This window comes from Nostoc sp. MG11, assembly GCF_014904695.1.
GTDB lineage: Bacteria > Cyanobacteriota > Cyanobacteriia > Cyanobacteriales > Nostocaceae > Komarekiella.
In genome coordinates this window covers 1-57,671 of sequence record NZ_JACXXN010000027.1, presented here as the reverse complement: position 1 = coordinate 57,671, position 57,671 = coordinate 1, and the positions used below count along the sequence as shown (strand labels likewise).

The window sequence follows — 57,671 nt, the reverse complement described above, 5'->3', positions numbered from 1 at the left end:
TTCTCCCATGACTGGGTATTATCGCGATGGGTTTTGTAATACAGGTGGTCAAGATTTTGGGATGCACGTTGTTTGTGCCCAAGTAACAGCAGAATTCCTTGCTTTCACCAAATCACAAGGGAACGACTTGAGCACACCTGTTCCTGATTTTAATTTTCCTGGATTGAAGCCAGGCGATCGCTGGTGTTTGTGTGCTGCTCGTTGGCAAGAAGCTCTCGATGCTGGTGTTGCTCCACACGTTGTGCTATCAGCTACTCATGCTAGAGCTTTGGAAGTCTGTAACCTGGAGGATTTGAAAAAACATACCACTACAACAAATTGAGTATTTGATAACGCCTCCTCAACAACCGCTCGCTTTCATATAGTTAGTCAACTCAAAGCCATTACTAGCCAATACTTGGCGCACTTGCTCGCTTAACAGAGCAGCGAGCTCTGTTTCACCCGCGCCTAGGGAACCGTTCAGTGGTTCCCCGATGTTAACTATTGTCGGATGAGAATAAATTTCTACTAAGTCTGCCCGAATTTGGGGTATCAGACCGAGCAAGTATTCCTCGGTCATATTGCCAGTTTGCAGTAACCCATAGACCCGTTGAGCGAAGCTAATGCCTTGAGATGTCAGCAAACCCTCACCGTAGCGGCGTAGTCCACCAAATACCCCCGACCAGACTAATTTATTTAATAATCCACGACGGTCAAGCTTCAAGGTCATCGCCAGTTCTTCAGATGGCAGACGGATGACGCGAATATCAAACTCTTGCGCCAACTCAACTAGAATATTTAGGATCACTGGATGAGCGTGCAGATGTAAATGTCCGTCAACATGGGACAGAGATAGCCCAGATTCGCAGAATTTTGCCAATTGAGCGCGGATTTCATGACGCAGTTCCTCACGAGTAGCGCTATGGAATTGGTAGCGCAACCCAGCTTGTAAGGGGCTTTCTGAGAAGTTACCTTTTGAGTCAACCAAGTGGGGAATCTGGTCAGGTGGCAGAACCGCCCGACCACACACTAGTACTAGGTGTAGACCGACTCCTAAGTTGGGGTGAGTACGTGCCAAGGCGATCGCTTCTTGGGCTGCTTCACCTGTTACCATCAGGCTGGTACTGGTCAGTACACCTTGTTCATGCGCTTTGATAATCGCTTGATTGACACCGCTAGAAAAACCGAAGTCATCACCATTGATAATGATACGACGATGCGATGGGCTACGCCCCGCCGTAGGCGATCGCAACATTACTTGATTATTGGGCATGAAATATTAGGGATAAGAAAGAAACGAAGATAATTTTTGTCTCTTACCAAAGCTCAGAATCACTATTATATAAGAATTTTCAAGTCAATGTTTTTTAACAACGTTACTAAGCCGTGGCTCTATAGAACTGTAGGTATCGCTTATTTACCCTCACCAATACCGTTGCAGAGGTGGCGATCAAGGTCATTTTTCGATTTGATTTATATTTAAGTCGGGGTGCGAGTAGCACCTCATTGGTGTCAACTTAAGCTCAAACACTCAATTTCCAGTAGTTTCAGATCCCCCAACCCCCTTTTTAAGGGGGCATTCGATTCTAATTCCCCCCTTAAAAAGGGGAGCCAGCGCGGTCTTGGGTCTCCCCAAGTGGAGCGACTGGCGTGGGTTAGGGGGGATCTCAAGTCTCGGTGGTACATCGAAAAACTTTGAAATGCTTATCAGACTAGGCTTTCACGTTAAGTTGACACCAATGGTAGCACCCCAAGCCCTACAGGTTATTAAAAAACTATTGCTTTTTTCAAATTAATAATTACTTAATAGCTTCTAACTCTATATCAAGAAGATAATTTGTTAAGTAATTCCAATTTAAATTGTTGAAAAACTTTTGCCACATGTGTCTTTTTCGTTTTAAACTAATTAATTTGAATTTGGCAATAATGCCATAGTAAATACCATATCTTTCTTTTCTATAATGTTGGTATATGTAATAAGAAAAAGATTCTTCATTCCAAAAACAGGTGTGCGTAGGATCTTGATAAGCAGTTATTCCAGGAGCTTCAGGAACATGTATTCTAAAAACCCCTCCTGGCTTTAAAACTCTATAAACTTCATTCATTAAATTAATTGCTTTTGTCGGCTGTATATGTTCAATGAAATCTACTGCTAGTGCTTCACTAAAAGAATTATCTTCAAAAGGAATTCCCTCGTTTATATCACAAACTAAATCTACACCTGGCACTGGGAAGATATCAATGTTGACATACTCCTCCAAAATTTTTCTACCACAACCTAGATGCAGTTTGTTTTTATTAGCCTTGCTCAAAGTTACTTCAGAATTTGCTTTTTCCTCAAATGTACTCATAAAGACTCCTAAGTTTTACTTGATTTGAAACTAGATATTCTTGATCAATCAATACTTGAGGTATTTTTGTGCTCAGAGTAAAAAGAAAGCCATCCATCCATTAAAATATAGTGAAAATAGATAAGTATAGTGAAAATAGATAAGCTATTTGCATAAAAAATTGTATGTTGACTCATGATGATTGTCATTGATCATTAGTTACTTGTACTGAGCGACTTGTGCCGAGCTTGTCCTGAGCGTAGTCCAAGGGCGTGCTTCGACTGCGCTCAGCAACCGGAGCCGAGGTAAGTCGTTGGCGTAGCCTCTCGTAGAGAAGTATTAGTCATAAATATTTCAAAAGACAGATGACTAATGACAAAAGACAGTCTTAATACAAAAATCTACAATCTAGACGCGCATTAGCTTATTAACACACATTGAGATAGATAGACTAGTAAACATTGTACAGACCGGAGTGAAAAGTGAGAATTATAGGACTTACGCACTGAAGCTTGAAACCTAGATCCCCCCTAGCCCACGCCAGTCGCTCCACTTGGGGAGACCCCAACACCGAGCTGGCTCCCCTTAAAAAGGGGGGAACTTCTAAAGCACCCTTTTTAAGGGGGTTGGGGGATCTGAGTGCGTAAGTCCTGAATTATTATTAATTAGCGTTTCAGAGATTTTACTACGCAAAACTGTGCCTCTCGCTCCAGAGAGACAGACTTGAACTTTTATTCAAGCTAGGAGAGGCTTGTCGAACTCACATTCCTTTAGACAACAGCTGTCTGATTAGATTGTGCATTAACCGCAGATTGAGTGCGACGTTCTTTCAAGTAAGAGAAGAACTCTGCACCTTCACGCAGGCGGCGTACTAGCATTTGTCGGTCGGTGAGCATTTCGCGCACGATTGGCAGAATTGCCTTGGGACGGAAGTAAAATTTCCGGTACATTTGCTCAACTGCATCTTCAATCGCCGCACTAGAAAGATTGGGATATTGCAGCGTCGAGGTTTGAATGCCAGAGTTAGCAACTAAAGCTTGGTTTGTAAACCAGCCGTTGGCTTTGGCTTGTTCATAAAGTTCTGTGCCCGGATAAGGCGCGGCGATGGAGACTTGAATTGTGTGCGGACTGAGTTCGCAGGCAAAGCGGATTGTCTCTTCTACGGTTTCCTGGGTTTCAACAGGTAGACCAATGATAAAAGTACCGTGGACGGTGATGCCGAGTTTATGGCAGTTTTTCATAAATTCCCGCGCCACTTCTAGCTTGATGCCTTTTTTAATCCGGTTGAGAATATCTTGGTTGCCAGATTCAAAACCAACCAGCAGTAATCGCAAACCGTTGTCACGCAGTTGTTTAAGGGTATCATAATCTAAGTTTGCACGGGCGTTGCAACTCCAGGTAAGCTTAAGCCGCTTCATGTGTTCGCTAATGGCGATCGCTCGATGTTTATCAATCGTAAAGGTATCGTCATCAAACATATATTCCCGCACTTTGTCGCCAAAGATGGCTTTGGCTTCTTCCATCTCGCGTCCTACAGCTTCAGGGCTTTTATGGCGGTAAAGATGACCGCCAATTGTCTGTGGCCAAAGGCAAAATGTACATTTTGCCGGACAACCGCGCCCAGTATAAAAGGAAATGTAAGGGTGCAGTAAGTAGCCGATGAAATATTTTCTAATATCTAGATCACGCCCATAAACTGGGAGGACGCTAGGCATAGCGTCCCAATCATGAATTAATGGGCGCTCCTCATTGTGGCGGATGTGAGAGTTTTGATCGCGGTAGCTCAGACCTTTGATTTCCTCCCAAGGTTTGCCTTCAGCTAGTTCCTTGCAGGTATAGTCAAATTCATTGCGACATACGAAGTCAATGACCGGGCGATCGCGTAGTGTCTCCTCTGGTAATACTGCCACATGTGCGCCAACAAAGCCAATCTGCACATCTGGGTTTGTAGCTTTGATTGCCTCAGCACACTTGACATCATTAGCCAACGAGGGTGTACTGGTATGCATGATTACTAGTTCGTAATCTTTGGCGATTTTCAGCACATCTTCCAATGTTTGACCATGTGGAGGAGCATCAACTAGCCTGCTACCTGGCACTAGCGCAGCGGGTTGTGCTAGCCATGTAGGATACCAAAACGAAGTAATTTCGCGCTTAGCTTGGTATCGTGAACCCGCACCACCATCAAATCCATCGAAAGAAGGAGGATTGAGGAATAAAGTTTTCTTCACTGAAATATCTCTCCTTTAGTTGTCGTTAGTCATTAGTCATTTGTTAAGAGTCAACAGTCAGTAATTTATTCTCCTTGTACTCCCCAGTCCCCAGTCCCTAGCTGGCTTTTACGTTCACATCCAGTTGTTCAATGAGTGCAAAAACATCACTCCGGCTGAGTTTTTCTTTACCATTAGCTAGAGCATCAAGAGTGCCATGAGCTAAAGTGAAGGGAATTTGACAAAAGTCTAAGGCTGGGCCAGTAGGAAGAGAGTTTGTGTAAGCTTCTGCTAGTGCTAGATTACGCCGCGCATACTCTTGCATATTTACTGCATTCCAACCTTCTGGGAAGAAGTCTACCCCACGCTTTAAGTCTTCACTATGGTTACGCAAGATGTTAACCGCTTGTAAACCTCGACCAAACCCAATTGCCTGAGTCCGGTTGGTTTGTGTTCCATCGTACCAAGTCCATAAATCAGAGAGTAACAAGCCCACCGCCCCTGCAACCCCAAATGTATAACGATCAAGATCTGACTCTGTTTCAATTTTCCAGTTTCTTTCTGCCCAGTAAGCCATTCGATCTGCCATTGCAGCAGTGGCATCCCAAATCCGAGGTGCAATAGTCTCAGGTGCTAGTAGCGACCATTCTCTAATACCAACTGTAACTTCTGCTAAAGTATTCTCGTGTTCACTAAATCCTGCTGAGAAAGCATCGACTGTGAAGCCATCAACCCCCGCCTGTAATGTCAAGCTAATTGTTCGTAACAGCTTTGCCTTAGTAAGGTTATCCAGTTCTGGATGATCTTCAATTTCATCAATGGCACGCATACACAAATATGCTGACGCAACTGCTTCTTGTAATCCTGTTGGTAAAAGACTAATTGGGATATAAAAAGTTCGACTAGTTTCTCTGAGGATTTGCAATGCATCTCTACGTAAATCCATGTTTTCACTCCCCTCTTGATTTTTGCACCACATTAATGCAGTTTATTGATGATACTGGATATAGTTTTTACTAAACCTTAAAAACTATAGATACACTAGAACATCTTCTAAAAATTAATAGGTTTTGGTATCACAATTAACAAAAGTTTCAGATTTATCAAAGTCAAGTCTAGTATATAGGTTTTTGGTTGCAAAAGAGTGTGGGGTATGCTTTGGCATAGCTATCCTCAAGTTTTAGGGTAAATACAAACAATTATGCTAATATTCCATTGATTAACTCAATTTTTTCTCTTAACAAAGAGCTATTTTAATGAGTAAAACTAATTTAGCTCTGCGTTAAGCTGACTAGGAAGTTAGGATTAGTGTATCTATAAAAACAAGTTAGAAATAGCTAATAATGTACAGCGACAACCATATACACTTGCAAACGCGAATAAGAGTTTACCAAAAGGTTAAGGTAGGTTAGAGCAAGCATATACAACTGCGATCGCTAATGTAGATAGTGACACTTCTGACTATAAACCAGAACTAGTAGTTCCCGTGTATTTACTCAATTGAGAATAAAAAAGTGAGATGTTTGCTCACTCAACAAAATACTTGCGAATACCTCGTTTACGAACTAAGACAATATGTATTTTGTCAATAAGTAAATTTATTTAAATATTCAGTATAAAATTAATTACGTAATAAATAAGAAGGGGTTCTTGTCTGAACCGTATTGATTGATTGGCTGAATAATGAGGCTGGCGTAGCCTGTCGGAGACATAGACCCTATCACACTACAAAATTAAGATTTCTGGTACAAGCAATATTCTTTCTGCTTTGTTGCGCTAGCAATAGCTACTAATTTTCGATTAGAACTGTAACAGCAGCGATCGCGATCAACATTTCGTCATTTTTATCGTTGAGTTCGGGAATTGCTCGCCCTTGAACCACCATTCCCCCAGGTTCTACGGTGAGCGTTTTACGGCCAAAGGGTAGTACAGCTAGTACCTCCGCTTCTCGTACTTGTTCTGGATAGGGTACTGCTACTTGAACTTCTACAATCATTTGATTAGGGTCGCTCAAACCAGCGACTTCCCAAACACCGGGTAAAGCATTGTGAGCGATGGCGTTACGTACCGCCCTAGCCGCTGCTACTGTCGGTTCTTGTCCATGCTGGTCTATCCCCATCCCCATCTCGATAATCAAGCGTTTACGCGCCATTGCTACCTCCGGCAAATCCTGCAACTTCACTTTACCGCTCTATGGCGTAGCAAAAAAAGCAAATGTATTGAAGACTTTGCTGTCCTTGCAGAATCAAAAGATTGAGATTACAAGAATACTTCTAGTGATCAGCCAAAACCGATATTACGTAATTAATAAAATATACATATAATAATGCTCGTCAATTAACAAGATAAATATCTGTTAGACAGCTTGAGGAGCTTTTTGTCGGATAGGCACTTGAATTATGAATTTAGTGCCTTGGCCAAGAGTAGAAAAACATTGCAATTTCCCACTATGCTTCTCCGTAATGATTTGGTAGCTGATTGCCATACCCATACCTGTTCCTTTGCCTACAGGTTTGGTAGTGAAAAATGGATCGAAGATCCGGCTTTGAACCGATTCTGGCATTCCTTGTGCATTATCAGCGATCGCAATTTCCACCCACTGTGAATCAATTACGGACGTACAAATAGTAATCTGACCGGGATTTTCTTGTATTTGTTGATAGGTGTGCTTGATATATACCTCATCAATAGCATCTATTGCATTTACGAGGATGTTCATCAATACTTGATTGAGTTGACCAGGATAGCATTCCACTTCAGGCAAGTTGCCGTAATCTCGAATCACTTCAATTGCTGAACGGTCTGGTTTATCTTTGAGGCGGTGTTGCAGAATCAACAGCGTACTTTCGATACCTTCATGAATATCAACTACCTTAAACTCCGCTTCATCCATGCGCGAAAAGTTTCGCAATGACAGCACAATATTACGAATCCTCTCAGTCCCCATTTTCATTGAAGACAGCATCTTCTGTAAATCTTCGATGAGAAATTCTAGCTCAATTTTCTCTGCTAATGCTTGAATTTCTGGATCATGGCTAGAATGGCGTTTTTGGTAGAGATAAATCATCTCCAACAAATTTTGAGTGTATTCGTCCAGATAAGTAATATTGCCGTGAATGAAGTTGACTGGGTTATTGATTTCATGGGCGATACCTGCTACTAATTGACCCAGGCTAGACATTTTTTCACCTTGAATAACTTGTGCTTGGGTACGCTGCAACTCGCTCAAGGCTGTTTTGAGTTCAACAGTCCGTTCTTCGACTCGTTCTTCTAATTCTGCATTACTGTTTTCTAAAGCGATAAAGGATTCCCGCAATTGTCCTGCCATATGATTAAAAGAGTGGGTAAGGGTGTTGAGTTCATCGATATTGCCTTCTTGGAGTGTCTGTTGTAAATCACCGAATGCTATTGCCTGGGTGGTCTGATTCAAGCGCAAGATAGGATGTACAATCCAGCGCGAGGTAAATATACCAATCGCCGTTGCTACTATCAATGCCCCAAAACAAAGCAGGATGCTAATTTGGGTGCTGGCATGGATTTGTGCCATGTAAGTTTTTTCTGGAATACCGACCACTACTAACCAGTCCAAACCATATTGGTCACGCCAAGGCACAATATGCGTATAGAAATTTTCTCCTTGAACATTAACTTTCAGCTTTTGGGTATTGGCAATGGACTGGAAATCTGGAATGCGCTGCTGAAGCTGCTTAGCAATGCCTTGCACTACCGGATTAAGACTGTCGATTGCTTTGAGGCGCTTAATTTCGTTATTGACTACAGTAAAAGGCTTTTCTTCAGCAGAATTGGCAACTAACATCCCATCGCGCTCAATAATGAATACTTGTCCGAAGCGGCTGACATTTAATTTTTGTAAAAATTCGCTGAGTTTCAACAGGTGGATTTCAGCCCCCACTACACCAATCAGTTTTTTGCTAGCATCATAAACCGGACGACCTGCCGATGCCACAATATAGGGAGGATAGGCTGGGTCATAGTAGGTGTAAATCCTCACCCAAATTGGTTTTCCGGCTTTGACAGGTTCAGTATACGCAGGTTCATTGAGGATATCCCAAGTACTGGTCGTCATCACTTGGGTTGGGTTGCCATCGTTGTCTGTCAAGTAAGTTTTCGTATTTTTTGGCAGGCTTGGCGTTTTGATCACATTATCATCGATTGTCACCGTCTTGCCATCATAACGGGCGGCTCCAGCCCCTTCCCCATTAGCTAAGTTCAAGCTGATATAGGTTAGGTCATAGGCTTGCATGACGTGCCAGAAGTACTTGCCAACTTTGAGGCGATCGCGCACATTTAACAATCCCATACGAATTGCATTAGCATTGATCTGGATGACTTTATGGGGAATCGACAAGTAAGCATCCAAATGTTGATTTACCTCACTGCTAGTTCGCTCCATCAACTGATCCGCTAGATCGTTCACCGCTTTCTCGCCATTTTTAAACGACAGATATCCGACCAGTCCTACGATGCCAAAAACTTGCAGCACGAAGGGAAATATCAGAACCAGCTGTAATGAAAATCCGCGGACTTTTCTAGATGGATATATCTTCATAAGTGGTAAATCTTGGTTTGAGTAGATCTTTGCTTAACCTAGATTACCCATCAGCAACTTCAGACTATCAAAATAAGTTTGTGTTTAATTAAGAAGGTAATAGGGAATAAGTAATATCTCTGTTTGCAAACCATCAACTGATTGCTATAGAATTTGAGCGTGCAAAACGGTATCTGTATCTGTGTTGCGTCATTTTTCATCTAAGTTAATCAACACTTGTAATTAATAAAAAAACAAATCGCTTAAATAGTGCTTATTTTATAACTTTTTATAGTGAAAATACTACTTTTAATCATTTTAATTATTTAGTTATTTTCAGTACCTTTACTCAAGATTTATCAAGTTACGAAAGCTATTCTGGCCATAAAAAATGTCAAGCATATATTAATTGCTGGCAAATTTCAAAGCTAGATTGGCATTCGACATATCTGTATAAAGGACTCAAATTTCGATGGAATTTAATCAATTAACAAAGCAGCTTAATCAACTACTCGTTCAAGATTATGTGGCATTTAGCAGTACAGAAAATCCTGTTATACAAATACTTAATGAGACAAGCTTTACTCAGATTGCTTATGTCATGCAACAATATTCCATTTTTCCAAAGGAGTTGGTGTATTTCACAGAGTTAGCTAGACAGAAAGCGCTGGTAAGAGGATGGAACGGAGTTGCCCAGGAACTCCAAGAAAACATAGCTGAAGAAATGGGTAGCACTACTCAAGGAGTATCTCACTATATGCTTTTAGCCCAAGGGTTGGAAGAGGGGTTGGGTGTTTCTGTGAAGAACACAATGCCGTCAGTTGCTACATCCAAACTGCTGACAACTGTGCAATCGGTATTTGCTCAACAACTACCCTATGTACTTGGAGCAACCTATGCGATCGAAGCAACCTCAATTCCCGAATTAACTCTGATCGTGCAACTTATAGAGTGGTTGCTGGAAGGATCAATGCCTGAAGGTTTGGCATATTTCTTCAGCAAGCATTTAAATGAGTGGGAAATTGAACATGAAGCAGGCTTAAGAACGGCTGTGGCAGCATACATACAACCCGAACAATTTGGAGAGTTTGCAGCAGGGTTTCGGGCAATGCTAGATACGATGGAGGACTGGTGGCAGGAATTAGCCCAAGAGGCCATCTCATCCCTGGTTACTCTTAGCACAGCGATCGCTTAGCATTACTGGTGAAACAGAAGCTAAAACTATGAATATCTTGACCCATCCTTCATTTGTAGATGAAGCTGCTAATAGTAATAAACCGAAATTTGGCCTACCTGGTGATTACTACTTTAATGAGCAAATTTTTGCTGATGAGCAGCAAACTATCTGGCGTAATACCTGGCAGTTTGTAGGACGTGAATCCGATCTACCTGCTCCTGGAAATTATCTAACTTGCCAAGTTGGCGATCAACCCATGTTCGTGATTCGGACTAAAAATGGCGAATTGCGAGCCATGCACAATGTTTGTCCACATCGGGGAGCGCGGATGTTACAAGGGCAGGGTCATTGTCAACGAGTGCGTTGTCCGTATCATGGTTGGAACTTCGATTGGCAAGGCAATCTCAAAGGTTTACCTCGCGCTGAGTGTTTTCCCAATTTAGATAAGTCGGCTGTCCATCTAGCCACGGGACGAGTTCAGACATGGGGCGGCTTTATCTTTGTTCACCCAGAAGCAGAGGGGGAATCGTTAGTTAGTTATTTGGCCGGATTCTCAGCCTACCTAGAGCAATATCAGCACCCTTGGGAGGAACTTCAGGAGGTTGACCACTGGTTTTATGAGGAGCCAGCAAACTGGAAATTCCCAATTGAGAATTATCTAGAGTGCTATCACTTGTCTGTTGTTCATGCTCAAAGTTTAAAGTGTTTTGATCCTAAGAATATTATTTACACTCCAACCGGGCGACACTATCAGATATTTGTTCCCTTCACAGATGATGAATTTGTCAAAGATCACCCCGCTTTTTCAGGAGAACCAAAAGGACAATCGTACCAGGGCTTTATCTTTCCCAATATGATGGTCAATACTGCAAGAGACAAAGTTTCAGTTTTTCGACTGACTCCTTTATCTCCTACAAGAACTAAGTTTGAGGTTTTTATTTATCAAACAAAAGCACAGATGGAAGCATTTTCTTACAAGCCGGATGACTTTCGACCTGAATTTGAGCGGGTGCTAAATGAAGACTTTGGGGTGGTACGCTCACTACAAGCAAGTGTTCATTCCAAAGCTTATGGTGTACTTCAGCTTGCAGACATTGAATATGGAATTTCTCACTTCCATCAAGTTTTGTCAGAGTACTACCAACCTTGATATGAAATTACACCCGCTTTGAAAAAGGTAACTGTTATGGGAAAGGGATAACCCTACTCAGCTAGTAAGTTGTATGTTTGCAAAAGTCTGATCCAGCGATCGTTGCATCCAATCTTAGCTGAGCAAAATATGGCTTATTCCTTCTGCCCTCTGCCTTTGACTTATGCAGTTGCCATTGCCATTTGCCGACAAGAATCGGCGCAGCGGCGGCACATCTGAGCGCAGGCTTTCATTTGAGCATCGTCACGTCACCCATGCGATCGCCTCCGGCGGGGCGTAGCCCATCGCACTCATCTGCACATCGTTGACACAGTTCAGCGCAAACGCCGCAGGTACGAGAATGTAAGTCAGAAGCTCGAAGCATGAAATTAGCACTTGTATTGCAAATATCAGCGCAATCAAGCATTAACCGAATATGAGCAGGTTCGGCGTGATTACCACCCTTTTGTAAGCAGTAAGTCACGGTATTTAAACAAATACTATGGCAGTCTAAGCAGTTTTGAATGCACTGCTGCATCTTTTGGTTTACTTGACTCAAGGTGAGTTCTTGTATAGCCATTTATTCAGCCTCTTGAAATGGGCGCATCTATGAATTGGGTGAATACAAGCGTTTTGATAAACCTCAACAGCATTGCTTAGTGAAACGCTGAACTAAATCGTGTAACGGCTCTTGATTGCGCTAGAAATTGGTGTAGCACGGGTGAGGTGTTTGCACTTCGCCAAACAACTGCCAACTTGACATAGAACGTTTGATCTTCGAGCGGTTTGTAGACGACCCCTGCTCGTTGCAAATTCTGGAGTGAAGCTGGGACAAGCGCAACTCCTAATTCTGCTGCCACTAAGCTGACAATGGTTTGCATCTGAATTGCTTCCTGAGTTACTTGGGGAATAAATCCTGCTTGTTGACACAAACGGATAATTTGGTCGTAAAAGCCGCTTCCTAGATGACGTGGAGATAAAATGAAGGACTCCTCGGCGAGTGATGCTAATGACAGTTGTGTTTGAGTCGCAAGCGGGTGTGCTTCTGGTAATACAGCGACGAACGATTCTTGTAAAACCGTTTCCAGGCTGAGTTCGTCATCGCTGATGGGCGGACGAATAAAGCCAATCTGAATGCGATCGTCATGCAGTGCTTCAATTTGCTCGGTCGTGGTCATTTCATGCAGCATCAAACGGACATCAGGAAACTGATGGCGAAATGACCGTACGGCAGTAGGCAGCAGACTATACGTGGCAGATCCAACAAATCCAATCGCTAAACGGCCCACTTCACCTCGACTTGCACGTTGGGCTACCTCAATCGCTTGCTCAGATTGCACTAGAATTTGTCGTGCCTGCTGTAAGAAGGCAAGTCCTGCTTCAGTAAGTCGGACTGTTCGCTTTGTCCGATACAGCAACTCTACACCGAGTTCTTGTTCGAGTTGACGGATTTGTTGACTGAGTGGCGGTTGAGCGATTTGTAGTCGTTGCGCGGCGCGACCAAAATGAAGTTCCTCAGCTACAGTCACGAAGTAACGCAAGTGTCGAAGTTCCATTGCCAATTAATACGTTTTAAGTCTTAGTCTAAGACAAAAATCATATTGGACATATTTATTCAGGCTGCTTAATGTGGAAAGTAAGTTACAGAATTGCAGTTGCGCTTTTGTATTGGAGAAAACAAATGAACTCAGACAAAAATCGTGTCGCTCCTAAAGTTTGGTTGATTACAGGATGTTCAACAGGGTTCGGACGGGCCCTAGCAGAAGGCGTAGATATAGCAAAGACGCTGTTGGCGAAATATATCTTAATACTCAAAAGCCTTATTATTCCGTAGGTTGGATAGAGCGCGGTGAAAGCCAAAGTTTCTAAAACACTGATTTACCGACGTTTAAAATATTAAGTAATGTTTCGCCAACAGTGTCAGCAAAGCTGTCACCAGGGGCAAGATAACCTGAAAGTACTGCGGTGAATGACTTTTAGATATTTCAGTTACTAACCCTGTTGTGTCACTATCGCGGTAGTATAAGGATGTACAAAGCCCAGAACGAAGACACAGAGAATGGTAGAGCCTCGTCCACCCAAAGAAACCGTTAAAATTGTGGATGAATATTGTCTTTGGTATAAAAAGCTGTTTTCAGATGTCAGAAATTTTGAAGCGTTTAAGTATCTGCATATTAGGATGTATTTCTGAATTAAAACGGAAAAGTCTACCTGAAATAGCGAAAATTGTTGGGCTAGATAACTATCAAGGACTGCACCATTTCTTAACTACATCATCTTGGGAAGTAGAACAGTTAAGAGCTTTGCGATTGGAACTAATTTTAGAGGTACTAAAAGGAAGACCAATCATTTTAATTATTGATGAAACAGAGAGAAGTCTGAGCGGAGGCTTCCTCCGATCAGAACTTCGGGGAGATAAAAAGAAAGGTTCTACTACAGATTATGTGAAGCGGCAATATATAGGCAATTTAGGCAAAGTAGAGAATGGTGTAGTGGCAGTCACAGACTATGGTGTATTCTGCGGGATGACATTCCCTCTACTGTTTGAAGTGTACAAACCACGAGAAAAATTAAAGCCGGGAGATAAATATTTTACCAAGCCTCAAATCGGAGCAATACTGATAAGAAAGCTACAGTTGATGGGATTTAAATTCAACTTGGTACTAGCTGATAGTTTATATGGTGAAAGTGGTACGAATTTCATATCTGTATTAGATGAACTAGATTTAAACTATCTAGTAGCAATTCGCTCAAACCATTCTGTAGACTTGCTTAAAGGTCAGTATACTCAATACTTAAAGTGGCAGAAGTTTAAACGAGTATTCTCTGACTTAAGTAGTGAAAATCGATTTATTAGAGAAATAATCCACGGGAAAAGTGGAGAACATAGATATTGGCATTACCACAGACACTGAAACATTACCCGGAAACTCTACCTGGTATGTTATGAGTAAGTATCCAGATATTAACAAGCGCGAGGTTGGGAATTTTTATGGTTTAAGAACATGGGTAGAATATGCCTTAAAACAAAGTAAAAATGAGTTAGGTTGGGCTGATTATCGTTTTACTCGCTATGAAGATATTGAGCGATGGTGAGCCAGCGCGTTGCGGGGGTTCCCCCCGTTGTAGCGACTGGCGAACTCGAAGGGTGGGAGATTGTATGTAGTGCCTACCTCATGGTTAGTCTTCATTCAGAATCTCTGCGTCCTTCTCCCCCAGATCCTCAATCAACATTTGCTTCTCACCCCTGGTGGGATCATGGTAAAGGTTGGAAGAATATTCTCAACAATCTGCGTTTAGTTATTCAACCTTTCATTTTATTTAACCTCATATATCCCTGGTTAACAGTTTTTCCTATTCCGCAACTGTTTTCGGGTTTTTCTAAGCTTCAAGCCATCGTTTATAGGCTCACTTCTCCAATTTTTATCTTCCTAACTCACGCTGAATTCTATTTTTCCTCTGCCTAAAGTGACACAACAGGGCTAACCAGCCAAGGGATTAACAAAGCTGTAACAGCCAGCCTACTCGATCTAGCAGGAGCAAGTCGTGAAATTGTTCAATACATCGCTGGGCCAATTGTCACTCAGCAGAACGGCTGGCAACAGTCAATTCCCACTTGGGTTTGGCGCGCGATCACAGTTGATAGATTAGATGCAGCTTTACAAGAGATAGACAAGGGAGAAGTAGGTAAACTCGCCTCTAGTAGCGAAGTTGTTGCACTGATGATGCCAATTGCTTTTGAAGTGCCACTATCATCCCAATGGACAGATGTTTACCTCTGGGCAAGTTATGATGCCCTCGTCAGGCACAGACCTTTCAAGAATTTCAACTATGAAAACCTTTGGGAGAAGATTGGTACAACTCCGGTTTTGTATGACAAAATCCGCTCTGATTATGAAACCCTGGCGCTGGATAGCCGAGCGCCCTGATCCTCTCAGCAATCAGATCAACAGCTGTAGCTAGCTCTGTGTACTGCGTCTCGAACATCAAATGCAGGGTTTGGAACATCGGCCCTGTGACATTCCAGTGAAAGTTATGAGTTTTAAGATATAGGGAATAGGTGTCGGCAAGTAGACGAGAAAGCCCTTCAGTAATTTGTTTTCTGTCTGACTCGCTAATACCAATATTAACAGGCATAAAATTGTCTTGAATTCGCATAAAATTCTCCTAATAAAGTGATAACTGCAATTGTTCTTGTGATGTTGCTACAGAATCAGTGCTGCGACTAACCCGATCAACCACCTACCATTACATCTATTTGCTTTTTTAGAGCCTTGCTCAGAGATGAGGCGTTTTCTTCGCCCGTTCAGATGCGGTTGCCACGATACACCGGCTTTTTCTGCGGTAGCAAGTATAGCAACGTTAATCCCACACACAACGTCAATCCTGCAATACTGTTCCATAAGGATAGTACAAGCGCTAAGAAGTACAATACGCTAGTGCCTGTGTACTGGCGCGTGAGGTGAGCAATGAATTGATCGTCGAGATTTTTGTTCAGCAATTGATGGTTGTGACTGGCATAGAGCCACATGAACAGCCACATTAATACCGTTACGAACAACGTCAACGCATATAAAATAATTGCAGTTTGTCGTTGTTGTGTATCCGTAATGTATCTCGCTAGAACCGCTGTTGGAAACGGCAGAAACGAAATAAACATCAGAAAAAAGAGATTGATCAGCTTGAATATGCGATTGCTACGTTCGTAGAGGTTGAAGACGTAGTGATGATTTGCCCAGAAAACCCCAATCATGATAAAGCTGAAAATGTAAGCGAAATAAGATGGCCACAGCGCGAACAGCCCTGAAGCAAGACTTGTCGTTCCCTCACTAGGGTTTACTTGTGGCACTTTAATTTCCAGGATCAGCAACGTGATGGCAATTGCAAAGATGCCGTCGCTAAACGCTTCAAGGCGTTGGGTGTCTGTCTCGGCTAACGCTCGTGAGTTTCGCATAATGACGTGGCTTACAGCATGGGAAGCACGCGGGGACGAGTTCCGGTCGGGAAGGTTGCGTCGATTCGATTGATCTCGGTTTGGGTGAGATTGAGTTCCCCAGCTCCCGCGTTTTCGGCGGCGTGTTCGGGGTTGGATGCCTTGGGGATTGTGAAGAGCGAGGGGTGCCGCACCAGAAATCGGAGCGCGACTTGACGAGGGGTGGCATTGTGAGCAGCGGCGATTTCCTGTAGTACGCGACCTGCGGTTGTGCGCGAGCTGGGAAAATCCCCATGACCGAACGGGCTGTATGCGACTACGGCGACCCCATGCTTCTCACACCAGGGGATCACAGCGTGTTCGATCGCTCTCTCTCTCAAATGGTAAAGGACTTGATTGCAGACGAGAGAACCCTCGCCAGCGATCTTCTGGACTGCTTCAAGGTCAGGCACATCGAAGTTGCTCACGCCCCAGCAGAGAATCTTCCCCTCGTGCTGAAGCTGCTCGAAGGCAGCGATCGTCTCCTCCAGTGGGTGTTGACCGCGCCAGTGCAACAGATAAGAGTCCAGCCGATCGGTATGAAGTCGAGCGAGCGATTTCTCGCAGGCTATGATCGTCCCTCTCCGAGAAGCATTTCCAGGAAGAACCTTGGAAACCAGGAAAACCCGATCGCGTCGTCCAGCGATCGCCTCTGCGACCACCTCCTCGGCGCTGCCGTACATCTCCGCCGTGTCGATGTGGGTCATACCGAGATCGAGTCCTTGGCGCAAAGCGGCGATCGCAGAGGCGCGGTCACCGTTGTCGATGTACCAAGTTCCTTGACCGATCACTGCGACCTCGCGCTGGGTGGAACCGAATCGACGCTGTTCCATGCTTGTCCTCCTGGCTAAATTCGTTGCTTTTGCAAGTTGACGATCCTCGTCCATCCTTAGTCCTGCACTTCTGACGTCTTAGGGCAACCTCACGCCACGGGTTGCGCCTGCCCACGCACACGGCTGAACAGCTCGATCATTTCCCGGTTGAACGCTGGGATGTCGTCGGGCTTGCGGCTCGTTACGAGATTGCTGTCGACCACGACCTCCTGATCCATCCACTGGGCACCGGCATTTTGGAGATCGGTTTTGAGCGACGGCCACGAGGCGATCCGCCGCCCGCGCGCCGCGCCGGTCTCGATGATAGTCCAGGGACCGTGGCAGATTGATGCCACCGGTTTGCCGGCGTTGAAGAAGGCTTTTGCGAACTCGATCGCTTTCGCCTGCACTCGTAGCATGTCCGGATTCATGGTGCCGCCTGGCAGCAGCAGCGCGTCAAAGTCCTGCGGCTGGGCTTGGTCAAGGGCTACATCAACCGGGAACTCGTCCCCCCAGTCTGTGAAGTTCCAGGCGCGGACCCGATCACCCTTGGGCGAAACGATGCGGGTTTCAGCACCAGCCTGATCGAGAGCCTTCCGTGGCTCGGTCATTTCGACCTGCTCGAAACCGTCCGTGATCAGGATCGCGACTTTCAGTCCTTTGAGATTCTCATTAGCCATGTTCTTATCTCCTGTCAATACAAATCTGCTTACATCTTTCTCTGCAATATTTATGCGTCCTGTCCCCCAATCGTGTGGAGGCAAATTGAGTGATCTATGCGGCTTGCTTCACGCTGCCGTGGGGGTCGATGACGAACTTCTTGGGTGAGCCATCACTGAATATTCGGTAAGCATCGGGCGCTTGGTCGAGCGAGATAACCTCGGTGTTTATGACCTCGCCCAAGTAAGGCATCCGGTCCCACAGGATCGCCATCATCAGATCCCGGTTGTATTTCATAATCGGGGCCTGACCCCCCGTCAGCTGCGGTGACTTGATCCACGCCTTGCTGAAGGCAAGGGGGAGCTGACCTTTTTTTGCCATATCAGTCTTTGGGGCCCCAGGGTCAGCGTTGGTATAGATACCGGGGATGCCCATCGCGCCGCCCGCACGGACCACTTCAAACAGGGTGTTGAGCACTATTTCCGAATGCTCTTCTCCGTCTTCCTCACCGTGACCATGCGCCTCCAGACCGACGGCATCGACCCCGCAATCGACCTCCCGATCTCCCAGAATCGCCTCGATCTGATCGGCAACTGGGGTCTCTAGCGTCGTGTTCACAACCTCGTAGCCAGCGCTCTTCACTAGATCGAGCCGGGCCTGATTTCTGTCGCCGACGATGATGCAGGAGGCACCCAAAAGACGTGCGGCGGCAGCGGCGCAGCGACCCACCGGTCCCGCGCCAGCGATGTAGATCGTGGACCCCGACTTGCATCCTGCCGACACGCAGCCGTGAAAGCCGGTGGGCAGGATATCCGAGAGCAGCGTGAGATCCCTGATCTTCGCCATCGCCTGATCCTTGTCAGGGAACTTCAAGAGGTTCCAGTCGGCGTAGGGGACCATGAGGTACTCAGTCTGCCCGCCCTGCCAGCCGCCAAGGTTGAAGCCGTATGCCCCGCAATCAACCTCAGGGTTGACGTTCATGCAGACGTCGGTGTGCCGCTCCTTGCAGTTGCGGCAGCGCCCGCAGGAGACGTTGAACGGGACTGAACAGAGATCACCCTGCTTGATGAACTGGACATCCCGGCCTGCCTCGATCACCTCGCCGGTCATCTCGTGACCCAACACCATCCCTTGGGGAGCCGCAAAACGACCATGATAGATGTGCTGGTCGCTGCCACAGATGTTCGTGGTGACGATTTTGAGAATGACACCATGATCGCACTTGTTACCACGAGGGTCAACTAGTTTTGGGAAATCAAGATTTTGAACCTCGAGTTTCCAAGGTCCCATATAGACCACTCCACGATTACTTGCCATGACTTGTCCCTCTCTTAACCTATGGTTTGAGCACGACCTTGATACAGTTGTCTTTCTTGTGCTTGAAAATTTCGTAGCCGTGCGGTGCTTGCTCTAGCGGCATCCGGTGGGTGATCACGAAAGATGGATCGATCTCGCCATTTTGGACGCGCTCAAGTAATGGGCGCAAGTACCGATGAACGTGTGTCTGTCCTGTTTTCAATGTTAAGGCTTTGTTCATGACAGCACCCATCGGGATTTTGTCAACAAAGCCGCCATAAACGCCAGGAATTGATACAGTACCGCCTTTGCGACAGGCAACCATTACTTGCCTTAGGGCAGTGGGTCTATCTGTTTCCATCCGCACTGCTTGCTTGACCTGGTCGTAAAATGAATCGGGACCCGTGCCGTGAGCTTCCATTCCCACAGCATCCATGCAAGCATCGGGACCACGCCCACCCGTCATTTCTTTGAGGGCTTCACCAACATCTACTTCCTCATAGTTGAGGACTTCTGCCTTACCTTCTTGCGCCATTTGTAGACGTTCGGGAACTCGATCAATAGCAATGACGCGCTCGGCACCAAGCATATAGGCGCTTCTAATCGCAAATTGTCCGACTGGTCCACAGCCCCAGATGGCGACAATACTACCAGGCTTAATATCGCAATTTTCCGCTGCCATGTATCCAGTGGGGAAGATATCTGTGAGAAATAGGACTTGTTCGTCTGCTAGTCCATCGGGAATCTTTAACAAACCAACATCAGCGAAGGGAACGCGGGCGTATTCAGCTTGACCTCCAGCATAACCACCCATCATATGGGAGTAGCCGAAAAGACCAGATGGGGAATGACCCATGAGTTTTTCTGGTATCCAAGCGTTCGGGTTGGAGTTGTCGCACAGCGACCACAAATCCTTTTGACAGAAGAAACAGTTACCGCAGGAAATGGTAAAGGGAACGACAACGCGATCGCCTACCTGCACATTCTTCACCGCGCTACCAAGTTCAACAACCTCCCCCATAAACTCATGACCAAGGATGTCGCCTTTTTCCATCGTCGGGATGTAGCCATCATAAAGATGTAAATCAGAACCGCAAATTGCCGTTGACGTAATTTTGACAATAGCATCGCGCGGATTAATAATTTTTGGATCGGGTACTGTTTCGACCCGCACTTCGTTGGCACCGTGCCAGCAAACAGCTTTCATTGAGTTATTCTCCTTTTTCATCTCACGCAAAGACGAAGGCAACGTCGTGGGCGGGTTCGCCAACTTGAGGCGGCTGCGCGTGCAAAGACGCAAAGGGTAAGAGATCACAAGCTTTCTTAGCGCCTTAGAATCTTGACGCGTACCAAAATCCGCTCACGCTGATCAGGGTTTAAGTAAGACCTTGACGCAGTTGTCTTTTTTGTGCTTGAAAAGCTCAAAGCCCTGCGGAGCTTCTGTTAAAGGCAAGCGATGTGTGAACACAGCAGAGGGATCGACTTCGCCCTTTATAACGCTATCCAGCAATATAGGCATGTACTTCTGACCGAACATTTGTCCGGTTTTGAGCGTCAAGCCTTTGTTCATAGCAGCGCCCATTGGTATCTTGTCTACAAAGCCAGCGTAAACGCCCATAATTGACAAGGTGCCGCCTTTGCGACAAGCAAGCATCATTTGCCGCAGCACAATAGGGCGATCAGTTTCTAACTTTAGCTTCTGCTTCGTTTCATCGTAAAATCCTTCCAGACCCATACCATGGGCTTCCATTCCCACTGCATCAATACAAGCATCGGGACCGCGACCACCAGTCATTTCTTTGAGGGCTTCACCCGCATCGACTTCCTCATAGTTGATCGTTTCTGCTTTGGCGAAATCCCTAGCCAGTTGTAGGCGTTCGGGAACTCGGTCGATGCCAATGACGCGCTCTGCACCCAGCATATAAGCACTACGCATGGCGAATTGTCCGACTGGACCACAACCCCAGACAGCGACAATATCTCCGGGCTGAATGTCACATAAATCTGCCCCCATGTAGCCGGTGGGAAAGGCATCAGTGATCGGCAGCAGTTTTTCGTCAGGAATGTCTTGGGGAACTTTGACAGCGCCATGATCAGCGAACGGCACACGCACGTATTCGGCGTCGCCACCAGCATAGCCACCAAACAAGTGTGAGTAGCCGAAGATCCCCGACGTACCAAAGCCAAACAGCTTCTCCTGCATCCAAGCGTTGGGGTTAGAGTTATCGCACAGCGACCACATCTGCTGATTGCAGAAGAAACAATGACCGCAGCCGATCATAGAAGAAACAATCACGCGATCGCCCTTTTTTAGTTTCTTGACTTCACTGCCAATTTCAACAACTTCCCCCATGAACTCGTGACCAAGAATATCACCTGGTTGCATCGTCGGGATATAGCCATCGTAGAGGTGCAAGTCAGAACCGCAGATGGTTGTTGATGTAACTTTAAGGATGGCATCGCGCGGGTTGAGGATTTTTGGATCTGGAACTGTTTCTACCCGCACATCATGAGTGCCGTGCCAGCAAACTGCTTTCATAGTCATTAGTCCTTAGTCATTGGTCATTAATACATCAGTCCTTAGTCATTAGTCATTAGCAATAAACGAAGGACGAGTGACTATTTCCCTCTTGGTTGTCCCTCTGTGGTGGCAATCTCGCCTGCTTCCATCATCATTTTGAAGCGGCGTAAATCATCTCCGATTTGCTGTTCTGGTTCTTCGCCGAAGAGTTTGGCGATCCCAGCGCCAATTGCTCCACCAGGCGGATTATATTCAGTGACAACTTTTACTTCAGTCCCGCGATCGCCAGGCGCTGGCTGGAAGTGGACAGAACCAGAGTTATCCACGTCTGCGCCTGCAACCGAAGTCCATGCAATCAATTCGTTTTCTCGATCTTCGATGATGTCTGCATCCCACTCAACGCTTCCGCCTAACGGCGCACTGGTAATCCAGTGCGATCGCTTATTATTGTGTACTTTTACGTCTTTGAGATGCTTCATGAAGCGCGGCAAGTTCCCAAAGTTATGCCAAAAGCGGTAAAGTTCCTCTGCTGGTTTGTTAATCGTTACCGTCTTTTCAACTTTAATTGGTTGGCTCATGTCTATTGTCTCCCGTGCTTGCTGTATGGTGCTTTGTTTATCGCAGTTTGGACAAATTTGTTTGTCTAAACCCTAATACCAGGAGCGGAGAACAGTGTAGGATAAGAGCTTATTAGCGAGAGGCATGTAGAAGTTTCTTGAAAAAATTTACCCTTCGTATCAGCCTTCTAGACTAGTAAAAAAATTAACTACTACAAATCAACACCTGAACCTTAAAGCTTTCAACTAAACCTAACCTCTAACTAAAGAATGAGATTGGTGTTAAGTTAGTTAGTTCTCGCTTGTATCTTGGCGTAATGCTAGGGAAGCTGTCACCTATTGCAATCTAGACATTCAAACATAACTAGACAAGTGTTTTACTCAAAGATTTTTAGATGCTTAACTTTGCCGAGAATGTCTTCTTTTAGGCAAAGTATACTGGGAGTAGGCTCCCCAGCATGAGGCTTTGACCTATGCTAATTCATCCCGCTTCACTTCCCTTTAAGGCAATGCACATAGTCCATTTCCTGTCAATGCATAAGTCTTATATAAGATTTTCAAACATAAGAACACTAGTATTTTTAGACACATTTACCCCGTTTCAATTGGCAACCTGACATTAAGATCCAAACGAAAAGTACCATAGGGATTAACGTGACCCCAAATTAAAGGCGAAAGCGCCCGCAAATCCTCCAACTTCATCAACTTCATCCATTGTGGTTGAGACAAAACCTCCTGAATCATTAAAGTATTTATATATACCAAAGATATCTGAAGTAAATGCAGAGATAACACAGCTAATTCTTGGTCGGACAAACGATTAGTAGCAATCTCCCCACCCTTGCCATAAAAAATAAAACTGTTAGCACTATTCCAGTTCTCCACCACATTTAGTCCAGCATTTATCTCTTGTCGCAGCTCAACTGAATGCAGGTATTTACATAAAAATATAGTTTTTACAGCCTTGCCTAATTCCGCCAAGGCTTGATAAGTAGGGTGTAATAAATTACCCCTAGTAAAACGCTTTAAGATGGCTTCAGTTTCCGCCATACCCAAACGCAAAGCAGTAGCATACTTCACCATTTGGTCGTATTGTTGGCGAATTAAATCCCAATTAATAGCGCGAGTTAAAATTGGTTGCAAATTTGGATAAGCATCATTATTTCCAGTTGAAGGACGGTACAATTTCTGAACATTGATACGTTTAAGACGCGGCATTAACTGAAAACCCAGTAAATGACAGAAAGCAAAAGCCACTTCATTTTGACCGTGACTATCTACATAATTTGTCTCCACTTTCATCTGGGTACAGTGGCGTAATAATCCTTCAATCATGGCTGCCACCTCAGAAGAAGAACAAGTTTTTAACTGCGAATAAATACAAACAGAATTCTTCTCAACGTGCCAATAAATCATCACACCCCGTCCACCATAGCGGATGTGCCATTGGGTCATTAAATTTTGATCCCAAGCACCAAACTTTTTCGAGTCAGAAGCGCAGGCGGTTGTACCCTCTCCCCAAATAGTAGAAATTCTGGCAGTAAAAATTGCATTTGCAACACAGGCAATAGCATTGCGTAATTGTTCTTTCTGAATAAAATGACGCTTGACATGGAGTAAATCTTGATAATTATCGCCTTTAATCTCATCACTTAAACGCTTTAATCCAGTATTCGTTCCTAAACCATATAAACAAAGTAACAAGCGTTTTTGTAAAGTATAGTCGCCTAAAACCTCTCTGGTTGATACACTCTGAAAGTGTTGGCTAAACTTAACTCGTAAATCAGTTTCTTTTAGAATATCTAAGAGGCTAGTCATGCGCCAACGTCTAGTAATTTCAGTTTTCAACCTTGCCAAATTAGTTGGTTCATTTTGAGGATTCAAAGGAGAAACACAAATTCGACTTTTACCTGTAGTTTTCAGTGTGACTAATTTGTTCTTAGGTATTCCTGTATCTAATAAAGTTAATGATTGTGACAAAGCTTGCTGCAAATTAGCAATAAAGACTTCCACATCTGATGGTTGTTTCAATGCTTGGAAATATTGTAATCTTTGCGCCTCAAAATCAGCAGGTAAATCTTCTTCAGGGTTTCTGTAACGATTAGCTCCTAAAACCCAGATTTCCTTGCATCTGAGCTTTTCTCTCAATGCTTGCAGCACGCTCAACTCATAATTAATGCGATTAACTTTGATTTCGTCGTCTGCTCCCGTCTCTAATATAATTTCTTGCCAATCACTACGTAAGACCCCATCAATGGGGATATCTTCTCCTGCATCATAATAACGTTGTTTACTATCAGCATACTTTTTAAGTATTGATATCGCTTGAATAACTGGACGATGAACTTCATTATTTGAACGGAATTCTAGCTTGTTTAAAATTAACGGTAAAATTCGCCGATAATATCCACCATAAGAAGAGCGCATCATCGTATAAACTTTCTCACGGTAAGCATTCCCTGTAGATTTATACTCTTTCACTAAATTCTTGAGAGTTACCTCACTTACCACAGGAAAAATCACATCTTTGATTGTGCCATCAGGGGTTTTCAAAGAAGCTTCTGCCATTTGGTATAGTAGATTATTCTTCCCATGAACCCGTTTAAAATCCTGAATAAGTTCTTTATCTACACGTTTTTCTGCATTGATACCTATGCGATGCACAATCTGGATGAGTAACTCTACTAAATTATCTATAACTTCTTGACTTCTGAGCCAACAAAAAGCTGTAAATAGTGTGTAACGGATATGTTCTGGGTGACGGCGTAAGTCACGAGGATGTTCAACAATTACCCGACTTTTATAGACTTGGAGAACTTTGGTAGGGATTTTTTTAAATAAGTCTGCTGGTAATTCTAATTGCTCAAAAATCTCTAACTTAGCAACTTCTTTTTGAAAACTTTCTACACCAATTCTCCCTGGGTCTGTTTTTAATTCAGCCCATGTTAATATGGTCACGTCAGTGTTATTTTTTGAGCTATTCGTGTTATCTAACTGTTGAGATAATTGGATATCTCCCGGATTATTCCGTTGTTTATTATGATTTACTTGTGTGGTATCATCTAATTCCTGCTCTGAAGCTTTCTCTTTCAAAAAATCATTTATCCAATTTTTAGATTGATTAGATAACTGGGAAGTTATGTCCCTAAAAAATTTAGATTCAAAATTCCTGATAGCAGAGTGAATGATACGTTCTAATCTGGAATCTGTCGGTGGTTCAAGTTTTAAATTCCGTAGTCTTGCTACGGCTGCAAGTTTTAGCTGTTCAAACTTTAACTCATAAATTAGTGCTTGTTCGGCTAACCAATTAGTTAACTCTTTAGCATCACTAACTTTGGTTTCTTGAAATCCAAAGAATTCCCTGATTTGAGCGCGATGATATTTTATGGAGCGTCCTTGCCAATCGTAGTAAGAGTACTTTTGGGGAGAAATATCTAAAAGTTTGGCAACATAATCAACAACGATGAAGGATATTTCTTGATTATTCTCAGGAAACCTGGCATAAATCTCAAAAAACTTGAGTAATATAGCAAAACCTAACCGATTTTCGTCATTTTTCTGATTCAGTAGGGCTAATTCAAGAGGGAGTAGTGTTCAATACTCTACTAATTCTTCTGTCTGGTTGCCAGATTTTTTTCATTAAGTCTCACTCTTCAAGCAAACAGTATTCTACCTTCTTTGGGGTAGAAACCTTTAACTGAGATAAAATGCTGTTTCTTGGTGAAGAACATAGTGTAACTGATTGATTCTATATAATTGCCCTAAAGGTCAGCATATGGATCGGAATTAATTAGTATATTCAAGGCATGACGTGCGGCTGATTCTGATTTCTGTGTTCGCGGAGCGTCTCGTAGAGAGGTGACTTTAGCGTAACGTAAAGTTGTTTGAATGCTTTCATGTCCCATTAACGAGCATAATTCCTCAATACTGATTAATCCAACTCGTTCTGTAGCAAATGTATGTCGTAAATCGTGAATACGAACTCCTTGAAGTTGCGGATACTTGTTGGTTGTCTCGCACCAATAATCATGCAATGTATGGTAGCTGATTCTACTTACTTTTAGGGTAACTAGATGTTGTGCCGTAAACAAGGCATTCGTGTTTTGATGCCGTGAGTATTTCAAGTATTTAGCCAGCATTGCGGCTGCGTCATCACTATAAAAGCACCAGCGTTGTTTGTTACCTTTACCTAATACTTGAAATTTCTGGTTATTGATATCTACAGAATCTGTATTTAGGGCTAAAAGCTCTCCTATCCTGCATCCTGTGCGATGCAGTAAATGAACTATTGCACTAAGACGTAAGTCATCTTTTACGGCAGAATATAGTATATTTAGTTGTGATTGTGTTAGATATCTTATTGTATTGTCGCTTTTATGTTCGCCTTTCTCTCTTTCAGGTAGACGTTGTTTTAGTCCCCGGATGGGGTTGGATTTTATATACCTTTGTTCTACTGAAAAGTTAAGCAAACTTTGTAGTATTGCTTGATGCTTGTGGTGTGTTGTGTATTTTAAATGACTGAGATTATTTAGATACTCAACTAATGTTTGCTTACTGATAATTTCTATTGACCAACTTCCATACTTTTGCAGTAAAAGTCTGAGGGTCAGTTCATAGGTTTCTCTAGTACTTGGTGCTAGACCAGGACGCTCTAGAAATTCGGTCGTGACAGTGGCTAAAGTTACAGCCGATTTCACGGTTGTTTCTGTATTCTCTCGCTTGGTTTTTTATTGATAAATTATATATCTTTTAAGGAGTTAGCTAACAGCTTTTTATAGATACTTTTAAAACTCCCAATAGCGATGAATCCCTTGCTAGTTACGTGTCACGGGTCAGGAAGAAACTCAATTTAACTCAGTTTGAGTTGGCGGATGCTGCTGGTATACATGGACGCTCTGTCGGGAAAATTGAGCGGGGACTTACGGTTAAAATTAATCGCCGGACGCTTCAAGGAATAGCCGTCGCCCTTGGTGTACCCCAAGAGTATCTTTCTGCTGTGATCAAGGGCGAGGAAGTATCTCAGGTTAGAGGGGTTAAGTTTTGTCCTCAATGTTGGAATCCTGGCACGGCGGTTGACCCTATGTGGGGTCATGTCAAAGCCAAGTTTTGTTATTTCTGCGGTACACCGATTCGAGTTAACTGCGCGAATTGCGGTGAGTTGGTGTTGTCTTTGAGACACCGATTTTGTCCAATTTGTGGCTGTGCTTATAAAACGCCCGTCAAAACCGCTAAAATCCAATGATCAACTCTTTTTTGTCAAACCCAGACTTCACAAGACTTTCAGGCTATCTTGCCCCTGGTGACAGCTTCGCTGACGCTGTTGGCGAAATATATCTTAATACTCAAAAGCCTTATTATTCCGTAGGTTGGATAGAGCGCGGTGAAAGCCAAAGTTTCTAAAACACTGATTTACCGACGTTTAAAATATTAAGTAATGTTTCGCCAACAGTGTCTTCGCTATATTTACCCCCAGAAGCAGTGTTGAAGAAGGGCGACTACCTGCTTGCTACTGCTCGCAAACCAAAGCAACTTCGCGTTTTGATTGAGCACTATCCAGAGACCGCAAAGGCTGTACGTCTGGATGTAACGTTATCTCAAGACATACAAGCAGCGGTTGATACAGTAATCGCCACATTTGGTCGAATTGATGTGCTGGTCAACAATGCTGGCCATGGACTAATTGCCGCACTAGAAGAAGTCAGTGATGTTGATATTCACCAATATTTTGAAACCAACTTCTTTGGGGCACTCCGTCTGATGCGAACTGTTTTGCCTGTGATGCGTCAGCAAGGCAGCGGTCATATTGTGAATATGTCATCCACAGCAGGATTAGTGGGATTTGGTGGAAGCAGCCTCTACTGTGGCGCTAAATTTGCTCTGGAAGGTACGTCTGAAGCCCTGGCTAAGGAGGTTGAATCCTTTGGAGTTAAAGTTACTTTAATTGAACCTGGGGCATTTCGCACAGATTTTAACGGACGCTCTCTGGCAGCAGCCAAACAATCCATTGATGCCTATGCTCCGGTCAGCGGTGCTTCATTGCAGCGGTTCAAACAGATGGATGGTAAGCAACCTGGCAATCCACGATCAGCGGCGCAAGCCATCATTCAAGCTGTGGAAAGTCCTCATCCACCGATGCGACTGGCATTAGGCACCGATGCCATGAGCCTGATTCAGGAAAAACTGTCAGGGGTCAAAACGGATTTGGATGCTTGGCAGCAGGTTACTGTAAGTACGGATTATACAAATAGTAACAACTGAGGTAATCGTTGGGTAGCTAAGCTCGCTCGCTAGTCATGAGACGGTGCATACGCCCACTAAAGTTCAGAATTTAAGTCAGGAGAAAGTTAAGTGATTCGATTTGACGATCAAGTAGCGATTATTACTGGAAGCGGTCGAGGTTTGGGGGCAGCCTATGCCCGCCTGCTTGCGGAAAGAGGAGCACGAGTGGTTATACATGACACAGGCGTTGACAAAGATGGAACCGGATTTGATCCGAACGTGGCGGCTAATGCTGCGAGCAGGATTCGGGAAGCAGGTGGAGGTGCATTCCCAAGTGACATAATCCTTGATAGTAGAGATAGCTGCCGAGGCCTAGTGGAAACTGCGCTCTCGAAGTTTGGTCGCCTCGACATCTTGATCCACAACGCTGGATGGGTCGCCTATCAGTCAGTGCAAGAACTGACACCTGATTTTCTACAGCGCGCTATCAGCATTAATTTAGAGGCACCAACATGGCTGGCTCAAGCCGCCTTTCCAATTATGAAACAGCAAAACTACGGACGGATTGTGCTTACGACTTCGGATAGAGCTATTTATCAGCAATATGCACTCAGTGGTCTCGCCTCTTATGCTATGGGAAAAATGGCACAGATCGGTTTGATGAATGTGCTCGCGGTTGAAGGCAAAGAGCATGGAATTCTCGTTAATGCGATTTCGCCAGTAGCCCAAACGCGGATGTGGAACGTACAAGATGAGCCAGAGGATTTGCGACCTGATCAAGTAGCCCCTGGAGTGTTATATCTCGCTTCTCCAGAATGCCGAGAGTCTGGATTTATATTAAGGGCAAGCAACGGGCAATTCACAGCCCTGCGCTGGGTCGAGCGAAACAACGTAGATTATCCATTAAACCTCGCCGCTGTTGAGATTTCTACTGCGGAGGATTTGGCTACTCGGTGGAAGCAAATTGCTTCGGATATTGCGTTTTAAGGACTGGGCTTGTACTTCGAGATGATCAGTAAGGAAATAATCGAGGTTTTTGGTGGCAGAGCAGTTGAAAGGAGGTGTTGCATAATAGGCATCATCTTAAAATTTTTTGGATTTACTTAAAGGTGTTATTGCCTTTAAACCCACCTTAAAGATTTGTGAGTGCGTTAGCGAAGCTCACCGAAGGTATCGCGTCATACCAATGAAGTAATAAGTATTTCTAACTACTGGGGTATAAGGATTTCATCCAGATTTCATATTTAAATGCATTCTGTATATCTGCACGAATAGCACTAACCCTAATTTCATCCTAATTTCATTTCTGGCTGTCAAACTATGTAATGAGTGCCGCAGTTGCGTTTTGAGCAGCCAGTGATCTGGGTAATTTTATTACCTAAGCAAAAGATAAATGTTTAAAAGGTTGACTCTCTAGCTAACTAGAGACTCCAGAATGGAATCAGGAAATTATCTGAGATCATCCTTATGCAACTCCCTACTCTGAGAAACAGCTTTTTGACATTTGCTTTGGTAGCGGCCTCTTTTTCCAGCAGCTTGCTGACAGCCTGTTCTACAACTGCTTCCCAAAACCAAAGCCAAGCACCATCTACCACCGCTACTGATAGTAGTGACAAGCAACCCATGAATCATGGTAGTGGCATGATGAACCACAGCATGGTAATGGATTTAGGGCCAGCCGATGCTAACTATGATTTGCGCTTTATTGATGCGATGACTCCGCACCATCAGGGAGCAACGGTAATGGCAAAGGAAGCACAGCAAAAATCGAAACGCCCTGAGATCAAAAAGCTAGCAGACGAAATTATCAAAGCCCAAAACCAAGAAATTACGCAAATGAAACAGTGGCGTACAGCTTGGTATCCTCAAGCGGGAGATAAACCAGTGGCTTATGATGCCAAAATGGGTCATACGATGAGGATGTCACCTGAGCAAATGCAAGCCATGATGATGAGCATGGACTTGGGTGCAGCTGATGGAGAATTTGACCTACGCTTTATCGAGGCGATGATTCCTCACCATGAAGCAGCTGTAGTTATGGCAAAAGATGCGTTGCAAAAATCTCAGCGTCCTGAAATTAAAAACTTGGCTCAAGAAATTATCAAAGCGCAAAATGCAGAGATTAACCAAATGAAACAGTGGCGCAAAGCTTGGTATACCAAGTAGCCTCAAGTTTCAATATCTACTTAGGAACGGGTGCAAATACCAACGCAATTGAGAGTTCTTGATGTCAAAGAAAGCTAGTTTCTCAGTTCTCAATTTCATGCCAATTTCATTTTGAGATGAAAAACTGGGAATGAGGTGCAGAAAAATCCCCAAAAAAGCTAGCTTTTTTACTAGATATTGCGATCGCAGTTCCTTTGCCTCCATACTTCAGGATTTTTGATAGCGATGCCCAACTCTGCGCGTTTCCAACCAATTGTAACCATGCGTTGTGTTTCTAGTACACTTGTGAGCTTGTCGTTATTGGCAAGTCCCGTAGTAGTTTTAGCCCACAGCGGACACGGAAATGAATTTCAAGGAGAAAGTGAAGCCACCCCAGCAACTAGCTCTATTCAAGTTGATACTCAAACTGCTCAACGCCTGGGAATTAAAGTTGAGCCAGTTAAAAGCCAGCGTTTAGCTGTGGGTATAAAAACCACAGGACAAATTGAAACTCTACCCAGCAAACAAGTAGAAGTAACCACACCAATTGCAGGCGCAAAAGTGGTTGAGTTATTGGTAGAACCTGGTGCATTAGTTAAACAAGGTCAACCCGTTGCTGTGGTATCTAGTCCTGATTTGGTAGAACTGCGGGTTAACTCCCAAGAAAAACTAGCTCAAGGTCAGGCTGATTTACAACAAGCCTTAGCTGATTTAAAATTAGCGCAACAAAACCGCGATCGCTATCAACAAATAACCGACTCTGAAATTGCCCAAGCTCAAAGTCAAGTGGCTTATGCCCAAGAAAAGTATGACAAAGATCAAGCATTAGCTGCCCAAGATGCATTACCAAAGCGTAATGCCCTGGAATCGCAAACCCAGCTAGCCCAGGCCAAAGCTGAACTTACTAAAGCGAATAGCCGCCGAGAGGTTATTGAGGCTGAAAATCAACTTAAACGCGCTCAGGCATCTATTAACGTAGCAAAATCTCGGATAAATCTCAGTAATAGCACGTATGAGACTAGGCTGCAACAACTAGGAATCCGTGGCAATGCCAAAGGACTGGTGACAGTAACATCTCCGATTTCCGGCAAAGTTGCTGATCGGGAAGTTACCCTTGGTCAAACCTTTGAGGATGCAGGTGGTAAGTTGATGACGATTATCAATGACAATCAGGTATTTGCCACAGCGAATATATATAAAAAAGATTTAGACAAAGTTAGAACAGGTCAACAAGTTAGGGTTAAAGTTGCTTCAGTCCCTAATCGTACTTTTACCGGACGAATTGCGGTAATTAATTCTGTAGTAGCAGGTGAGACGCAGGTTGTACCTGTAAAAGCTGAAATAGATAATCTTGGTGGTGTACTGAAACCAGGAATGTTTGCAGAGTTGGAAGTTTTGACAAACCAAACCTCGTAGGTTATTTCAGCCATTCCCAGCGCGGCTGCAGTAGAAGCTAATAATAAAAAAGTTGTCTATATCCAAAATGGCAATGCTTATCAATCAGTTGAAGTCACATTAGGTCAGACCTCTGGGGACATGGTTGAGGTCAAGAGTGGCTTATTCGAGGGAGATATGATTGTCAGCCAACGCGCACCGCAACTTTACGCCCAATCTCTGCGAGGTGGGGGGAAAGCAGAGGAGCATACTTTGACTGTGCTCAGTAACCTGGGGAGCAGGGGAGCAGGGCGGAAAGAAGCAGTTTCTAACTTCTCACTTCCTTGGTGGGTAGGAGTTGGGGGAGGAACTGCACTAGCTACTGTAGCTTTTATCGCAGGTAGTTTCTGGGTTAGTCGCCGCAGTAAACTGCATCTGCTTTATCTCACGCAGAGACGCAAAGACGCAGAGCAAAATGTTAATTAGTGTGGTTTTAGTAAGTAGAAAACTACTGTAAATTTCAACTGTACAAAATATGCTCAATGCCATTCTTAAGTGGTCAATTATCCAACGTTGGATAGTCGTATTACTCGCAATTATACTTACAATTTGGGGTAAATATAACCTGACTCAAATGCCCCTGGATGTCTTTCCTGACTTCGCTCCGCCCCAAGTTGAGATTCAAACTGAAGCCCCAGGACTAGCACCAGAAGAAGTTGAAACACTAATTACCTTGCCAATAGAAAGCGCGGTTAATGGTACACCAGGGGTAGAAACTGTACGTTCTTCCTCTGCTGTCAGCATTTCCGTTGTCAAGGTGATCTTTAAATAGGGGACTGATGTTTATCAAGCCCGTCAACTAGTAACAGAACGATTGCAACAGGTACAGCAAAAATTACCAGAGGGTGTAGAAAATCCTCAAATTTCTCCCATTTCTTCCCCCATTGGCACAGTTCTACAATACGCCTTCACTGCTGAAACAACCCCACTTATGGAAGTGCGGCGCTTAGTTGACCGAGATGTCACCAATAGATTGCTAGCTGTACCGGGTATTTCCCAAGTAATTGCTTATGGTGGTGATATTCGCCAGTATCAGATATTGGTTAACCCGGCGAAATTAAAAGCTTTCAATGTCACCTTAGATGAAGTCACATCTGCGGCTAGAGGAGCTAACGTCAATGCTGCTGGTGGGTTTTTAGTCAATCCAGACCAAGAGCTAATTATTCGTGGCTTGGGGCGCATCGAGTCAATTGAGCAACTGGGGAAGTCTGCAATAACGGCACGAAACGGAACACCTGTACTACTACAAGATGTGGCAGATGTCAGCATTGGCGCAGCTTTAAAACGTGGTGATGGCAGTTTGGATGGTCAACCAGCAATTGTGGTCATGGTCAACAAGCAGCCACAGAATGATACTCCCACGGTTACTAAAGCTGTGGAAAATGCGATCGCAGAAATTAAGGTTGGCTTACCTAAAGTTCAAGATACAGGCATTGGTATTCAACAACCGGAAATAACTCGGATTTTTGACCGCTTCTATCGAGTCAATAGCGATCGCTCCCGTAGTACTGGCGGTTCTGGATTAGGATTAGCGATCGCTCAAGCAATTATCCAAGCACACCACGGTAGCATTGATATGCAAAGTGAATTCGGTAAAGGTAGCACTTTTACTATTAAGTTGCCTTTTGATGTCCGTCCACTTGATAGCGTTCGCTCTCTTTACCCATTTAAAATACTATATTATCGGTTACATCAATAACATTGAATTCATCAGTTTGGTCGATTTCATCTTTTACCCCTGGTATGCAAAGCACTATCGGGGCTTTGCGCTCTTGGGGACATAGAAGCTATATATAAAATATGCTGCAAATTTCTCACAAAATCATTATCCCCGATAGCGAAATCGAAATTAGCGCGATTCGCTCTCAAGGAGCAGGTGGTCAAAATGTCAACAAGGTTTCTACTGCCATTCACTTACGGTTCAATATTGAGGCTTCATCATTACCCGCTTTTTATAAAGAACAACTTTTAAAGCTAAATGACCGACGCCTTACTCAGGAAGGAGTTGTTGTCATCAAGGCTCAAGAACACCGAAGCCAAGAGAAAAATCGGCAGGAGGCTCTGCAACGGCTCAAAGAACTCATCAAAAGCGCAGTCATACTGCCCCAAAAACGCAAACCCACCAAACCAACTCGCAACTCTCAAAAAAAACGTCTTGACAGTAAAACTAAGCGAGGACAGATTAAGTCTACCAGAGGACAAGTCATTGATTAAAGATTAAAGTGCGATCGCTTTTTCTTCTCAGGCTAAGGCCACGCTTATGAATATAAAACAGCAACCAATAAAATTCAAAACTGGAACTACTGAAGCTAGCTCATTACAAATATCTGTACAACCAAATTACCACTCACAAGCTGCTGATACAAATATAAATGCTGATATTTATTTATTTGCTCGGCTGCGGCAACTCTCACTCGCTCAGCGGATAAAAATGTTTGCGGCCCATGAACGCGGGTTGAAAAAGTTATCCCTAGCAGGAATTAAATCTCGGAATCGAGGTGCTTCCTTGGAGGATATTCGTCGCATATTTTCTCGTGCTGTGCTAGGAGATAAATTTACTCCTAATTTCCAACCACAAGGTTTTGATGAAAGTATGTGGATTCAAGATTCCATTACTCTAGCAGGCGAACTTCATCAACTATTTGAGTCCCTTAATATTCCTTATTACGTTAGTGGTGGTGTTGCTAGTTCCATTCATGGTGAACCTCGCTCAACTCGTGATTTAGATTTGGTAATTGAAGTCCAACTTGCTCAAATTGATTTATTAGTAACAACACTTGAAGCTGCTGGATATTATTGTCCAGCAGGTGCAGTTGAAGATTTAAAACGAGGCAGTGAGCGAATGCTGAACATTACGCATACAGAAACTATCGCTAATGCTGACTTGTATCTTAATGAAGCTTCACCATTTGCAATATCGCAAATGGCACATAGGATATTACCTGATTTAGATGGAATACCTCCATTCTGGATAGCTTCACCAGAGGATATGATTTTACAAAAGTTGCTCTGGGGAAGGGGTAGGCAATCTGAAAAGCAGTGGCGCGATGTATTGGGGATAATCAAGTTGCAGGAACAAAGTTTAGACTATGCTTACCTAACAAATTGGGCAGAACACTTAAATTTAGTTGATGCGTTGAGCCAAGCATTTAATGAAGTTAGTTTATGATTAAAATTTTCATAAATACAGCAGATTTCAGGTAAATGAAATACATAGATAAAACCCGAAACCCTGTAGAGACGTTACATGTAACGTCTCTACATGTAACGTCTCTACATGTAACTATAATAGTGTATCTTCCGTTACCAAACTTGACCTACGGAAATAGGAAGCAGAATTTAGCCCCATTGTCTTACAATATTCGGCACATTTGCGGCAAATAGCGGCACAAAACATCATCTTTGCATCGCTACCCATATTTTCGCAAGCTATTGCAGTGCGATCGCAGATCTCGGCGCACAAACTACAGGTATTTCCCATAAATTCAGAACCGTCATTAATCATGTTGACGCAGATCATGCACATTTCGGCACAGTCGCGCATCATAGACATCATAGTCATATCTGAATATTTCCCCCCCTGACTCTTGCAGTATTTGAGGGTATCAATGCAAGTAGTTTGACATTCGATGCATGTTTGTTTACAAGCTTGCATTTCGGTAAGTATAGATTTAGTCATCATAAGAGTAACTTCCTTATTTTGCAGTTCGGTCAGATGGCGAACTAAATAGTAAGCTAAAACTTTATTTTGGAGAAATCAATAGCTACTATAATTTTGGCGATTTCAAGATCACTAAACCTATCTACTTAATGTGAATTCAGCTACTTTGGGGAATTTCGATCAAGGCCGAATTAGCTAAAAGCCTTGTTAATCAAAGCTTTAAAAGATTTTGTTGATGACGAATGTTTCCTCTTTGGGAGTAAATCATTTATCAGGTTCAGGGATTTAGATGTTAAGTTGGCTTCGTTTTATATCTCTGATAAGAACACTTATGTCCGATTCCAGAATTCAAGAAACTCTTATTTGATAATCTTTTTAGCCATTTTCACTCTTGATTCACAAAATGCTATGAGTATATTTTCTTATTATCAGGGAATATCAAAATCTCATGACTTGATTAAAGTATATTTCATCATGTGGTGGTGACTTTGGGAACCTGAAAAAGATTTCAACAGAAGTAGATTTAGCTAAACCAAGAATGAACATCAACAAAGGCTTTTCTGAAATTCAACGGGATTTTACTTACAATCACTAGGGATAACTGGATATAAGCGTTATTTGGCAAACTGGCTGATGTAGTCGCTAGAGGTTTAGAACGGTAATGATTACAGGATAATTCTAGTTATTTCAAAAGTTAATTGTCAGCACTCACTGCGTTTTGGTCTTGATTGTTGTCTAAATTGACCTCAAAAGTCTGTCCTTCCACTGTCACCTTGATCACCCAGTACTAGTCGTCGCCCTCGTCGAGTTTCCAGCATACCGTTTACTTGGACATCGCCACCTTGAATCATCAGCTTGGCTTGCCCTCCAGTTGGCACTATACCCATCAACTTTAAAAACTGATTTAACTTAATTGTGTTGTCTCTAACTTTCATAGGAAATAAAAACACATCACCTTAATTGTATAGTGGCGTTAAATGCGCCTACATATTGCACTATTTTCTGTGTAGATTGTCATTAGTCATTTGTGTTTACTAAGGACAAATGACAAAGGACAACCCTCACCAGTTGATGTGCAATTTAAATGCGTAACAGCTTAGCGCTTCGACTTTTGATTGACTGCCAATACCAAACCCCTATCCTGATGCACTTTCTAAGGCAGCTGCCACTACCCGAAAATGTTCATCCTGCTGAAGTTGGGCCATTAAATACCTGGCTTGGGGATGTTGACAACCGTGGAGAGCGATCGCTGTTTGCCATCGGTTTCGCCAGTATAAATCTTCTGCAAGCTCTGTTAACAGGGGCAAGGCTTGATTTTGCAAAGATGTCTTTAACACTTGACCAAGGGCAATAATACCTGCTTCTTTAACCGTTTGTGTCTCATCTTTGAGACATTCCACTGCCACGGCGAATAAAACCTCATGATGCTCGGTTTCCATCAGCAGAGAAATCACTGTTTGGCGAACTAACCAGTTGTCAGACCGCTCAAATAGCTGTTGGAGCAAGGGAATCGCCACATCACCAAATTCAAAAAGAGAATTTGCCGCTTCCGCTAGCACGTTACCATCTTGGTTATGCTCTAGAATCTGTAGCAATGCTTGAAATGAAGCTTCAGTTTGATGGTTGCCCAAACCCATTACAGCAAGGCGACAAAGCGCAACATCTTTTTCGTTAGCAAGCTTCTGGAGTATGGGGACAGCCACCTCAGATGGAAACTCTGCCAATTCATCCAAGGCGGCTTTGCGCTGATTAAGTGCTTTTGCGCGTAGGTTCAACTCAATTTGCTCGATCCGATTTTGATTCATTCAGTTAAGTTTGGTATTCAGTCTGATAGCGGCCATACCTTTGAGCGTTGCGATCGCGCGAAACATTCCAGGAGCATAGAGTAAACGCAAAGGTTTAATGCGGGGCAATTTTTTTCGTTACGAACTTATGCAAAGCTGGATAGTGAAAAAGGCTTTGTTAAACATTATCTATGAATATCAGTCAGCAAATCTCTACTACTCCCTTCCTTGATCAGAAGCCCGGTACTTCTGGGCTGCGGAAAGCAGTCACCGTTTTTCAGCAGCCCCATTACCTGGAGAATTTTATTCAATCCATCTTTGATAGTCTAGAAGACTTGCGCTTTCAAACCTTAGTCCTGGGTGGCGATGGTCGTTACTACAATCGCCAGGCCATTCAAATCATCTTAAAAATGGCCGCAGCTAATGGCGTTGGTCGCATTAAAGTTGGTCAGGGCGGGATTTTGTCTACTCCTGCAACATCCTGTATTATTCGTAAGTACCAGGCATTGGGTGGAATTGTTTTGTCTGCAAGCCATAATCCGGGTGGCCCAGATGGTGACTTTGGTGTAAAGTACAACATCAGCAATGGCGGCCCAGCACCGGAGAAGGTGACAGAGGCGATTTATGCTCGCAGTAAAGTTATTGATCGCTACCAAATCCTGGAAGCACCAGATGTAGATTTAGAAACTCTGGGTGAGTCTCGTATGGGAGACATGGTAATTGAGGTGATTGACTCCGTGGAAGATTATGAAAAGTTAATGGAGTCTTTGTTTGATTTTGATCGCATTCGCCAACTGTTGACTTCAGGAAATTTTCGGATGTGCATGGATACATTGCATGCGGTGGCTGGGCCCTATGCCCATGCTATTTTTGAGCAGCGCTTGGGCGCACCAGCGGGAACTGTGCGTAGTGGTATACCCTTAGAAGATTTTGGGGGTGGACATCCTGACCCGAATTTGGTTTATGCTCATGAGTTGGTGGATATCTTGTATGGAGAGAATGCACCAGACTTTGGGGCGGCTTCCGATGGAGATGGCGATCGCAATATGATTTTAGGGCGTAAGTTCTTTGTCACCCCTAGCGATAGCCTAGCCGTGTTGGCTGCAAATGCCAAACTAGTCCCAGGTTATAGTTCTGGGTTGGCAGGGGTAGCGCGATCAATGCCTACCAGTGAAGCAGTAGATCGAGTTGCGGCTCAGATTGGTATTGAATGCTATGAAACACCTACTGGCTGGAAGTTCTTCGGCAATCTCTTAGACGCAGGTAAAGCTACCCTCTGCGGTGAAGAAAGCTTTGGTACTGGCTCTAACCACGTGCGCGAAAAAGATGGGTTATGGGCAGTTCTTTTCTGGTTAAATATCTTAGCAGTGCGACAACAATCTGTTGAGCAGATTGTGCGGGAACACTGGAAGACCTATGGGCGCAACTATTACTCTCGCCATGACTATGAAGGTGTGGATACAGAGCAAGCCAACACCCTAATGGAAAATCTGCGTTCTTTAGTGCCAACCCTGAAAGGAAAGCAGTTCGGTAATTATCAAGTCGAATACAGCGATGACTTTAGTTATACCGACCCGATTGATGGCAGCATTAGCAACAAGCAGGGAATTCGCATCGGCTTTACTGATGGCTCTCGCATTGTGGTGCGACTTTCAGGTACAGGTACTCAAGGCGCAACACTGAGAATTTACCTAGAAAACTACGAGTCAGATCCCGCAAAACATGACCTTGATACGCAACAAGCACTTGCTTCGTTAATTACGCTTGCTGATCAGATAGGTCAGATTCGCAACTCCATAGGACGGGAGCAACCTACGGTAATTACTTAAAAAATTCCCTCAGCAACTTAAAATAAAGCCCTTCCACAATCGCTTGGAAGGGCTTTTTAATACTCTCAGTTTTATAAAATGAAAGTAGGTGATCGCGTTGTCGTTCCCTCTACAATCGCCTGCGGCTACTGTTCTTACTGCCGTACAGGGTATCATGCCCATTTCTTTGGCTCGTTTACAGCAAGATGTGATTTCCCAAGATCCTTGGCTAGTAATTGTTGCTCTTGGTGGTAATGATTTTTTGTAAGAAGTTACTCCTCCAATACAAATAGAACAAAATTTACGAAAGATTATGACTCGCATTCAACAACAAGGAGCGATCGCGGTTGTTCTGGGGATGAATGTTAAATCGTTTAATTATATTACAAAAAATTGTATGAACGAGTGGCGAAGGATACTCAAGCTTATTTAATTCCTGAAGTTTTAGCTAGTTTAAACGACCCACGTTATTTATCCGATAGAATTCATCCGAATCAGGCAGGACATCGTATTATATCTAACCGAATTGCTCAAATGTTAAACCCGCTATTGAAACAAGCAACTTTGCTACCTAATTGATTAAAGTTGCAACAAAATAAATATTGACAATGCCGCATAACACTTGCACAAGTGAATTTAGTTATAATTAATATCACAACATCGGAATATTTATGAGCTACATATTAGTTAAATGTCAAAAAAGCAATTAACCTAATACCACATCATCACTTTTCAGTTACATTTGAGGCGTATAACTAAATTAGTATAGATTCTTATCAAAAAACTATTTCCTTTGATAGATGATAAAAGTTGAGGTTATCAGCGGCAGAATATGTCTTTAGATGTTTAGATGTTGATTTTTGAGATATTCTCAATCTTAAGCATTAAAGCGATCGCTCTAGACATAGTTAGCTGCTTGCCATCAAAAAAAATTAACAGTAAGTAAACTAGATTAGCACAAGTTTCATTTCTTTGTAATGCAAGTACCCGGAGATGCTCCTCTGGCAGCAGTTTTGCGTTATTAACCTGGGTTTCGCTTAAGATATGGCTTTTGGAGTGCTTTGCTTGGCTCACTGGCTTTGGCAATCATTAACTCAATTCTCTTGAGACTCATAGCACCACTTACTTGACAAAAAAGCAAGTATTCCATTTTTAATCACTAATTAAGCCAAGGCATCAGTTTTTGATTTTGAGGCAAAAAAAATATGAGCATCAAATTTCTGCGGCAACAAATTGTCTTGTTGTGGTTAACTAGTCGGAAATCAATAGGCGATTACAAGCGGTATCGCAACAACAAAATAATGATGGTAATGCAATTTGCCTTAACAGCCCGCATCAATCGCAACGTCCATTACTACTCATATATGCAAATAAGACTTGGGAAGACATAACTTATCGTGAGGAAATTGAAGAACTGAAAGACAAATTAGACCTGACAGTTGTCCACGTTCTTAGGGAACCTCCAGAGGATTGGTTAGGAGAAAGTGGATATGTTGATAAGGAACTGCTAAAGAAGTACATTCCTAAGCGTCCTGCAACCCGAAATTACTTTATTTGTGCTGTTCCGAAAATGATGGATCAGGTAGAGAAAGCTCTACACGAATTGGAAGTACCTGTCACCAATGTCCACATGGAACACTACAATCTTGTTTAACTCAATTTATAGATTCAGCTATGCGTTTATGCCACATTACTAAGTTTGCTTCAATAGTAGTTGCTTCTATCTTATTGGTTTGGATATTGTCTCCCGCAACCATCGTACCCCCTGCTGACCCTGTTGAGGCGATCGCTATCTATGTAGTAGACTACGGCTGGCATTCCAGACTAGTTTTACCCAGTGGCAACGGTGAATTAATTCAGTATGCTTACGGTGATTGGAATTATTTTGCCCTCAATCAGCAGGACTTAAAAAATGGGTTAGCGGCACTTTTGCTACCAACTCAAGGCACTCTAGGACGGCGGAAATTTAGTAATCTTGCAGAACTTCAGCAGATAATTCAACAACAAGATTATACCCTATTAAGTTTAGAAGTAGCGCAAACCAAAGTAACACAACTGCTGAAATTATTAGATGAAAGTTTTAACCGCAATATTGCAACAAGCATCAAAAATTCACAAACAGGTTTAACTTTAGTCAAAAATGAGCAAAAATATACATTATTACAGAATAGCAATCACAAAATCGTTGAGTGGCTACAAGATTTAGACTGCCAAGTTTATGGCTTTGTTATGTGGGCGAACTTTCGGGTAAAACATTCATAATATTAATGCTTTATCCCAAAAAGTCTTGATTGTATTAGCACAAAATATACACATTCAAACTTGCTGTTATGCGTTACAGTATCATGGTTAAACTGGTAGCTACGATAACTTTCATTTTTCTTGGTACTGCTGCTTTATTTGCCTGGTTGCAATACCGTCCAGTTTCAGAAGGCACAAATACACAGGCTAGAATTTCAAATATTCCTGTTCATTTTTCGGCATAACGTATCCCGTAGAGACGTAGCATTGCTACGTTTCTACATATTATTTTTTAGGGGGACTATATAAATAATGAGAACAAAAAATGATTTAATTGCAGAAGCTTGGACGCTACTTGATAAGTCAATTATTTATTATCATGGTCGTCCGATTGGAACGGTAGCAGCCTTAGAACCAGGGACAGAAGCAGTAAATTATGACCAATGTTTTGTCCGTGATTTTGTTTTATCGGCGCTGGCTTTTTTGATTAGTGGTAAACCAGAGATTGTCCACAATTTTTTGATAGAAACTCTGAAATTACAGAGTCATGAGCCTCAAATGGACTCTTTTCAGCCTGGGCCAGGATTGATGCCAGCTAGTTTTAAAGTAGTATTAAAAGATGGCGAAGAATATTTGAGCGCTGATTTTGGAGAACATGCGATCGCTAGAGTTCCACCTATTGATTCTTGTTTATGGTGGGTTATTTTACTCCGGGCTTATGTTAAATCTACAGGTGATATTTCACTTGCTCATCAACCCGAATTTCAACAAGGCATTAAGCTAATTTTAGAAATGTGTCTTGTCCATCGTTTTGCTATGTACCCAACGATGTTGGTTCCCGATGGCGCTTTTATGATAGACCGTCGTATGGGTGTCTATGAACATCCTCTAGAAATTCAAGTGCTATTTTATGCTACTTTACGCGCGGCCATAGAACTTCTTTTACCAAACGATGATAATGCTTTCTGCATTAATAAGATAAATCAACGTTTAGCACCTCTGACTTATCATCTTCGAGAATATTATTGGATTGACATAAATCGCTTAAATGAAATTTATCGCTTTAAAGGTGAGGAATTTGGCAAAAAAGTAGCAAATAGATTTAATATTTATGCTAACTCAATACCTGCTTGGGTAACAGAATGGCTGCCAGACAATGGCGGTTATTTAGTAGGTAATCTTGGCTCTGGACGCATGGATTTTCGTTTCTTTACTTTAGGAAACTTAATGGCTATTATCACCTCTTTAGCCAGTGAGCAAGAATCTCAAAGTATTATGAATTTAATTGAGCAACGCTGGAATGATTTAGTTGGATATATGCCGATGAAAATCTGTTTTCCAGCGGTTGAAGGTTTAGAATGGCAAATCGTCACAGGATGCGATCCCAAAAATACGCCTTGGTCATATCATAATGGTGGAAATTGGCCAGTTTTACTCTGGTTACTAATAGCAGCGGCACAAAAAATAAATCGTCCAGAGATTGCCCACAAAGCAATTGATGTTGCACAAAATCGATTATTTGAGGATAAATGGCCGGAATACTATGATGGTAAAAATGGTCGATTAATTGGCAAGGAAGCAAGGAAAGATCAAACCTGGACTTTTGCTGGATTCTTAGTAGCAAAAGAACTAATTTCAAATGCTAATCATTTAGAATTAATTAGTTTTGATATGGAATAAATTTTGAATTACGAATTATGTAAAGCCTGCCGCATAGCTACGCTTAGAGCGCAGCAGTATAGCCCATTACAAATTACGTAGCTTGCTTCTCGCCGGGGGCGAGTATTACGAATTACGAATTATCTTAAGTCATGATAGCAAAAATAGATACCAGAAAATCTCATGTTCATCGCAACCTTTGGTTTGAACGAATAGTTGCCATCCTAGCATTGATGAACTTATGTTTGGTCTTCTTTGACTTAACCTACATACCTTTGCATGATTTTTATCTACAGGTATTGCCAAGCTTAACTCAACTGTATGACCCAGTTAAGGGCATTCAACCCCATCCAGAAACGCAAAACTACCTCAACAAGGTTACAGAGTTAGAAGTACAGGTTTTGCAAACTGGTTTGTCCTCACCTCAAGCAGAAAGTTTGCTTGATGAATTACGTCTTCTTAGTAGCCACATGATTGAGGATAATCCGTTTGATGAGGCTAATAAAAGTAGTACTTTAGCAAAAATTAAATATGAAATACGCTTGCGTACTAATGAATTATCTGCCAGAGAAGCATTTACTAGATTTTGGAGCCAAGCTTATTTATCACAACAAAGTTGGCAATCAGAAATCAACTTTTTTAATTCTCAAATTAGACCCTTAATCAATAGTAACTACTATCGAGATATTAATAAATTTGGTAATTTTGTCAATCATTTCTGGTTGATTGACTTACCTTTTGTAATTATTTTTGCTGTAGAATTTCTAGCACGTACTTTTACTATCAGTCGTCGTGATCGCGATTTAAACTGGTTAGAAGCCATGCTGCGGCGATGGTACGATATATTTTTGTTACTTCCCTTCTGGCGTTGGCTAAGAGTGATTCCCGTCACAATTCGTCTTTACCAAGCTGATTTACTGAATCTTGAGCCTTTGCGATCGCAACTTAATCACGACTTTGCCGTGAGTTTTGCTGAGGAAATAACTGAGATGGTAGGTATTCAAGTGATTGACCAAATGCAAGATACCATTCGCAAAGGTGATTTGGCACGCTGGTTATTTCATCCTGAAAGCCGCAAGCCTTATGTTCAAGTTAATGAAACAAACGAAGTAAAAGCTATAGCCACTCGTTTAGTTAACATTGGTGTTTATGATGTTTTACCTAAAGTTCAGCCTCAGATAGAAGCCTTAATGCATCACAGTATTACTAGCACCTTTAACGAATCTCCAGTTTACCAACAAATACAAAATATACCTGGTCTAAATCACTTACCGAATCAACTCACAGAAAAGCTGGCTCGTGATTTATCTCAATTAGCTTATAACAATCTCATCAAGGCGCTATCAGATCCAGTTGGAGCAAAACTTACCTCTCGTTTAATTACGAACTTTCGTGATGTCTTAGAGGAGGAGTTACAGAAAAAGCATAACATTCAAGAATTTCAATCTTTACTTATCGATATGTTAGAAGAAATCAAAATTAACTATGTCAAAAGTATTGCTGATTCTGGAGTTGAAACAATATTAGAGGAAGCGAACCAGATTCGTAAAATTACCCATCGGTAAATATTTTTTCTGGCATGGATAAACAAAAATAAAAACGTCAATACTGTGAAGACATTGTAAGAATAAGGACATCAAAATATTATGAATCTGACAGTAATTGTTGCAGGAAAATTAGTTGTTGGTATGGTATTTTTGGGAATTTCTTCTTGCACCGTACCAACATCTGAGTCGGCAAATACTAACAATCAAGAAACACCAACAACAGCACAAGTCAGTCAACAAACTTCTACTAAGAATCAAGCGTGTACTTTAGTTAAAGATGGCTTTGGGTCACAAGGACAGGTAAATGTGCGAGTTGAAGAAGTGGTAACAGGTCTTGAAGTTCCTTGGGGAATTGCTTTTCTACCAAATCAAGATATGTTAGTCACTGAACGACCTGGACGGGTTCGATTGGTGCGGGATGGTAAACTTGTCCAAAAACCTGTAGCTACTATTGATGTTACAGATAGCGGTGAAGGTGGTTTACTTGGTATTGCAACTCATCCCAACTTTGCTGAAAACCGACTTTTTTACGTTTACTATACAGCTGATAGAAATGGCTCACAGGTCAATCTTGTTGAACGATGGCGACTATCCCAAAATGGACTTAGTGCCTCAGCAGATAGAATAATTCTTAATGATATTCCCGTGGCAGTGTATCACAACGGTGGTCGCATTCGCTTTGGTGCTGATGGAATGCTCTATATAGGTACTGGCGATGCCAGAGATCCGCAAAGTTCCCAAGATGTGAATAGCCTTGCTGGTAAAATCTTGCGTGTGACACCGGATGGACAAGTACCGCCAGACAATCCGTTTGAGAAAAATCCCGTATATATTACTGGTATTCGCAACACTCAAGGGTTTGATTGGCGTGATGCATCAACACTATGGGTAACAGACCACGGCCCCAGTGGTGAGTTAGGCAGAAGTGGCCACGATAAAGTCAGTGTAGCAAGAGCAGGCGACAACCTCGGCTGGCCTACTATTTACCGTTGTGAATCAGGAAAAGGGCTGGTAACTCCTTCCATTGTCTGGCGTCAAGCTCTACCTCCAGGTGGAGCAGCAATTTATACCGGAAATTCTATTCCTGAGTGGAAGGGTAGCTTGATTATTCCTACCCTCGGCTCAGAACATTTGCAGCGTGTTGCTTTCAACCCACAATCACCCCAACAAGTTCAGCGTCATGAGGTGTATTTGCAGGGTAAGTATGGACGACTTCGAGAGGCAATTATGGGGCCGGATGGCGAGTTGTATGTCACAACTAGTAACTGCGATGGACGAGGAAGTTGCCCCTCACAGCAGGACAAAATTCTCCGCATCACCCAATAAAAAGATAAACTTATGACTCGTCGCAATGCCTGTTTAATTTTTAATCCATCTGCGGGTAAAGGCGATCCTGTAGAAGATTTAGTAGCGATTCGAGAAGTTTTGGAACCTCAAATCAATCTAGATATTCGCCCCACCCATGAAGTTAGTCCTTCTCAATTAGCTTATGAAGCGATTGAACGTGGGACTGAAATGATTATTGTATCTGGGGGTGATGGTACGGTATCAGCTGCGTCGCAAGCAGTAATTAACACAGGAATTCATTTTGGTATAATTCCTAGAGGAACCGTCAACGCCTTTGCTAAAGCTTTAAATATTTCTACGGAAGTTAAGGATGCTTGCAATACAATTTTAACTGGTATACCCCGAAAAGTTGATATTGCTTTGTGCAATGGCAAACCAATGATTGTCTTGACTGCGATCGGTTTTGAAGCTGAAACTATCAAACAAACTGATAAAAAAGCTAAAAAACTTTTTGGAATGTTGGCGTTTATTGGAACAGGAATAAAACTACTTAAAGATTTGGATTCTTTTAGGGTTTACGTAGAAACAGAGGAGCAAACAATCAATTTATCAGCCTCAGCTGTTACTATTGCCAATTCAGCTGCACCGACTTCGATTTTGGCACATGGGCCTGCGGGAGTAATTATAGATGATGGTCTGCTAGATGTGACAATTGTTGCTCCTGTTAACCGCCAAAATGCTCTCTTTGCCGGTTATCATCTGCTGAGAACGGGCTTTACGGGTGCTGCTACCAATCGGGATGATATTCAGCATTTACGTACTAAAAATGTGCGTGTGAGAACTGAACCTCCACAAAAAGTAGCTTTAGATGGTGATATAGATGGAAATACTCCTGTTGAAATTAAATGTATTCCGGCAGGTTTAACGGTATTAGTACCATCATCAGAGTAAAATCTTACTGGTGAAAGACGAAAGCTAGATTTGATTCTTCTAATCTAAACAAGGAGGCTGGCAATTGCAGTAAGCTTGGTTGCCAAAAGTGGCTTTATGCGGATATTGCTGGTAGAAGACGATCGCGAACAAATAGAACCAATACAGGGTGTGTTGTCGGAAGCTGGATACATTGTAGATGGCGTTGAAGATGGAGAAACTGCACAGTGGTTATTGTCCAAAAAAGAGTATGATTTGTTAATTTTGGACTGGATGTTGCCCACAATTAGCGGCTTAAGTCTTTGTCGTCAGTACCGACTTCGTGGTAAAACTACACCTGTGCTGATGCTTACTGCAAAGGATACCACGCCGGATAAAGTTACGGGTTTAGATGCGGGAGCGGATGATTATCTTGTTAAACCTGCTGATTTGGTAGAACTATTAGCGCGGGTACGTGCTTTAGGGAGGCGATCGCCTCAGTGGGTGATAATCTTCGCGTTGCAGATTTACAACTGCACCTATATAACTTAACTGTGGAACGCAATCAGACAAGTGTCGATTTATCACCACGCGAAGCTCAATTGCTAGAGTACTTAATGCGTCACCGCAATCAGATTTTAACTCGTGAGCTGATTGAAGAAGCATTGTGGGAATGGGGTTCGGAACCAGAAAGTAATGCATTAACTGTACTAGTACGCAAGTTACGCCATCGTTTGCAGTTAGTTAGTGCAGCAGATTGGATTAAAACAGTTTATGGTATGGGTTATGGTCTAAAAGCTCCAGATAACCAGATATAACATAGAAGCCCTGCAAAGTTATCAAAAATTGGGCATTGCTGAATTGAAGTATGAAATTTAAAAACTTAACATCTTGAACTCTTACTCTCTGCGCCTGTGTCTTGAAAAGTTTCCTGGGTCGGGCTAACCCTCCTCGTCCTGACGGAGACCGGAGGCGAACAGAACTTTTCGCTGCGTCTCTGCGTGTTAGCATTCGCGGAGCGTATCGTAAAGAAGCGGGGCGTAGCCCGGTAAATTTATACCTGGATTCAGCAACGCCAAAAATTGCTCTATAGGATTCAATTAACCACAAAGACACACTCAAATTCTAACTTTTTAAGTATAGAGTTGGCGGCATTGACCTCTACTTTTGTAAATCCCCGCTTTTTTTCTATTTCAGCTAAGATTCCTAGCACTTGAACCGCAGACTGGATTTGCATTTGTGTATTAGCTTGCAGAGTTTCTGTTTCATCAGATAGTCCCAACTCTTGAGCAATCATAGCTTTTAGTACTGATTCATTAACTTGTAGATTCCGTACTTGCACTAAACGCAAATCAGCTGGTACTTTGTCTCCAGAAGTAAGTAGTACCAAATCTCCCGGTACTAACTCTGTGGAAGATAATTGCACCTTTTTACCGTTGCGAATGATGGTTGCATTGGTTTGCACAGAAGAAGCTGAAAGTGCGATCGCACTTTCAGCTTTAGATTCTTGCACAAAACCAATAATAGCGTTAATCAGAGTTACGCCCCAAATCACCCCAGCATTTACCCATTGCCCAAGTATTGCTTTGATTGCACTGCGATTAATAAGATGTACAGCAACGGTTGATTAAATTGCAAGAGAAATCGTAGCAATGGACTTTTTCCAGGTCTACTCTTGAGTTCGTTTGTACCAAAATGGTCACGTTTTTTTTGCCGCAACAGCAGAGGTTAAACCTGTTTCTAAATTTGTATCTAAATGCCGAGTTATTTCTTGTACAGATAGATAATGCCATTGACTTGACCGAATTATCTCTTGTGGTGTTGCTGTCATCTTATTCGCCCCTATATTTAACACTGACAGGGTAAATTAAGACTATTAGCTGTTGTTCTAGTTCTAGCTAATTACTAAAGTTAACCTGTACATCCAGTATTGGAAACAAATGTAATTCAAAAGTGAGTGCAATGCAGTCAGGCAAATTCAACAAAGTCTCTCAATACAGTTCGGTTAACATGTTTGTCTCTCGAAGATCCCCCCAACCCCCCTTAAAAAGGGGGGCTTTTTCTGATCTTTACCCCCTTAAAAAGGGGGTCGCCGCAGGCGGGGGGATCTTATCCGAACCGTATTGCAAAATCTCTTACTTTTGGTAGATGACGAAATTTTAGGCACTCCGGTCTTCTCTACGAGAGATGGCATGGCTTCTCGTAGAGAAAATGTGGGTAATGACATCGTGAACTAGGAGATAGTTGCAACAGCAGAATCTTCTAGAGTTGCAATTAATTTCACTCCAAATTCTTCCTCAAATACTCCTTTTTTATAATCTAAGCTCCAGAGTTCTAAAGCACAGTCATCAGCAGTTTGAGATGGAAAAATTAACAAGTTGACGTGCCGGAGTTGTGGATAATATTCACATTGCACTTGGGCGATCGCTCCAATTTGTCGCCTATCCAAGGCAACTGCTAATCTTAAAATGGCACTCAATTGGCTGATCATTTGACGATGCTGTTTAGTCAGCAAATTCTGATAATTTTCATGTTTTTTCTTAGGCGGCGATTTGCGATGATAACGCGCTAAATTGGCAATAATTTCAATTTCTGTTTCTGTATAACCGAGTAATTCACCATTGCGAATTAGATAGTAAGAATGCTTGTGGTGAGACGAATGGCTGATATAATGACCGCAATTGTGTAATATTGCAGCCGCCCAAAGCAGTTGGCGTTCGTCTTGCCCCCAGTTGTGTAGTGTACCTTGAGTTTGGTCAAATAAACTGTGGGCAAATGCTGCCACGCGATCGCTGTGTTCTAAGTTGATATGATACTTACTAGCAAGTTTTAGAACATTTCGCTCACGAACCGAACTTTGGTAGCGCAGTCGATCTTCAATTAAACCGTGGGAGAGCATCCAGTCTACAACCACACCTTCCCTGAGAGAACGCTCACATACTGTTACCGACTCAGCACCCAAAAGGGTCATTGCTTCCTGCAATATTACTGCACCAGCAAGTATCACTTCCGACCGCTTGTCTGGCATACCAGGTATTGCACCCCTTTCTGAGTTACTCAGTTTCCGCAAGCGATTTACCAACTCCCGCAAGTCTTTGAGATGGAACTGGTAGCCGTTGAGAGTGGAGGGGACAACACCTAGCTTTTCTCGTGCATGAATCATCGCCAGGGTTTCAATCGTGCCAGCCGTTCCAATCAAACGGGGAGATTCCCCAAATTGTAAGTTTGCTAACACCTCATCTACAGCACGTTCAAACATCCCACGGGCATAGGCTTGTAGATACTGAAACTCAGTGTTGCTGATGGGGTCAGTGGTGATTAGCTCGCCAGTTAGCCTGACCGCACCGACTTTAGTACTGGTGAGAGTACGCGGTTCATGACTATCGCCCAAAATTAATTCTGTGGAACCACCACCAATATCAATAATGGTGTGGGGCTGGTTATTAAATTCCATCCCCGACAGCACCCCTAGGTAGATGCGTCGCGCTTCTTCTTGACCAGAAATCAAGTCAACGCTTAAACCCAACTCCGTTTCTACCTGGTGTAAAAAATCTTTACCGTTGGGAGCTTCTCGCACAGCACTAGTTGCTACTGCAATAATTGTTTCAACGTTTAAAGTTTTGGCAATTTTTTGGAAGCGTCCTAGAGCGGCGATCGCTTTTTTAATGATCTCTGGTTTCAGGTTTCCTGTAGACAGATCGCGATCGCCCAATCTCACAGTATCTTTTTCTCTGGCAATAATGCTAAAAGCTGGTAATGTCGGGTCTATCTTGACAATTACCATGTGCAGTGAATTTGTTCCCAGGTCAATGGCAGCAATAATCCGATGTCGCTCAACTGGTTGAGTTGGAATACTTTCCCAGCTAGCCGAAACTAAATTTAGCATCTAGTTTTCTCTCTTTATCAAAAATAATGGTAAGACGTGGTGTGTCGGGGTAGTTGGCACTGGTATTTGTTGCAACACACTTGCTCTGAAGTTGACCAGAGGTTGAGGCTAACTGAGCTAAGTATATTCACCCTGCTGTTTATAACTTTAGTGACTATTTAAACGAATTTAAAGTTGTCACTTGTAGTTATGCTTTTACAAATAGCAAATAACGATATTCTATAGATGTAAAGATGCATTAATTCATCTAGCTAAAGTGAAGTTCTTAATTTTTTAGTAATTTTTATGTTAAGGACGCCAGAACGCAACCAGGAACCTGTATGGCTCGTGATTATTCGGCTTTTGCGGTGGCATAAACCAGAAGGGCGGTTAATTTTGATGATTCCTGCCCTCTGGGCTGTATTTTTGGCAGCTTCCGGGAAACCGCCTTTACCTCTAGTTGGTGTGATTATTTTGGGTACTCTGGCCACAAGTGCAGCAGGTTGTGTTGTCAATGATTTGTGGGATCGAGATATTGATCCAGAAGTGGAGAGAACACGCGATCGCCCCTTGGCTTCCCGCGCCTTGTCTGTGAAAGTTGGGATTGTCGTCGCTATAGTAGCGATGGCATGTGCAGCAGTTCTGGCATTTTATCTTAACCCCCTGAGTTTCTGGTTATCTGTAGCAGCAGTACCCGTAATTCTGCTTTATCCAGGGGCAAAGCGGGTATTTCCAGTACCGCAATTAGTGCTTTCGATTGCTTGGGGTTTTGGCGTATTGATCAGCTGGAGTGCGGTGACGCAAAACCTATCTTCACCGACTTGGCTACTTTGGGGCGCGACTGTATTGTGGACATTGGGATTTGATACGCTTTATGCGATGAGCGATCGCGAAGATGATCGGCGCATTGGTATTAATTCTAGCGCCCTATTTTTTGGTAATTACGCTCCTGTAGCTATTGGAATTTTCTTTGCAGGCACAATCTTGTTATTAGCTTGGTTGGGTGTAGTAATCAACCTTCACTTGCCTTTTTGGATTAGTCTAGTGCTGGCTACTACTGGCTGGGTTTGGCAGTCTCTACGATTAAGGCAGCAAGACCTACCTAACCCTGTGTACGGTCAAATGTTCCGCCAAAATGTCTGGATTGGTTTTACTTTACTTGCTGGGATGATTGCCGGATCTTTTTAAACAATGGTTGTTGTTTACAGAGTAAATATTCCTATTTTTTGTTTAAGCAAAAAGTCAAGTAATGTGACTTTAAAATTCACATAGGAAGTTGTTTTTCTAGTGGTTCAAGAATCGGCGTTTAATAGCCCGATAACAGAAGCATTAGTCGAGGGCATGATGACGCGATCGCCCACCTTTGATACTTCCTGGTTCATCAAGCACCTGTGTTACAGCCTGACGGTTAGAAATGATAGCGATTTCATTCTGCTAACTCCACGATCCAAGTAGTCATATATAGCTAGATTAGGTTATCATTAAGACAGCTTGAGGACAGTTAACACAGGTTAAAGAGTACCTTGTTTAATTTGTTCAAAAGGGGAATTAGCTCAGTTGGTAGAGCGCTGCGATCGCACCGCAGAGGTCATCGGTTCAAATCCGTTATTCTCCATAATGCTTCACCTTATAGACTCGTACATTAGCTAATTAAATGTCGCAATTCGTAAATTGATGTCTTATTAACTAGATAATATCGTTTGTCTATTTTTATTTCCATTAGCAAATTAATGTCGGTAATTGTTGAACAGCGGAGGCGATGTCTACGACTAACTACGCCTACGCATTCTTTTTTCTTAGAGCGATCGCTTTTTAGAATACGATGTGTTGTGCTATCACAACCGTAAATTGAATTTGCTCTGAAGAAACCTAGCAATTAAAATTTAGTTTTTGGATTTTGGAAAACTACTTGAATGCAAACACCTTGCTTTTACGTAATATCGCTGAGGTAGATTGTCTGAAATTATATTATTAAAGATATGCCTGAACTTTATATATTAATCGTAATTTTACGAGGTAAGTTAGTTACCGATTAAACATTACAAATAATATCTATTGGCACTTTAGAGAGCGCAGGTAGTAAGAAATCAATCCTTACTGCCTATCCTCTGCTGCCTACTCTTAAATACAGAGAAACGATGACGGAAACGTTAAATCCCACACCAGGCTCTATAGTCAGTTGTCGCAATCGGCAGTGGGTTGTATTACCTGCTGAAAATGAAGATGTTATTCGCTTGCGTCCTCTCTCAGGGAACGAAGAGGAAATTGCGGGAATTTATCAGAAGCTTCAAGAGTTAGGGATAGAAACTCTGCAACCAGCAACCTTTCCTTTCCCAAACGCTATCAGTATCAAAGACCATACAGCAGCAGTTTTACTGATGGATGCAGCACGTCACTTGTTGCGAAGTGGAGCAGGGCCATTTCGGTGTTTGGGACGTTTATCTTTGCGTCCTCGTCCTTATCAGTTAGTGCCTTTATTGATGGCGTTACGATTAGAAACGGTGCGTCTACTCATTGCAGACGACGTGGGAATTGGGAAAACCATTGAAGGTGGATTAATTGCTCGTGAACTCTTAGATAGAGGTGAAGTAAAGCGGATAGCTGTCCTTTGCCCTCCTCATTTATGCGACCAGTGGCAGCAGGAATTACGCGAAAAGTTTCATATTGATGCTGTGGTAGTGCGTTCTGGAACAGCTTCTAAATTGGAGAGAGCGATCCCGAATGGTTCTCATATATTTAGTTACTATCGACACCTGATTGTTAGCCTAGACTATGCTAAGGCTGAACGCCGTCGTGCAAGTTTTATTACACATTGTCCTGATTTTGTAATTGTGGATGAGGCGCATACTTGTACCCGTCCCAGCAACAAGAGTACATTTGGGCAGCAACGTCACCAATTAATTCAGCAGATTGCCGAGAAAAATAATCGCCATTTATTATTACTTTCCGCTACTCCTCACAGTGGCATTGAAGAGTCTTTTTTATCACTACTAGGATTGCTCCAGCCGGAGTTTGAGCAATTAACCCTAGACCGCCTAACAGAGAAACAGCGAGACAAACTGGCAAGTCATTTTATTCAGCGTCGGCGGGCAGATGTTAAACAGTGGTTGGGCAATGAAACCCCCTTTCCTGAAAGAGATTCAGAAGAAAAGCCTTATAAGTTATCAAAGGAATATAAGCAATTATTTGATGATATCTACAACTTTGCTCGTGGGCTAGTAAAAACTACAACGCAAGACATGAGCTATGCCCAGCGTCGGGGACGTTATTGGTCAGCATTAGCATTGATTCGTTGTGTGATGTCTTCTCCCGCCGCCGCAGTAGCAACGTTAAACCGTCAGGTGAGTAAATCCGGTGACGATAGTTTACTTACTGATTTAGACGAAGACTTAATGAGTTCTTATGTTTACGACTCCACAGACCAGGAGCAAGCTGTTGATGCAACTCCGACTGTTCGTAGTTGCGCTTTAGCGCCTCTTGATTCGGATGCGCTAAAGCGCAACTACGAACCTAAACTCAAAGGTTTTGTGCAAGCAGCCCAAAAGTTACTCTTTGAGAAAGACCAAAAATTACAATCATGTATCGCTTCTATACAAACCCTACTTTCAGAAGGTTTTAACCCGATTATCTGGTGTCGCTATATTGCCACAGCAAATTATGTTGCTGATACTCTCAAGCAAAAACTAGAAAAAAAGGGGAGTCAAATTCGAGTCATTGCCATTACTGGGGAACTTTCAGAAGACGAACGAGAAATTCGTTTGCAAGAGTTAAAGTCATATCCTCAAAGAGTTTTGGTAGCTACCGACTGCTTGAGTGAAGGGGTAAATCTGCAATCTCACTTCAGTGCGGTGATTCACTACGATTTACCCTGGAATCCCAATCGTTTAGAACAACGGGAAGGACGTATTGACCGCTATGGTCAAACTGCAACTCAAGTTAAAACTTTGTTACTTTACGGTTCAGATAATCCGGTAGATGGTGCAGTTTTGGATGTGCTAATTCGTAAAGCTGTACAGATTCACAAGACATTGGGAATTACTGTTCCCGTACCAATGGACAGCACCACAGTGTCGGAAGCTGTTTTTAAATCTTTATTTGACCGCGCTAATGATGCGGTGCAATTGTCTCTGTTGGACTTGTTAGATGAACAAGAATCTGCTGTTGAGCAAGTTCATAAAAATTGGGACAAAGCTGTAGAGCGAGAAAAAACTAGTCGTACTCGCTTTGCTCAACGGTCAATCAAACCTGTGGAGGTAGAGCAAGAATTGATTGAATCAGACCAAATTCTGGGTAATGAACAGGATGTGGAGCGGTTCGTGTTGTCAGCAGCAAATCGCTTATCTTGTTCGTTAAGTAAGAAAAAACAGGGTTGGCTATTGTCCACAATTCCTAATTTTCTCCAGCCTTCCTTGGGGGATAAGCCGCGCTTGCTCACCTTTACAACCCCTGCACCAGAAGGGGTGGAATATGTAGGACGGAATCATCCATTGGTAGAAGGTTTAGCGCGTCACATTATTGAAGATGCACTCTCAAATAATCAAGACCCCATAGCAGCACGGTGTGGTTTTACTACGACGGATACTGTCACCAAGCGGACGACTTTGCTGTTATTGCGGCTACGGCATTTGTTAAACAGTCCAAAACACCAAAGTTTGCTGGCGGAGGAGTGTGCAGTAGTTGGATTTACTGGTCCTCCATCTAATCCCATCTGGCTAACACCGCAGGATGCAAAATCTTTGCTGGAACAAGCTAACCCTGTGGGCGATGCGCCTCTAGGCATCAAACAGGCGGAAATTGAAGAGTTTATCCGCAAAATTACAGAGGTTGAGTCTGATTTAGAACTATTTGCTAGAGAGCGATCGCATTCTCTTTCCCAATCACATCGGCGAGTCAGAGCCATCACCCAAGAAGGACAGATTCAGGTTAAACCCCAGCTACCGATGGATATTCTAGGCGTTTATATTCTCCAGCCAGGGAAACGAAAGCAGAGTTAGGCTGCTTGATTTTAATTTGTATTTTTTATTTTTAATTGCAAGGGTGTGAGAGATGAGTGTAGCAGGGATTACATTAACAGGCGTTCAGATTGAAGGTAATTTGTTAGCAGCAGATATGACTGCTGAATTGTTGGCGGGTAATCTGAAAGGGCAAGCACCAGAGGATTTTGGTTTTAGTAAAAGCGACAAACTAGCAGATGAAATTGCGATCGCATGGGGTGATGCTAAAGCTTATTGGGCTGCATTTCAACGGCAATTAGACAGGTTAGATGCAGATGATACCGCTACCACCGTCACCCGTGAACTGTGGGTAGTTCCCTTGCTACGCAGTCTCGGATATAACCCTGTTTACACTGCTAAAGCCGAAGTCGTAGAGGGACAAACCTATGCGATTTCTCATCGTGCGGAATTAGGCGAAAACAAGCCACCCATCCACATTATTGGTTGTCGCATCAAGGTAGATCATCGTCCTCCCAGTGGCACACCCAGGTTATCAGCACACGCACTGGTGCAGGAGTATCTTAACAAGACCGAACATTTGTGGGCGATCGCAACTAACGGTTTTCGCTGGCGGTTACTGCGCGACTCTTCCTTGATGACTCGTCTTACCTACGTTGAATTTGACTTAGAACAGATTCTCAACGGTGAGAACTTTGCCGAGTTTGGGCTATTTTATCGGTTGTTTCACCGTTCCCGCTTGCCTGAAGGTATGGACGATGCCGATAAGTGCTTGCTGGAATATTACCACCAAGAAGCACTGCAACAGGGCGGACGGGTACGCGACAGACTCCGAGATGGGGTAGAAAAAGCACTAATACAGCTAGGCACTGGTTTTCTCCAACATCCGCAAAACGAACACCTCCGCCAAAAATTCGGGGTTCGTAGTTGCGCTTCAGCGCCTCTTGATCAGGATGCGCTAAAGCGCAACTACGAACTGGAATTTTATCGCCAACTGTTGCGGCTGATTTACCGTCTGCTGTTTTTGATGGTGGCAGAGTCGCGCAATTTATTAATTGGTGAGGATGTCGAGAAAGCACGAATCTACCGAGAATATTACAGCATTGAGCGAATGCGAGAGTTAGCCGAGCGTCCCCATTGGCGGCGGGAAGGCTTTCAAGATTTATGGCAGGGTTTGCGGGTTACATTCTTGCTGTTTGATGAAAATTGGCGGGGAAAATATTTAGGATTATCACCATTAAATGGCGATTTGTTTGGTTCGTATACTCTACCAGCTTTAGATGATTGTGCTATTGATAATCATGACTTGCTAGTAGCGATTTGGGAGTTATCGTTATATCAAGATAAGGGGCAATTACGACGGGTAAATTATGCTGCCTTAGATGTCGAAGAATTAGGGAGCGTATATGAAAGTCTGCTTGATTTTCACCCAGAAATCTCTCCTAAAAATTATGAATTCAAATTAGTCTTTGGTAGTGAGAGAAAAACTACTGGCTCTTACTATACGCCACCGCAGCTAGTAGGACAACTGATAAAAACAGCTTTAGAACCTGTAATTGAAGAGAAATTGAAGAATTCCCTCACCCCTAGCCCCTCTCCCCGTGGGAGAGGGGAACAAGAACAAGAACTCCCCTTCTCCCCAAGGGAGAAGGGGTTGGGGGATGAGGGTAAAGAGGGTAAACAAGATAAATGGGAAGTTCCTCTTGCTGTTCGCAGTGAATTGAAGAATTCCCTCACCCCTAGCCCCTCTCCCCGTGGGAGAGGGGAACAAGAACAAGAACTCCCCTTCTCCCCAAGGGAGAAGGGGTTGGGGGATGAGGGTAAAGAGGGTAAACAAGATAAATGGGAAGTTCCTCTTGCTGTTCGCAGTGAATTGAAGAATTCCCTCACCCCTAGCCCCTCTCCCCGTGGGAGAGGGGAACAAGAACAAGAACTCCCCTTCTCCCCAAGGGAGAAGGGGTTGGGGGA

General features: G+C 43.0%; 44 protein-coding genes, 1 tRNA gene and 10 pseudogenes (1 of these 55 running past the window's edge). 30 read left to right on the top strand and 25 right to left on the bottom strand.

Going from position 1 to position 57,671, the window contains the following annotated elements:
- Positions 1–322, top strand: the 3' portion of a protein-coding gene (locus HCR01_RS26695) for a DUF2237 family protein (protein ID WP_193199094.1). It extends 50 nt beyond the left edge of the window; the window shows 322 of its 372 coding nt (coding positions 51–372); its start codon lies off the left edge, out of view; it ends in the stop codon at positions 320–322.
- A gap of 18 nt (positions 323–340) precedes the next feature.
- On the opposite strand, the gene hpnK is transcribed toward HCR01_RS26695, so the two are convergent.
- The 6 genes from hpnK to HCR01_RS26665 form a co-directional block, all read right to left on the bottom strand.
- Complete coding sequence (gene hpnK / locus HCR01_RS26690; RefSeq protein WP_413773972.1) at positions 341–1,252, bottom strand: hopanoid biosynthesis-associated protein HpnK; 912 nt, start codon at positions 1,250–1,252, stop codon at positions 341–343.
- Between the two features lie 526 nt (positions 1,253–1,778).
- Entirely contained in the window at positions 1,779–2,330 is a 552-nt protein-coding gene (locus tag HCR01_RS26685) for a class I SAM-dependent methyltransferase (RefSeq protein WP_193199063.1), read from the bottom strand.
- Between the two features lie 749 nt (positions 2,331–3,079).
- Positions 3,080–4,540 (bottom strand): hopanoid biosynthesis associated radical SAM protein HpnJ, encoded by a 1,461-nt coding sequence (gene hpnJ, locus HCR01_RS26680; RefSeq protein ID WP_193199062.1) that lies wholly within the window; start codon positions 4,538–4,540, stop codon positions 3,080–3,082.
- Positions 4,541–4,637: 97 nt separating this feature from the next.
- Positions 4,638–5,465 carry a squalene/phytoene synthase family protein gene (locus HCR01_RS26675; RefSeq protein ID WP_193199060.1) on the bottom strand — a complete coding sequence of 276 codons (828 nt, stop codon included), beginning with the start codon at positions 5,463–5,465 and terminating at the stop codon, positions 4,638–4,640.
- A gap of 843 nt (positions 5,466–6,308) precedes the next feature.
- A complete protein-coding gene (locus HCR01_RS26670) occupies positions 6,309–6,671 on the bottom strand; it encodes a Lin0512 family protein (RefSeq protein WP_193199059.1) in 363 nt (120 codons plus the stop codon).
- A 204-nt stretch (positions 6,672–6,875) separates the two neighbouring features.
- Positions 6,876–9,089, bottom strand: a complete 2,214-nt coding sequence (locus tag HCR01_RS26665; protein ID WP_193199057.1) for a sensor histidine kinase — start codon at positions 9,087–9,089, stop codon at positions 6,876–6,878.
- 451 nt (positions 9,090–9,540) lie between these two features.
- On the opposite strand from HCR01_RS26665, the gene HCR01_RS26660 reads away from it, so the two are divergent.
- Positions 9,541–10,263: a DUF3865 domain-containing protein gene (locus tag HCR01_RS26660; RefSeq protein WP_193199055.1), complete on the top strand. Its 723-nt coding sequence runs from the start codon at positions 9,541–9,543 to the stop codon at positions 10,261–10,263.
- Between the two features lie 28 nt (positions 10,264–10,291).
- Positions 10,292–11,395, top strand: coding sequence for an aromatic ring-hydroxylating oxygenase subunit alpha (locus HCR01_RS26655; protein ID WP_193199054.1), 1,104 nt, complete (start codon positions 10,292–10,294; stop codon positions 11,393–11,395).
- A gap of 161 nt (positions 11,396–11,556) precedes the next feature.
- On the opposite strand, the gene HCR01_RS39075 is transcribed toward HCR01_RS26655, so the two are convergent.
- The 3 genes from HCR01_RS39075 to HCR01_RS26645 all read right to left on the bottom strand — a co-directional run bounded on the left by HCR01_RS39075 (position 11,557) and on the right by HCR01_RS26645 (position 12,930).
- Positions 11,557–11,610, bottom strand: a complete 54-nt coding sequence (locus HCR01_RS39075) for a hypothetical protein (RefSeq protein WP_226889651.1) — start codon at positions 11,608–11,610, stop codon at positions 11,557–11,559.
- A 14-nt stretch (positions 11,611–11,624) separates the two neighbouring features.
- Positions 11,625–11,954 carry a four-helix bundle copper-binding protein gene (locus HCR01_RS26650; protein ID WP_226889644.1) on the bottom strand — a complete coding sequence of 110 codons (330 nt, stop codon included), beginning with the start codon at positions 11,952–11,954 and terminating at the stop codon, positions 11,625–11,627.
- A gap of 76 nt (positions 11,955–12,030) precedes the next feature.
- Positions 12,031–12,930, bottom strand: a complete 900-nt coding sequence (locus HCR01_RS26645) for a LysR family transcriptional regulator (protein ID WP_193199053.1) — start codon at positions 12,928–12,930, stop codon at positions 12,031–12,033.
- 125 nt (positions 12,931–13,055) lie between these two features.
- On the opposite strand from HCR01_RS26645, the gene HCR01_RS39070 reads away from it, so the two are divergent.
- Positions 13,056–13,208 (top strand): hypothetical protein, encoded by a 153-nt coding sequence (locus HCR01_RS39070; RefSeq protein ID WP_226889643.1) that lies wholly within the window; start codon positions 13,056–13,058, stop codon positions 13,206–13,208.
- 225 nt (positions 13,209–13,433) lie between these two features.
- Positions 13,434–14,841: pseudogene (locus HCR01_RS26635) on the top strand (IS701 family transposase).
- A 421-nt stretch (positions 14,842–15,262) separates the two neighbouring features.
- Here HCR01_RS26635 and HCR01_RS26630 read toward each other — a convergent pair.
- The 10 genes and pseudogenes from HCR01_RS26630 to HCR01_RS26585 form a co-directional block, all read right to left on the bottom strand.
- Positions 15,263–15,532: pseudogene (locus tag HCR01_RS26630) on the bottom strand (Dps family protein); the annotation flags it as partial.
- 148 nt (positions 15,533–15,680) lie between these two features.
- The gene (locus HCR01_RS26625) at positions 15,681–16,328 is read right to left on the bottom strand and encodes a TMEM175 family protein (protein ID WP_193199051.1); all 648 of its coding nucleotides are present in this window, start codon (positions 16,326–16,328) and stop codon (positions 15,681–15,683) included.
- Positions 16,329–16,339: 11 nt separating this feature from the next.
- Positions 16,340–17,179 carry an aldo/keto reductase gene (locus tag HCR01_RS26620; protein WP_193199050.1) on the bottom strand — a complete coding sequence of 280 codons (840 nt, stop codon included), beginning with the start codon at positions 17,177–17,179 and terminating at the stop codon, positions 16,340–16,342.
- An 89-nt stretch (positions 17,180–17,268) separates the two neighbouring features.
- Positions 17,269–17,838, bottom strand: coding sequence for a type 1 glutamine amidotransferase domain-containing protein (locus tag HCR01_RS26615; RefSeq protein ID WP_193199049.1), 570 nt, complete (start codon positions 17,836–17,838; stop codon positions 17,269–17,271).
- Between the two features lie 94 nt (positions 17,839–17,932).
- On the bottom strand, positions 17,933–19,135 hold the full coding sequence (locus HCR01_RS26610; RefSeq protein WP_226889642.1) for an alcohol dehydrogenase catalytic domain-containing protein: 1,203 nt from the start codon (positions 19,133–19,135) through the stop codon (positions 17,933–17,935).
- A 19-nt stretch (positions 19,136–19,154) separates the two neighbouring features.
- Entirely contained in the window at positions 19,155–20,321 is a 1,167-nt protein-coding gene (locus HCR01_RS26605) for a zinc-dependent alcohol dehydrogenase (protein ID WP_193199048.1), read from the bottom strand.
- A gap of 162 nt (positions 20,322–20,483) precedes the next feature.
- Positions 20,484–21,653, bottom strand: a complete 1,170-nt coding sequence (locus tag HCR01_RS26600; protein WP_193199091.1) for a zinc-dependent alcohol dehydrogenase — start codon at positions 21,651–21,653, stop codon at positions 20,484–20,486.
- Positions 21,654–21,733: 80 nt separating this feature from the next.
- Positions 21,734–22,252: pseudogene (locus HCR01_RS26595) on the bottom strand (SRPBCC family protein); the annotation flags it as partial.
- A 531-nt stretch (positions 22,253–22,783) separates the two neighbouring features.
- The gene (locus HCR01_RS26590; RefSeq protein WP_413773973.1) at positions 22,784–25,759 is read right to left on the bottom strand and encodes a Tn3 family transposase; all 2,976 of its coding nucleotides are present in this window, start codon (positions 25,757–25,759) and stop codon (positions 22,784–22,786) included.
- Between the two features lie 194 nt (positions 25,760–25,953).
- Positions 25,954–26,889, bottom strand: coding sequence for a tyrosine-type recombinase/integrase (locus HCR01_RS26585; RefSeq protein WP_193199046.1), 936 nt, complete (start codon positions 26,887–26,889; stop codon positions 25,954–25,956).
- A gap of 125 nt (positions 26,890–27,014) precedes the next feature.
- Here HCR01_RS26585 and HCR01_RS26580 point away from each other — a divergent pair, with 125 nt between their 5' ends.
- The 9 genes and pseudogenes from HCR01_RS26580 (at position 27,015) to HCR01_RS26535 (ending at position 35,159) form a co-directional block, all read left to right on the top strand.
- Complete coding sequence (locus HCR01_RS26580) at positions 27,015–27,434, top strand: double zinc ribbon domain-containing protein (protein ID WP_320073178.1); 420 nt, start codon at positions 27,015–27,017, stop codon at positions 27,432–27,434.
- The gene (locus HCR01_RS26575) at positions 27,431–27,592 is read left to right on the top strand and encodes a hypothetical protein (RefSeq protein WP_193199045.1); all 162 of its coding nucleotides are present in this window, start codon (positions 27,431–27,433) and stop codon (positions 27,590–27,592) included. Before HCR01_RS26580 ends, HCR01_RS26575 begins: the two co-directional genes overlap by 4 nt.
- 48 nt (positions 27,593–27,640) lie before the next feature.
- On the top strand, positions 27,641–28,450 hold the full coding sequence (locus HCR01_RS26570; RefSeq protein WP_320073177.1) for an oxidoreductase: 810 nt from the start codon (positions 27,641–27,643) through the stop codon (positions 28,448–28,450).
- A gap of 90 nt (positions 28,451–28,540) precedes the next feature.
- Positions 28,541–29,398 carry an SDR family NAD(P)-dependent oxidoreductase gene (locus tag HCR01_RS26565; protein WP_193199044.1) on the top strand — a complete coding sequence of 286 codons (858 nt, stop codon included), beginning with the start codon at positions 28,541–28,543 and terminating at the stop codon, positions 29,396–29,398.
- 480 nt (positions 29,399–29,878) lie between these two features.
- Positions 29,879–30,577: a DUF305 domain-containing protein gene (locus tag HCR01_RS26560; protein WP_193199043.1), complete on the top strand. Its 699-nt coding sequence runs from the start codon at positions 29,879–29,881 to the stop codon at positions 30,575–30,577.
- Between the two features lie 225 nt (positions 30,578–30,802).
- A pseudogene (locus tag HCR01_RS26555) lies at positions 30,803–32,416 on the top strand (efflux RND transporter periplasmic adaptor subunit).
- A gap of 49 nt (positions 32,417–32,465) precedes the next feature.
- A pseudogene (locus tag HCR01_RS39065) lies at positions 32,466–33,689 on the top strand (efflux RND transporter permease subunit).
- Positions 33,690–33,790: 101 nt separating this feature from the next.
- Complete coding sequence (gene arfB / locus HCR01_RS26540; RefSeq protein ID WP_193199041.1) at positions 33,791–34,204, top strand: alternative ribosome rescue aminoacyl-tRNA hydrolase ArfB; 414 nt, start codon at positions 33,791–33,793, stop codon at positions 34,202–34,204.
- A 46-nt stretch (positions 34,205–34,250) separates the two neighbouring features.
- Positions 34,251–35,159, top strand: coding sequence for a hypothetical protein (locus HCR01_RS26535; RefSeq protein ID WP_226889641.1), 909 nt, complete (start codon positions 34,251–34,253; stop codon positions 35,157–35,159).
- Between the two features lie 114 nt (positions 35,160–35,273).
- Here the strand turns inward: HCR01_RS26535 and HCR01_RS26530 are convergent, their stop codons facing one another.
- The 3 genes and pseudogenes from HCR01_RS26530 to HCR01_RS26520 form a co-directional block, all read right to left on the bottom strand.
- Positions 35,274–35,672, bottom strand: coding sequence for a four-helix bundle copper-binding protein (locus tag HCR01_RS26530; RefSeq protein ID WP_193199040.1), 399 nt, complete (start codon positions 35,670–35,672; stop codon positions 35,274–35,276).
- A gap of 673 nt (positions 35,673–36,345) precedes the next feature.
- Positions 36,346–36,586 (bottom strand): annotated as a pseudogene (locus HCR01_RS26525) (RNA-binding S4 domain-containing protein).
- Positions 36,587–36,787: 201 nt separating this feature from the next.
- Positions 36,788–37,456 (bottom strand): HEAT repeat domain-containing protein, encoded by a 669-nt coding sequence (locus tag HCR01_RS26520; protein ID WP_193199039.1) that lies wholly within the window; start codon positions 37,454–37,456, stop codon positions 36,788–36,790.
- A gap of 170 nt (positions 37,457–37,626) precedes the next feature.
- On the opposite strand from HCR01_RS26520, the gene HCR01_RS26515 reads away from it, so the two are divergent.
- The 3 genes from HCR01_RS26515 to HCR01_RS26505 all read left to right on the top strand — a co-directional run bounded on the left by HCR01_RS26515 (position 37,627) and on the right by HCR01_RS26505 (position 39,822).
- A complete protein-coding gene (locus HCR01_RS26515) occupies positions 37,627–39,264 on the top strand; it encodes an alpha-D-glucose phosphate-specific phosphoglucomutase (protein WP_193199037.1) in 1,638 nt (545 codons plus the stop codon).
- Positions 39,265–39,342: 78 nt separating this feature from the next.
- Complete coding sequence (locus HCR01_RS39060; RefSeq protein ID WP_226889640.1) at positions 39,343–39,498, top strand: alcohol dehydrogenase catalytic domain-containing protein; 156 nt, start codon at positions 39,343–39,345, stop codon at positions 39,496–39,498.
- Between the two features lie 150 nt (positions 39,499–39,648).
- Positions 39,649–39,822 (top strand): hypothetical protein, encoded by a 174-nt coding sequence (locus HCR01_RS26505; RefSeq protein ID WP_226889639.1) that lies wholly within the window; start codon positions 39,649–39,651, stop codon positions 39,820–39,822.
- Positions 39,823–40,089: 267 nt separating this feature from the next.
- Here the strand turns inward: HCR01_RS26505 and HCR01_RS26500 are convergent, their stop codons facing one another.
- Positions 40,090–40,317: a hypothetical protein gene (locus tag HCR01_RS26500; RefSeq protein ID WP_193199036.1), complete on the bottom strand. Its 228-nt coding sequence runs from the start codon at positions 40,315–40,317 to the stop codon at positions 40,090–40,092.
- Here HCR01_RS26500 and HCR01_RS40880 point away from each other — a divergent pair.
- The 9 genes and pseudogenes from HCR01_RS40880 to HCR01_RS26460 all read left to right on the top strand — a co-directional run.
- Positions 40,269–40,373 (top strand): annotated as a pseudogene (locus HCR01_RS40880) (phage holin family protein); the annotation flags it as partial. The gene HCR01_RS26500 and the pseudogene HCR01_RS40880 overlap by 49 nt on opposite strands.
- Before the next feature lie 75 nt (positions 40,374–40,448).
- On the top strand, positions 40,449–40,634 hold the full coding sequence (locus HCR01_RS26495; RefSeq protein WP_193199035.1) for a hypothetical protein: 186 nt from the start codon (positions 40,449–40,451) through the stop codon (positions 40,632–40,634).
- Entirely contained in the window at positions 40,559–40,897 is a 339-nt protein-coding gene (locus HCR01_RS26490) for a hypothetical protein (protein WP_320073179.1), read from the top strand. Before HCR01_RS26495 ends, HCR01_RS26490 begins: the two co-directional genes overlap by 76 nt.
- A 20-nt stretch (positions 40,898–40,917) precedes the next feature.
- Entirely contained in the window at positions 40,918–41,505 is a 588-nt protein-coding gene (locus HCR01_RS26485; protein WP_193199033.1) for a DUF2459 domain-containing protein, read from the top strand.
- Positions 41,506–41,796: 291 nt separating this feature from the next.
- The gene (locus HCR01_RS26480) at positions 41,797–43,164 is read left to right on the top strand and encodes a glycoside hydrolase 100 family protein (protein WP_193199032.1); all 1,368 of its coding nucleotides are present in this window, start codon (positions 41,797–41,799) and stop codon (positions 43,162–43,164) included.
- 131 nt (positions 43,165–43,295) lie between these two features.
- The gene (locus HCR01_RS26475) at positions 43,296–44,708 is read left to right on the top strand and encodes a hypothetical protein (RefSeq protein ID WP_193199031.1); all 1,413 of its coding nucleotides are present in this window, start codon (positions 43,296–43,298) and stop codon (positions 44,706–44,708) included.
- Positions 44,709–44,789: 81 nt separating this feature from the next.
- On the top strand, positions 44,790–46,016 hold the full coding sequence (locus tag HCR01_RS26470; RefSeq protein WP_193199030.1) for a PQQ-dependent sugar dehydrogenase: 1,227 nt from the start codon (positions 44,790–44,792) through the stop codon (positions 46,014–46,016).
- A 12-nt stretch (positions 46,017–46,028) separates the two neighbouring features.
- The gene (locus HCR01_RS26465; RefSeq protein WP_193199029.1) at positions 46,029–46,928 is read left to right on the top strand and encodes a YegS/Rv2252/BmrU family lipid kinase; all 900 of its coding nucleotides are present in this window, start codon (positions 46,029–46,031) and stop codon (positions 46,926–46,928) included.
- Positions 46,929–47,024: 96 nt separating this feature from the next.
- A pseudogene (locus HCR01_RS26460) lies at positions 47,025–47,704 on the top strand (response regulator transcription factor).
- 491 nt (positions 47,705–48,195) lie between these two features.
- On the opposite strand, the pseudogene HCR01_RS26455 reads toward HCR01_RS26460, so the two are convergent.
- Both HCR01_RS26455 and HCR01_RS26450 read right to left on the bottom strand, forming a co-directional pair.
- A pseudogene (locus HCR01_RS26455) lies at positions 48,196–48,717 on the bottom strand (cation-transporting P-type ATPase); the annotation flags it as partial.
- 402 nt (positions 48,718–49,119) lie between these two features.
- Positions 49,120–50,772, bottom strand: a complete 1,653-nt coding sequence (locus HCR01_RS26450) for a Ppx/GppA phosphatase family protein (RefSeq protein ID WP_193199028.1) — start codon at positions 50,770–50,772, stop codon at positions 49,120–49,122.
- A gap of 285 nt (positions 50,773–51,057) precedes the next feature.
- Here HCR01_RS26450 and HCR01_RS26445 point away from each other — a divergent pair, with 285 nt between their 5' ends.
- From HCR01_RS26445 to HCR01_RS26430, 4 genes and pseudogenes are all read left to right on the top strand, one after another.
- Entirely contained in the window at positions 51,058–51,939 is an 882-nt protein-coding gene (locus HCR01_RS26445; RefSeq protein WP_193199027.1) for a 4-hydroxybenzoate solanesyltransferase, read from the top strand.
- A gap of 354 nt (positions 51,940–52,293) precedes the next feature.
- A tRNA-Ala gene (locus HCR01_RS26440) sits at positions 52,294–52,366 on the top strand.
- A 523-nt stretch (positions 52,367–52,889) separates the two neighbouring features.
- On the top strand, positions 52,890–55,745 hold the full coding sequence (locus HCR01_RS26435; protein WP_193199026.1) for a helicase-related protein: 2,856 nt from the start codon (positions 52,890–52,892) through the stop codon (positions 55,743–55,745).
- Positions 55,746–55,797: 52 nt separating this feature from the next.
- A pseudogene (locus HCR01_RS26430) lies at positions 55,798–57,671 on the top strand (hypothetical protein); the annotation flags it as partial.

Bases quoted from the DNA above. Each gene is read 5' to 3' on its own strand.
- hpnK (WP_413773972.1), bottom strand. From the start codon at position 1,252: ATGCCCAATAATCAAGTAATGTTGCGATCGCCTACGGCGGGGCGTAGC.
- HCR01_RS26685 (WP_193199063.1), bottom strand. From the start codon at position 2,330: ATGAGTACATTTGAGGAAAAAGCAAATTCTGAAGTAACTTTGAGCAAG.
- HCR01_RS26675 (WP_193199060.1), bottom strand. From the start codon at position 5,465: ATGGATTTACGTAGAGATGCATTGCAAATCCTCAGAGAAACTAGTCGA.
- HCR01_RS26670 (WP_193199059.1), bottom strand. From the start codon at position 6,671: ATGGCGCGTAAACGCTTGATTATCGAGATGGGGATGGGGATAGACCAG.
- HCR01_RS26665 (WP_193199057.1), bottom strand. From the start codon at position 9,089: ATGAAGATATATCCATCTAGAAAAGTCCGCGGATTTTCATTACAGCTG.
- HCR01_RS26660 (WP_193199055.1), top strand. From the start codon at position 9,541: ATGGAATTTAATCAATTAACAAAGCAGCTTAATCAACTACTCGTTCAA.
- HCR01_RS26655 (WP_193199054.1), top strand. From the start codon at position 10,292: ATGAATATCTTGACCCATCCTTCATTTGTAGATGAAGCTGCTAATAGT.
- HCR01_RS26650 (WP_226889644.1), bottom strand. From the start codon at position 11,954: ATGGCTATACAAGAACTCACCTTGAGTCAAGTAAACCAAAAGATGCAG.
- HCR01_RS26645 (WP_193199053.1), bottom strand. From the start codon at position 12,930: ATGGAACTTCGACACTTGCGTTACTTCGTGACTGTAGCTGAGGAACTT.
- HCR01_RS39070 (WP_226889643.1), top strand. From the start codon at position 13,056: ATGAACTCAGACAAAAATCGTGTCGCTCCTAAAGTTTGGTTGATTACA.
- HCR01_RS26625 (WP_193199051.1), bottom strand. From the start codon at position 16,328: ATGCGAAACTCACGAGCGTTAGCCGAGACAGACACCCAACGCCTTGAA.
- HCR01_RS26620 (WP_193199050.1), bottom strand. From the start codon at position 17,179: ATGGAACAGCGTCGATTCGGTTCCACCCAGCGCGAGGTCGCAGTGATC.
- HCR01_RS26615 (WP_193199049.1), bottom strand. From the start codon at position 17,838: ATGGCTAATGAGAATCTCAAAGGACTGAAAGTCGCGATCCTGATCACG.
- HCR01_RS26610 (WP_226889642.1), bottom strand. From the start codon at position 19,135: ATGGCAAGTAATCGTGGAGTGGTCTATATGGGACCTTGGAAACTCGAG.
- HCR01_RS26605 (WP_193199048.1), bottom strand. From the start codon at position 20,321: ATGAAAGCTGTTTGCTGGCACGGTGCCAACGAAGTGCGGGTCGAAACA.
- HCR01_RS26600 (WP_193199091.1), bottom strand. From the start codon at position 21,653: ATGAAAGCAGTTTGCTGGCACGGCACTCATGATGTGCGGGTAGAAACA.
- HCR01_RS26575 (WP_193199045.1), top strand. From the start codon at position 27,431: ATGATCAACTCTTTTTTGTCAAACCCAGACTTCACAAGACTTTCAGGC.
- HCR01_RS26560 (WP_193199043.1), top strand. From the start codon at position 29,879: ATGCAACTCCCTACTCTGAGAAACAGCTTTTTGACATTTGCTTTGGTA.
- arfB (WP_193199041.1), top strand. From the start codon at position 33,791: ATGCTGCAAATTTCTCACAAAATCATTATCCCCGATAGCGAAATCGAA.
- HCR01_RS26535 (WP_226889641.1), top strand. From the start codon at position 34,251: ATGAATATAAAACAGCAACCAATAAAATTCAAAACTGGAACTACTGAA.
- HCR01_RS26530 (WP_193199040.1), bottom strand. From the start codon at position 35,672: ATGATGACTAAATCTATACTTACCGAAATGCAAGCTTGTAAACAAACA.
- HCR01_RS26520 (WP_193199039.1), bottom strand. From the start codon at position 37,456: ATGAATCAAAATCGGATCGAGCAAATTGAGTTGAACCTACGCGCAAAA.
- HCR01_RS26515 (WP_193199037.1), top strand. From the start codon at position 37,627: ATGAATATCAGTCAGCAAATCTCTACTACTCCCTTCCTTGATCAGAAG.
- HCR01_RS39060 (WP_226889640.1), top strand. From the start codon at position 39,343: ATGAAAGTAGGTGATCGCGTTGTCGTTCCCTCTACAATCGCCTGCGGC.
- HCR01_RS26495 (WP_193199035.1), top strand. From the start codon at position 40,449: ATGAGCATCAAATTTCTGCGGCAACAAATTGTCTTGTTGTGGTTAACT.
- HCR01_RS26485 (WP_193199033.1), top strand. From the start codon at position 40,918: ATGCGTTTATGCCACATTACTAAGTTTGCTTCAATAGTAGTTGCTTCT.
- HCR01_RS26480 (WP_193199032.1), top strand. From the start codon at position 41,797: ATGAGAACAAAAAATGATTTAATTGCAGAAGCTTGGACGCTACTTGAT.
- HCR01_RS26475 (WP_193199031.1), top strand. From the start codon at position 43,296: ATGATAGCAAAAATAGATACCAGAAAATCTCATGTTCATCGCAACCTT.
- HCR01_RS26470 (WP_193199030.1), top strand. From the start codon at position 44,790: ATGAATCTGACAGTAATTGTTGCAGGAAAATTAGTTGTTGGTATGGTA.
- HCR01_RS26465 (WP_193199029.1), top strand. From the start codon at position 46,029: ATGACTCGTCGCAATGCCTGTTTAATTTTTAATCCATCTGCGGGTAAA.
- HCR01_RS26450 (WP_193199028.1), bottom strand. From the start codon at position 50,772: ATGCTAAATTTAGTTTCGGCTAGCTGGGAAAGTATTCCAACTCAACCA.
- HCR01_RS26445 (WP_193199027.1), top strand. From the start codon at position 51,058: ATGTTAAGGACGCCAGAACGCAACCAGGAACCTGTATGGCTCGTGATT.
- HCR01_RS26435 (WP_193199026.1), top strand. From the start codon at position 52,890: ATGACGGAAACGTTAAATCCCACACCAGGCTCTATAGTCAGTTGTCGC.